Genomic DNA, 56,187 nt, shown 5'->3' on the forward strand with positions numbered 1-56,187 from the left:
CCGGCCCACCTGGTAGAGCAGGCTGCGGGCCAGTTCGTAGGCGTCGGCGGCCACCCGGAGCGCCGCGCGGTCCTCGTCGTCATGCACCAGGCGCTCGATGTCGATGATCAGGGCGGGCAGCGCGCGCAGCGTGTCGGTGAAGCGGCGCGGGGAGCCGCAGAAGGCGGCGCGGGTGGCGGTGACCCTCTTCGTGAGCTGGTCCACCGTTGGGGGCTCGACGTCTTGGAGCATGGTCCGGTAGGCGTACAGGGCCCGCTCGACGTCGGCGATCTGTGGCCGGCCGGGCTCCTGCGCCTCCCTGGGCGGCTCGCCGATGAGGAACGCGGTACGGACTCCGAGCACCTTGGCGATCTCGGAGAGCATCGGCGGGCTCGGCGTACGCCGGCCGTTTTCTACCAGCTCGATATGGGGAACCGTGTATCCGGTCAGGGCGGCCAGTGTGGTGGTGCTCATGCCCCGGCGTTCCCGCTCGCGGCGGATGGCGCCGCCCGTATTCGCGTCGTTCATTCGCCCTGGCCCATTCTCCGGCGTCTTGACGGCATCAGGTTACGGCGCTGACCCTTTGCCTGCCAGAGGATCGAGAAAATGCGGATCGCCGATAGAGGTATTGGTCGGGATTAATCTGGGCAAGAAGTAATTCGTCTGATCTATGGGGATTCAATCGCTTTCTGGGGAGAAAATCCCGGCGCGGGCCGCGGCTATGGCGGCCTTGGCGGCGCGGTCGGCGGTGGCCTCGTCGATGGGGTCGCCGCTGGCCAGCAGGCGGTAGTACAGCGGGGCGGAGACGGCGCGGATCACCTCGCGGGGGTCGGTGTCCTCGGGGACCTCGCCGCGGGCGGCGGCCTCGCGTACGCAGGGCGCCCATTCGGTGATGCGGGCGTCGTAGAAGCGGCGCAGGGCGGCGGCCGTGCGTTCGTCGTAGGTGGCGGCGGCGATCACGGCCTTGAACAGCGGGCCCTGGCGTGGGTCGGTCAGCGTCGTGTACACGAGCCGGGCGTGTGCGGTGAGGTCGTCGAGCAGCGAGCCGGTGTGGGTGCGGGGGAGCGAGCTTTCCACCATTTCGGTGAGGAGGTCCGTCATCAGCGCGGTCACGGTGCCCCAACGCCGGTAGACGGTGGTCTTGCCGACGCCCGCGCGCTGCGCGATGTCGGCGAGGTCCATGTGGGCGAAGCCGCGTTCGGCGAGTACGTCGCCCGCGGCCCTGAGTACGGCCGCACGTACGCGGGCGGTACGTCCGCCGGGGCGTACGGTACCCGGTTCGGCCTCATCGGCGGTCATAACGGGTCTCCAGTTCCATTAGCTGCCCTTCTGGTGCTATGGTCCTAACGGTACTGGAGAACCGTTAAGGGGTGGGTTGGTATGGAGTATCGGCGGCTCGGCGAGTCCGGCCTCAAGGTGCCCGCGCTGAGCTTCGGCGCGGGCACGTTCGGCGGCCGGGGGCCGATGTTCAGCGAGTGGGGGACGGTGGACGCCGCCGAGGCCCGCCGCATGGTCAACATCTGCCTGGACGCGGGCGTCACCATGTTCGACAGCGCCGACGTCTACTCCGACGGCGCTTCGGAGGAAGTACTGGGCCAGGCCATCAAGGGCCGCCGGGACCGGGTGCTCATCTCCACCAAGGCCGGCCTGCCGACGGGCGACGGCCCCCAGGACGCCGGGACTTCACGTTCCCGCCTGCTCACGTCGGTGGACGACGCGCTGCGCAGGCTCGGTACCGACCACATCGACCTCTTCCAGCTGCACGCCTACGACGCGGGCACCCCGATCGAGGAGGTGCTGTCCACCCTCGCCGACCTGGTCCAGGCGGGCAAGATCCGCTACACCGGCGTGTCCAACTTCTCCGGCTGGCACCTGATGAAGTCCCTCGCCACGGCCGACCGGTACGGCCACCCGCGCCACGTCGCCCACCAGGTCTATTACTCGCTGGTCGGCCGCGACTACGAGTGGGAGCTGATGCCGCTCGGGCACGCAGAAGGCGTCGGGGCCCTGGTCTGGAGTCCGCTCGGCTGGGGACGCCTGACCGGCAGGATCCGCCGGAACCAGCCCCTTCCGGCCCGCAGCCGCCTGCACCAGACGGCCGACTCCGGCCCGCCCGTCTCCGACGATCACCTCTACGACATCGTGGACGTACTCGACGAGATCGCCGCCGAAACCGGCAAGAGCGTCCCCCAGATCGCCCTCAACTGGCTCCTCCAGCGCCCGACCGTGGCGTCAGTGATCGTCGGAGCCCGTGACGAGGACCAGCTCAGGCAGAACCTCGGCGCGGTCGGCTGGTCCCTGACCGCCGACCAGACGGCCCGCCTGGACAAAGCCAGCGAGATCACCCCGCCCTACCCCTACTACCCGTACCACCGCCCAGGCGGCTTCGCCCAGCTCAACCCCCCGATTCCGATGAGCGGCGGAGCAGGTAGGTGTCCATGATCCAGCCGTTTTCGGCGCGGGCTTTGGCGCGGGTTTGGCGGATTTGTTCGGTTACCTCGGAAACGGGGCCGGATATCAGGATTTCTTGGGGAGTGCCGAGATAGGCGCCCCAGTAGATGTGGAAATCGGAAAGTCCGGCGAAGGAGCAGTGGGCGTCCAGCATGACCACCGTGTCGTCGGCCGTCGGGCCGGATTCGGCGAGGCGGCGGCCGGTGGTGAGGTGGAGGGGGTGGGCGACCTGGGTGAGGGGGATGCGGTGGCGGGCGGTGAGGGCGGCGATGCTGCTGATGCCGGGGATGACCTCGTAGTCGAACCCCACGCGGCCCCGTTCGAGGATTTCTTCGACGATGGCGAGGGTGCTGTCGTAGACGCCCGGGTCGCCCCATACCAGGACCGCGCCGGTCTCCCCCTCGCCCAGGTGTTCGGCGATCAACGACTCAAGGGCCTGGGAGCGGCGGGAGCGCCAGTCTTCGACGGCGGCGGTGTAGGCGGGGGTGGTGCGGTCGCGTTCGGGGTCGCGGGTTTCGGCGATCCGGTACGGCTCGCGGCCGTGTTCGGCGATCATGTCCAGGCGCAGGCGGATCAGGTCGTGTTTGACCTCGCCCTTGTCCACGATGAAGAACACGTCCGTCGCGGCGATGGCCTTGACCGCCTGGAGGGTGAGATGGTCGGGGTCGCCCGCCCCGATGCCGATCACGAGTAGCCGCTTCACCCGACAGAGTCTGCCAGAAGGGCATTTACCGCCACATATACGATGAGCGCCGTGGACCTGGTCGCGATGGGCGATGACTTCGCCGAGTTCTGGCAGGAGCGGCACCTGTGCACGCTCTCCACCGTCCGTCCGGACGGCGGGCCGCCGCATGTGGTGCCGGTGGGGGCGACCCTCGATCTGCCCACCGGGATTGCCCGGGTGATCACGTCGGGGGGTTCGCACAAGGCGCGGCTGATCGGAGCTGAAGGGGCGGCGGTGGCGTTGTGCCAGGTGGACGGGCGGCGTTGGTCCACGCTGGAGGGCCGGGCCGTGGTGCGGACCGAGCCGGACGAGATCGCCGACGCCGTACGCCGCTACGCGACGCGCTACCGGCAGCCCAGGGAGAACCCGGCGCGGGTCGTGATCGAGGTCCAGGTGACCCGCGTACTGGGCAACGTGTGATCACAGTCGTCGGCATCGGCGCGGACGGCTGGGACGGGCTGCCCGCCGCCTCCCGCCGCGCGGTGGAGGCCGCGGACGTGCTGATGGGCGGCCCCCGGCACCTGGAACTCGTGCCCACCGAGGCCGAGCGGGTGGCGTGGCCGTCGCCGCTGCTGCCCGCGTTGCCCGAGCTGTTGCACGAGCACGCGGGCCGCAAGGTGTGCGTGCTGGCCAGTGGTGATCCGATGTTCCACGGGATCGGCACGACGCTGGCCAGGCTGCTCGGCGCGGAGAACGTCCAGGTCCTGCCGCAGGTGTCGTCGCTGTCGCTGGCCTGCGCCCGGCTCGGCTGGCCGGTCGAGCGAATCCAGGTGATAAGCCTGGTCGGGCGCCCGCCCGAGGCGCTGCACGCCGCCGCCGGACCCGGCCGCCGCCTCGTCGTACTCGGCGCGGACGCCGATTCCCCCTCCGTGGTCGCCGGACTGCTGACCCAGGCGGGGTACGGGCCGAGCGAGATGACCGTACTGTCCGATCTGGGCGCGGCCACCGAGGACGTACGGCGGGCCACCGCCGACACCTGGACCGGCCCGGCCGCCTCCCCGCTCAACGTGATCGCCGTCGAGTGCGCCGCCGCGCCGGGCACCGAGCCGCTGTCCGCGATCCCGGGCCTGCCCGACACCGCCTTCGAGCACGACGGGCAGCTCACCAAGCGCGAGGTCCGCGCGGTCACCATGTCCAGACTTGCCCCGCAATATGGCGAACTCCTGTGGGACGTCGGCGCGGGTGCCGGCAGCATCGCCATCGAGTGGCTGCGGGTCCACCCGTCGTGCGCGGCCGTGGCGGTGGAGAGCCGGGCCGACCGGGCCGCCGCCGTGCGGCGCAACGCGGACCGGCTCGGCGTACCGTCGCTGCGGATCGTGACCGGCCGTGCCCCGGACGCCCTGAGCGGCCTGCCGACCCCCGACGCGGTGTTCGTCGGCGGCGGTGCGACCGCCCCCGGCCTGCTGGAACGCTGCTGGGCGGCGCTGCGCCCCGGCGGGCGGCTGGTGGCGAACGCGGTCACGCTGGAGACGGAGGCCGTCGTGGCGGAGTGGTACGGCAGGCTCGGCGGCGATCTCGTCCGCCTGGCCGTGCAGCGGGCCGCGCCGGTGGGCGGGTTCACCGGCTGGCGCGCGGCCATGCCGGTCACCATCTGGTCGGTGACCAAAGGGGACAAACAATGACGGTCTACTTCATCGGCGCGGGGCCGGGCGCGGCCGACCTGATCACGTTGCGCGGGCTGCGCCGCCTGGAAGCCTGCCCGGTGTGCCTGTACGCGGGCTCGCTGGTCCCGGTCGAACTGCTGGACGCCTGCCCGCCCGGCGCCAAGCTGGTGGACACCGCGAACCTGACGCTCGACGAGATCACGGCCGAGTTCGTCGCCGCCCACCGCGACGGCCTGGACGTGGCCCGGCTGCACTCCGGCGACCCGTCCGTCTTCAGCGCGGTGGCCGAGCAGATGCGCAGGCTGGAGGCGTACGGCGTGCCGTACGAGGTGGTGCCGGGCGTACCGGCGTTCGCGGCGGCGGCAGCGGCGCTGGGCCGCGAGCTGACCGTGCCCGGCGTCGGGCAGACCGTCATCCTGACCCGTACCGCCGCCCGCGCGACCCCGATGCCCGAAGGCGAGGACCTGCCCACGCTCGCCGCGAGCCGGTCCACGATGGTGCTGCACCTCGCGGTGCAGCGGATCGAAGCCGTGGTCGCCGACCTGCTGCCCGGCTACGGCCCGGACTGCCCGGTGGCGGTGGTGGCCCGCGCGAGCAGGGACGACGAGGAGATCGTGCGCGGCACGCTCGCCGACATCGCGGCCAAAGTACGCGACGCCGGGATCAAGCGGACCGCCGTGATCATCGTCGGGCGGGTGCTGGCCGCCGCGGAGTTCCCCGGCAGCCACCTCTACAGCGCGGCCCGGGAGCGGGCGTGCGGGTCCTGATCCTGGGCGGTACGGCGGAGGCCCGCGCGCTCGCCGCCGAACTCCACCCTCAGACCTATGTGGTGACCTCCCTGGCCGGACGGGTGACCAACCCGAGGCTGCCGGTGGGCGAGGTGCGCGAGGGCGGGTTCGGCGGGCCGGACGGCCTGGCCGCCTGGCTGGCGGCCGAGCGGATCGATTTGCTGGTGGACGCCACCCATCCGTTCGCGGCGCGGATGACCGCCTCGGCGGTCGCGGCCTCGGCCGCCACGGGCGTGCCGCTGCTGATCCTGCGCCGGCCGGGCTGGACCGAAGGGCCCGGCGATGCCTGGCTGCGGGCTCGGTCCCTGGAGGAGGCCGCCGCGCTGATCGGCTCGGAGGCGCGGGTGTTCCTCACCACCGGACGCCGCAGCCTGCCGGTGTTCGCCGCGCTGCCCGGCCGGTGGTTCCTGGCCAGGTCCGTCGATCCGCCCGAGCCGCCGGTGCCCGCCAACGTCCGCGTACTGCTGGACCGCGGCCCGTACACCGTGGCGGGCGAGACCGTGCTGATCCGCGAACACCGGCTGGACGTCCTGGTCACCAAGGACAGCGGCGGCCCGATGACCACCGCCAAACTGGTCGCCGCCCGGGAGGCCGGGCTGCCGGTGATCATGGTGAACCGGCCGCCGGTGCCGCCGGAGATTCCGTTCGTGGAAACGGTGGCGGACGCCGTGGCCTGGGTTCAGGGGTAGCGGCGCGGGGTGTAGACCACGCCGTCCCCGGTGACCCGGGTGGTAGAGGAGCCGATGATCAGCAGGCAGCGCATGTCCACGACGGCCGGATCGAGGTCGCCGAGCGTGGTCACGGTGACGCTCTCCTCCGGGCCGCCGACGTCCCGGCCGATCACCACGGGCGTCTGCGGCGCGCGGTGTTCGAGCAGCAGGTCACGGGCGGCGGCGACCTGCCAGGTACGGCTGCGCGAGGCCGGGTTGTAGATCGCCAGCACCAGATCGGCCGCGGCGGCGGCGGTGATCCGGCGGGCCACCACCTCCCACGGCTTGAGCAGGTCCGACAGGGACAGTACGCAGAAGTCGTGGCCCAGCGGCGCGCCCGCCCGGCTGGCCACGGCCTGGGCGGCGGTCAGACCGGGCACCACCCTGACCGGTACGCCGGGAAAGTCCCCCGCCGCCTCCAGCACCGCGCTGGCCATCGCGAACACGCCGGGATCGCCCGACGAGACGACCGCCACCCGCGCCCCGGAGGCGGCGAGTTCCAGGGCGTGCCGGGCACGTTCGGCCTCCACGCGGTTGTCGGTACGGTGGCGGCGCTGCCGCGGGTTCGGGGCCACCCGATCGACATAAGGCCCATATCCCACGATGTCGGTAGCCGCCGCCAGCGCCTCCTGCGCCTCCGGCGTGAGCCAGTCCCGCCCGGCCGGGCCGAGCCCGACCACGGCCACCTCGCCTGGGCCTTCCGCCTGCGGTGATTCGGGGATGAACGTCTCTTGAGCAGGACTCGGCAGCAGCGCCAGCGCGAAGTACGGCACGCCGTTCGGATCGACGTCCTTCAGCGGCGCGACCCGCTGGCCGCCCATGGTGGCCCGCTCGACGTACCAGGCGTCGTCCAGCCGGCCGGTCTCCGCCAGGGCGTCCCTGACCTTGGTGAACGTCCGGCCCAGCTTCAGCACGGCGGCCGGGTCGGGGCCGCCCAGCCGTTCGGCGAGCACGTCGGCGGGCAGCGTGCCGGGCAGCACGGTCAGCACCTCGTCGCGCTCCACCAGCGGACGCCCCAGCACGGCCGAGGCCGCGCTGACCGACGTGACGCCCGGCACGACCTCGGTCGGGTAGCGGTGCGCGAGCCGTTTGTGCAGGTGCATGTAGGAGCCGTAGAACATCGGATCGCCCTCGGCCAGCACCACCACCGTACGGCCCGCGTCCAGGTGGGCGCCCAGGCGCTGCGCGCAGTCGGCGTAGAAGTCGTCCAGCGCGCCCTGGTATCCGCCCGGATGGTCGGTGGTCTCCGTGGTCAGCGGGTAGAGCAGCAGCTCCTCGACCTGGCCCTCGCGCAGGTACGGCAGCGCGATCGAACGGGCGATGCTGCGCCCGTGCCGGGCCGCGTGGTACGCGATCACGTCGGCCTCGCCGATCAGCCTGGCCGCCCTGACGGTGATCAGCTCGGGGTCGCCGGGGCCGAGCCCGACCCCGTACAGACGTCCGGTCAACCCGCTCACTCCTTCTCGCTGGCGATGGCGTTGATCGCCGCCGCGGTCATCGCGCTGCCGCCCCGGCGGCCGTGTACGACCAGGTGGTCGAGGTCGCTCTCGGCGAGCGCGCGCTTGGACTCGGCCGCGCCGATGAAGCCGACCGGGATGCCGAGCACGGCGGCGGGCCTGCCCGCGCCCTCGGCGACGAGTTCGAGCAGCCGGAACAGCGCGGTCGGCGCGTTGCCGATGGCCACCACCGAACCGGGCAGGCGGTCCCGCCACAGTTCGAGGGCGGCGGCGCTGCGGGTGGTGCCGAGTTCCGCGGCGAGCGCGGGCACGGCGGGGTCGGCGAGCGTGCACACCACGTCGTTGGCGGCGGGGAGCCTGCTCCTGGTCACGCCGGAGGCGACCATCCGCGCGTCGCACAGCACGGGCGCGCCCCGGCGCAGCGCCTCCCGGGCCCTGATCACCGCGCCGGGGGACCAGGCCAGGTCGGTGACCAGGTCGGTCATTCCGCAGGCGTGGATCATCCGCACCGCCACCTGGGCGATCTCGGGCGGTACGCCGGTCAGGTCCGTCTCGGCGCGGATGGTCGCGAACGAACGCCGGTAGATCTCGGCTCCGTCGCGCAGGTAGTCGGTCACGGGTTCCTCTCGTGGTAGCCGGCCGGGGTGGCGGTCATCTGGACGACCCGGCCGCGGGGGAGTCCGCACCGGCGTTCGCAGCCGGACCAGTGGACGGGGGCAGGGGCGGGGGCGGTCAGCGTATCGACCCAGCGGCGGGCGTCCTCGCGTACGTCGGCCAGCGCCTTCGCGCACCCGGGCCTGCCGGTGCAGGCGCTCACGCCGTTCCACGGCGAGGCGGGGTCGGTGACCAGCCCGGCCCGGGTGAGTTCCTGTTCCACCTGGTCGGCGTCGGCGGGGTCCAGGTCGAGCAGGACGACGGTCCGCCACGGCGTGAGCCGTACCGTGCCGGTGATCATCCGCGCCTGCGCGGCCGTCAGCCGTCCCAGCGGGACGACCGCCGACAGCGCCACGCGCCCGTCGCGCTGGGTGATCCGCCCGGCCCGGAGTTCCCGGCCCTCCGGTACTTCGGGCGCGGCGCCGGCTGTGCCGCCGAGGCGGCGGGCGATGCGGGCCGGGCCGTCGGGGAGTTCGGCGATGCGCCAGGAGTCGGTGCGTTCGGCCAGGAAGGCGCGGGCGGCGGCGATCATCAGTCCGGGGGCCTCGGTCTCGCTCGCGGTGAGCCCCGCGTCGACGCCCGCCAGCAGCAGCCGTCCGTCCCAGGCGATGTCCGCGCCGAGGTTCAGTACGTCGCCGGTGCCGTCGTCCACCGCGAACAGGAAGCGGCCGGGCAGGGACGCGAGTTCCGGTACCGCGCACAGTTCGCGATCAAGGGCCGCCACCAGGAGCTGGGTGTCCAGCCCGGTCCTGCGGCCGCCGAGCGGGGAGGCGACGATGTTGCGCACGCGTTCGTGGGCCGCCGACGGCAGCAGTCCGGCGGCGGCGATTCTTCCGGCGAAAGCCGCGGGCGAGCGCAGCCCGCGTACCTGGACGTTGGCCCGGGAGGTCAGCTCGATCACTCCCGCGCCCAGCTCCGCCGAGCCGTCCGCCAGCGCGGTGAGCTGGGCGGACGTGACGGCCCCGCCGGGCAGGCGCACCCGGGCGAGCGGCCCGTCGGCCGCCTCGTGCACCTGGAGCGCCCCCGGACACGCGTCCGGCCGCTCGCGGCCGGAAAAGTCGGCTTTGGACACGATCTGGATGGTAACGCCACTTCTGTCGTAGGCTTCCGGGTAGGCGATGGCAATGGGAGGAAGCCGGTGTGAAACCGGCGCGGTCCCGCCACTGTGACCGGGGAGCGACCCCCAACCGCAAGGCCACTGCCCGGCGACGGGTGGGAAGGCCGGGGTGAGCGCTGATCCGGGAGCCAGGAGACTCCTGCCGTCGCGACACCCGCGACCGGGGCGAGGACCCCGAGGGAGGATCGCGCCGTGCCTGGCGACAGCCGTACCGTTCTGCTGCTCTCGACCTCTGACACCGACCTGCTCAGCGCCCGTGCCAGTGGCGCGGCGTACCGGCCGGGCAACCCGGCCAGGCTCACCCCTGACGACCTGCCCGCGCTGCTCGACGGCATCGATTTGGTGGTGGTCCGCCTGCTCGGCGGGCGGCGGGCCTGGGAGGAAGGGCTCGACGCCCTGCTCGCCGGGCCGCGCCCGGTCGCCGTACTCGGCGGCGAGCAGGCCCCCGACGCCGAACTCATGGAACTCTCCACCGTCAGCGGCGGCGTCTGCGCCGAGGCGCACGCCTACCTGGCCCATGGCGGCCCGGCCAACCTGGCCGAACTGCACGCCTTCCTGTCCGACACCGTGCTGCTGACCGGGCACGGATTCGCGCCGCCCGCCCCGGCCCCCACCTGGGGCCTTCTGGAACGCGCTCCGAAGTCCACCAGCGGCCCCGTGATCGGCATCCTGTACTACCGCGCCCACCACATGGCCGGGAACACCGGATTCGTCGAGGCCCTGGCCACCGCCATCGAGGACGCCGGAGGTCAGGCCATGCCGATCTTCTGCTCCTCGCTGCGCACCGCCGAGCCCGAACTGATCGACACCCTGCGCGCCGCCGACGCCCTCGTGGTCACCGTCCTGGCCGCGGGCGGTTCCCGCCCGGCCACGGCGGGCGCGGGCGGCGACGACGAGGCATGGGACGTCGGCGCGCTGGCCGCCCTGGACGTACCGATCCTGCAGGGGCTCTGCCTGACCTCCACCCGCCGGGCCTGGGAGGACAACGACGACGGCCTGTCCCCGCTGGACGCGGCCTCGCAGGTGGCGATCCCGGAGTTCGACGGGCGGATCATCACCGTGCCGTTCTCGTTCAAGGAGATCGACGAGGACGGCCTGACCGTCTACGTCGCCGACTCCGAACGGGCCGCGCGGGTGGCGGGCATCGCCGTACGGCACGGCCTGCTCCGGCACACCCCGCCCGCCGGGCGGCGGATTGTGGTCATGCTGTCGGCGTACCCCACCAAGCACTCCAGGATCGGCAACGCGGTCGGCCTGGACACCCCCAGGAGCACCGTGCGGCTGCTCGCCCGGATGGCCGAGGCGGGCTACGACCTGGGCGAAAACTTCCCGGGGGTGCTTGAGCAGGACGGCGACGCGCTGATCCACGCGCTGATCGCGGCCGGTGGCCAGGACCCCGACTGGCTCACCGAGGAGCACCTGGCGGGCAACCCGGTCCGCATTCCTTCTGCTGTCTATGAGACCTGGTACCGCACGCTCCCCGGTGAACTGCGGGAGGCCATCGAGCGGCACTGGGGGCCGCCGCCCGGCGAGCTGTTCGTGCACGAAGGGGACATCGTGCTCGCCGCGCTGCGCGCCGGGAACGTCGTGGTGATGGTCCAGCCGCCGCGTGGGTTCGGGGAGAACCCGATCGCCATCTACCACGACCCCGACCTGCCGCCCAGCCACCACTACCTGGCCGCTTACCGGTGGCTGTCGGCGGAGTTCGGCGCGCACGCCATGGTCCATGTGGGCAAACACGGCAATCTGGAGTGGCTGCCGGGCAAGGCGGCGGGCATGTCGGCGGCCTGCGGCACCGACGCGGCGATCGGCGACCTGCCGCTGGTCTACCCGTTCCTGGTGAACGACCCGGGGGAGGGCACTCAGGCCAAGCGCCGCGCGCACGCCGTACTGGTCGACCACCTGGTGCCCCCGATGGCCCGCGCGGACACCTACGGCGACATCGCCCGGCTGGAACAACTGCTGGACGAACACGCCACGATCGCCGCGATGGACCCCGCCAAGCTGCCCGCCATCCGCGCGCAGATCTGGACGCTGATCCAGGCCGCCCGGCTCGACCACGACCTCGGGCTCGACGACCGGCCGCACGACAGCGAGTTCGACGACTTCATCCTGCACGTGGACGGCTGGCTGTGCGAGGTCAAGGACGCGCAGATCCGCGACGGCCTGCACGTACTCGGCGAGGCACCGGCCGGGGAGCAGCGGATCGACCTGGTGCTGGCCATGCTGCGGGCCCGGCAGATGTGGTCCGGCCGGGAGAGCCTGCCCGGCCTGCGCGAGGCGCTGGGCCTGGCCGAGGACGGCACGGCCGGGCTTGCCGCCGTGGACGACGCCGAGGCCACCGCCCGCGCCCTGGTCGGCGGCATGGAGGAACGCGGCTGGCGGCCGGAGGCGGCGGCCGAGGTCGCGGCCGGGCATCCCGCCGAGGTGGCCCGCGTACTGGCCTTCGCCGCGGCCGAGGTCGTACCGCGCCTGGCCCGCACCACCGACGAGATCGGCAACGTGCTGCACGCGCTCGACGGCGGTTACGTCCCGGCGGGGCCGAGCGGTTCGCCGCTGCGCGGCCTGGTCAACGTGCTGCCGACCGGCCGCAACTTCTACTCCGTCGATCCCCGCGCGGTGCCCAGCCGGCTCGCCTGGGAGACCGGGCAGGCGATGGCGGACTCCCTGCTCGCCCGCTACCGGGCCGACACCGGCGAGTGGCCGCGTTCGGTGGGGCTCTCGGTCTGGGGGACCAGCGCGATGCGCACGGCGGGCGACGACGTGGCCGAGGTACTGGCGCTGCTCGGTGTGCGCCCGGAATGGGATGAGGCGTCCCGCCGGGTGACCGGGCTCGTGCCGATCTCCGTCGCCGAGCTGGGCCGCCCGCGGATCGATGTGACGGTACGGATCAGCGGGTTCTTCCGGGACGCGTTCCCGCACGTGGTGGCCATGCTGGACGACGCGGTACGGCTGGCCGCCTCCCTTGAGGAGGCGGACGAGGACAACTACGTGCGGTCCCATGTCCGGGCGAGCGGCGGGGACGAGCGCCAGGCGACCATGCGGATCTTCGGGTCGGCGCCCGGGGCGTACGGGGCCGGGCTGCTCCCGCTGATCGACAGCCGCAACTGGCGGGACGACGCCGACCTGGCCGAGGTGTACGCGGTGTGGGGCGGTTACGCGTACGGGCGTGGCCTGGAGGGCGTCGCGGCTCGGCCGCAGATGGAGGACGCCTACCGCCGGATCGCGGTGGCCGCCAAGAACGTGGACACGCGCGAACACGACATCGCCGACTCCGACGACTATTTCCAGTACCACGGGGGGATGGTCGCCACGGTACGGGCGCTGACGGGGAGGTCGCCGGTCGCGTACGTCGGGGACAGCACCCGCCCGGACGCCGTGCGCACCCGGACTCTCTCGGAGGAAACGTCCAGGATCTTCCGGGCGCGGGTGGTCAATCCGCGCTGGGTGGCCGCGATGCGCAGGCACGGCTACAAGGGCGCGTTCGAGCTGGCCGCGACCGTGGACTACCTGTTCGGCTACGACGCCACCACGGGTGTGGTGGCCGACTGGATGTACGACAAGCTGACCGAGACCTACGTGCTGGACCCGGAGAACCAGGAGTTCATGAGCAGGTCCAACCCGTGGGCGCTGCACGGCATCGCCGAACGCCTGCTGGAGGCCGCCGACCGGGGCATGTGGCAGCATCCCGATCCGGAGATCCTGCGCGGGCTGCAAGAGGTCTACCTCAAGACCGAGGGCGACCTGGAGGACGACACCAGCCGGTGAGCGAAGGCGGGCGCGCCCGCCCAGTGAACGTGCAGGTAGGAGGCGGTCACGCGGGCGTCGCCATAGCCGTCCGCGCCGCCGTCCCAGCGGTACAGGGGGGCGGCGGCGAGGCGTACGGCGGTGCGGTGGAACTCGTGGCCGCGTACCCGCTCTCCGGCTCTGGTCAGCGGGGAGTCGTGCAGGGCGACGGCGTCGCGGTAGCCGAGCGTCAGTTTGTCCGTCATGTGGGCCTGGGCGGGGATGCGGCCGCACATTCTCTGGCCGTCGAGGCTTTCGCAGAGGTAGAGCAGGCCGGCGCATTCGGCGGCGATCGGGCCGGGGAAGGCGGCCACCTGGGCGCGCAGCGGCTCGTTGGCGGCCAGCTCGGTCGCGTACATCTCGGGGAAACCGCCGCCGATGACCAGAGCGGCGGTGCCTTCGGGGAGCTTTTCATCGCGTAGCGGGTCGAAGGGAACGACGTCGGCGCCGGCGGCTTGCAGGAGTTCGGTGTGCTCGGTGTAGCCGAAGGTGAAGGCCGGTCCGCTTGCTATGGCGACTAGGGGCTTTTGAGATGTTTTGTGGTGTGGTGGCTCCCAGGGGGTGGCCGTCAGGGGTGGAGCCGAATGGGCCAGCGCGAGCAGCGCGGTCAGGTCGCAGGAGCGGCCGATGAGCGCGGCCAGTTCGTCCACCGCCGCGAGTGCGTCGGCGCGGCGTTCGGCGGCGGGCACGAGTCCGAGGTGCCTTGAGGGCGTGGCCACGTCGTCGGCGCGGCGGATCGCGCCGAGCACCGGCACCCCGGCCGCGGCCATCGCCTCCCGGCACACCTGCTCGTGCCGGTCGGAACCGATCCGGTTCAGCACCACCCCGCCCACCCGGATCCGCGGGTCGAACGTGGCGAAGCCGTGTACCAGCGCCGCGACCGATCCGCTCTGCCGGGCCGCGTCCACGACCAGCACCACCGGGGCGGACAGCAGGCGGGCGACGTGCGCGGTGGAGGCGAAATCGGTCTCGCCCCGCCCGTCGAACAGGCCCATCACGCCTTCGACCACCGCTACGTCGCAGTCCGCCGCGCCGCGCAGGAAGAGGGGGGCCACCAGGTCCTCGCCGACCAGCCACGGGTCCAGGTTGCGGCCGGGGCGACCGGCGGCCAGCGCGTGGTAGCCCGGGTCGATGTAGTCCGGGCCGACCTTGTGGGGGGAGACGGTGAGGCCGCGCCCGCGCAGCGCGGCCATCAGGCCGGTGGCCACCGTGGTCTTGCCGCTGCCCGAGGCCGGGGCGGCGATGACCAGGCGGGGGATCGTCCGGGCTACCACTCGATGCCCTTCTGGCCCTTCTGCCCGGAGTCCATGGGGTGGCGGATCTTGCCCATTTCGGTGACGAGGTCGGCGGCCTCGATCAGCTCGGCGGGGGCGTCCCGGCCGGTGATCACGACGTGCTGGTCGCCGGGGCGTCGGGTGAGGGCGTCCAGTACGTCGGTGAGGTCCAGCCAGCCCCATTTGAGGGGGTAGGTGAACTCGTCGAGTACGTAGAAGCGGTAGGTCTGTGCTTCCAGGTCGCGTTTTATCTGGGCCCAGCCCTCGCGGGCCTGGGCGGCGTGGTCGTCCTCGGTGCCGGCGCGCTGGATCCACGACCAGCCCTCGCCCATCTTGTGCCAGGTCACCGGGCCGCCCTCGGGGCTGTCGCCGAGTACGCGAAGGGCGCGTTCCTCGCCGATCCGCCACTTGGCGGACTTCACGAACTGGAACACGCCGATCGGCCAGCCCTGGTTCCAGGCGCGCAGCGCCATGCCGAAGGCGGCGGTGGACTTGCCCTTGCCCGGACCGGTGTGGACGATCAGCAGCGGGCGGGTGCGGCGCTGCCTGGTGGTGAGTCCGTCGTCGGGGATGACGGCGGGCTTGCCCTGCGGCATGCTACTCAGCTCGCCTTTCTGGGGTGGCCTAGTTGGGACAGGGCTTCGATGGGGAGGAGGCGGGCTCGCAGGCGGGTCGCCAGGCGTACGGCGAGGCCCAGCCGTACCGGGCCGCTCTCGCAGTCCACGACCACGGTCGCGGTGCCCTTCAGGAGGTCGGCGGCGCGGTCCACGTCGTTGGCCTTTGTGGTGGCTCGGCCGTCGGTGACCAGTACCAGCAGCGGACGCCTGGCCGGGTCGCGCAGCTTCTCCACGCGCAGGACCTCGGCGGCGCGGGCCAGTCCGGCGGCGAGCGGGGTGCGCCCGCCGGTGGGCAGTGAGCGAAGCCGGGCCGCTCCCGCCTCCACGGAGGAGGTGGGGGGGAGCGCGACGGTGGCCTCCGTGCCTCTGAAGGTGATCAGGCCGATCTTGTCGCGGCGCTGGTAGGCGTCGAGGAGGAGGCTGAGCACGGCGGTCTTGACGGTGGTCATCCGGCGGCGGGCGGCCATCGAGCCGCTGGCGTCCACGACGAACAGCACCAGGTTGCCCTCCCGGCCCTCGCGTACGACCTCGCGCAGGTCGTCGGGTTTCAGGACCAGGCCGGGGCCGGTGCGTCCGCGGTCGTGCTGGTGGGGGGCGGCGGCCAGGACGGTGGCCGGAATGTGCAGGTCGCGTACCGGGCCGTTGCGCGGGCGGCGGGAACCGGTGCCGCGGCCGTGTGTGGAACGTGATCGTGAACGGCGTCCGGCTGCGCCGGCGCCGACGCCGGGGGCGGCCAGCAACGGCACCCGGTACGGCGCGGCCACTCCGGCCACCTGCTCCTGCGCTGTCGTCCCTGGAGAGCCCGCCTCCGCGTCCGGCTCTCCGGCCTCGGGCTTTTCGGGATCCGGCTTGGGTGAGCCCGCCGTCGCGGAATCGCCGCGCCCGGCCTGGTCCGGTCCTGCGTCCTGCGGGCGGCCCGGGTCCCCCCGGTCACCGTTGGGACCGCCGCCCGGTGGGTCGTCCCGCGGCCCTCCGTCCGGGTCGTCGTCGCCGGAGGTGCGGTCCAGCAGCTCGTCCAGCAGGGCCTCGTCCAGGCCCGGCGCGTCGAACGGGTCGCGCCGCCGCCGGTGCGGCAGCGACAGGCGGGCCGCCGCGCGTACGTCCTCGACGGTCACCGCGTCCCGGCCCCGCCAGGCGGCGTGCGCGATGGCCGCGTTCGCCGTCACCAGGTCGGCCCGCAGGCCGTCCACCTCGAACCCGGCGCACACTTCGGCGATCTGGCGCAGGCGGGCGTCCGGCAGCCGTACGTCTGCGAGCCTGGCCCGGGCCGCGGCGATCCGCTCCGCCAGCGCCGACTCCTCCTCCGCCCAGCGGGCCGCGAAGCCGCGCGGGTCGGCGTCGAAGGCGAGCCTGCGGCGTACCACCTCGGCCCGCTCGCCCGGCTCGCGCGAGGCCCTGACCTCGACGGTCAGCCCGAACCGGTCCAGGAGCTGCGGGCGCAGCTCGCCCTCCTCCGGGTTCATGGTGCCGACCAGCAGGAACCGGGCCGCGTGCCGTACCGACACCGACTCGCGTTCGACGTAGCAGGTGCCGAGCGCCGCCGCGTCCAGGAGCAGGTCCACGAGGTGGTCGTGCAGGAGGTTCACCTCGTCCACGTATAGGACGCCCCGGTGCGCCGCCGCCAGCAGGCCCGGCTCGAACGCCTTCACCCCCTCGGTCAGCGCCCGCTCGACGTCCAGCGAACCGGCCAGGCGGTCCTCCGACGCGCCGACCGGCAGCTCCACCAGCGCGGCCGGGCGGCGTACGCCCTCGGCCGCGGGGTCGTGCGGGCCGTCCGGGCACTCGGGGTCGGGCGCGGCCGGGTCGCAGGCGAACCGGCAGCCCGGGACCACCGCGACGGCGGGGAGCTGGGCGGCGAGGGCGCGTACGATCGTGGACTTGGCGGTGCCCTTCTCGCCGCGTACGAGGACTCCGCCGACCCGGGGGGAGACCGCGTTGAGCACCAGCGCCAGCTTCAGGTCATCGAGCCCGACCACGGCGCTGAACGGATAGGCGACCATCAGGTCGGGGAAATCGTGGGCGTGGTCACTGCGCGCATGTTCGGCCTCCTTGGGATGACGCGTCCCGCTGACGAGGTCACGGCCACCAAGCGACCTGGCTCCCGGGATCTAGGTCCCGGATACAGTGGCGCGTCCGCACCGGCATCTCACCGGATTTCCCTTGGACGACCGTGAAATCTACCGGAACGTATCCTTTCCTCCCGTTCGCGTCAATACACGCCACCCCCCCAACGCCCCCACCCCCGCCCCGCTAGAGGCCGGGCCGCGCATCCAATGGCCTTCGCTCCGGCAGTGCCGCGCTCCGCGTTCAATGGCCTTCGCTTCGCTCAGCGGTGTTCTTGGGTGCCGGGCTCCGCCCGATGTACGGCAGAGCCCAGTACACGCCGCCCCACCGTGCTCAGCGGGTCCCGTGCCCGGTGTTTCCCGTGCGTCGTGCCCGTTCGCCATACCAAGCACCAGCCGAACCGGCCCTCTCCAGCGCCCGCGCGCCGTTCGATGCCGTCTCGCCGTTACCCGCCCCTTCGGGCCGATCCCCCCGCCTCCGGCGGGGCCGCGCTCCCGCGCACCCAATGGCCTTCGCTCCGCTCAGCCATGTTCTCCCGTGTCGGGCTTCGCCCGACGCTTGCGCCACCGGCAGGTTCGTATCTCGCCTTTTCCTGAGAATCTTCGACCCCACTGGTCCCGCGCCTGTTCGCCTCACCTCGCACGAGTCGATGAACTCCGGTGTTGCGCCCCGCCGTGTACGGCGGTCGGCCAGCGTCCACCGCGAAGGATGGGACAACAGCGGGCATGCGGCTGGGACATGCACATCCTGTGGACAACGTTGCGGTCGTGCCGGTGGGAGCGTGCTGAAGTTCAGTGGCCCGTAAGCTTCTGGTGGTGAAACTGATTTTTGCGTTCTCTCGGAGAGACCATCGTCGGGAATAATCGATATTGGGCGCCGACCGCCCCTACTTCTTCTGCAAGCACCGGGTGCACGGATAAACGTGCAGGTGACCGCCTCACCAGATGGCACTGAGTGCCGCGCGGATCTGAGGCATCCTGCGCGCGCTGGGACGGGCGTGCATCCTCTTCTTGGCGGACAAGGACTACCCGGGAACCGGCAGCATGGTGGTCACGCCGTACCGGGGCAAAGGCAAGCTGGAGCGGCAGAAGCAGGCCAACCGGGCACATGCCCGTCTACGAGGTGCAGGAGAGCGGGCCAACGCCCAGCTCAAGAGCTGGGCCATCCTCTGCAGGCTCCGGTGCAGCCCCTGCAAGGCCGGTCACCTGTGCAGGGCCATCGCGGTACTCCAGAACTACGAGACCGCCCGAGGATGAACAGATTCACTGAGCACTTTTATCCTGAGTAGCGGTCTCCTTCGATGAGTGGCAGGACGAGGGTGGCCTGCACGATCGTAGTGGCGCAGTGCGGGCAACGGCGAAGCTGAGTCAGGATCTTCCAAATCTTCAAGGTGGCAACGGCGCGTTCCCCAGGCGCGGATGCGAGCGTGCGCGTGGTTGACCGAGCGCTGATGGCGTGACAGTGGCGGACGCAGCCAATGGTCTCTGAACGGCGTGCGGATGCTGCCGCCCGCGCCTTGATGTCCCTTGTCGGCGAAGGTCTTCACCCCTGCGACGGCCAGCGCGTCGACCAGACCGGTGGCGTGTGCCGCGGTCAGGTCATGCGTGGCACCGGGCAGCGTATGTGGGGCCCATAACGAGTCGCTGGCCGGATCGGCCAGGACCTGCATGTTCACGCCGTGGTATCAGTGTTCCCGGACGAGTAGTACGGCCGTACGTCGGCTGGCCTGTCGATCGGGATCAAATTGCCGTCCAGGACGGTATAGGCCAGTCGGCCAGCGCGTAATAGGGCAGCACGGACATCGTCGTAGAGCGTGGCGAGCAGGTCGACCGCCTTGCGGATGTAGCGCCAGGCGGTGCGGTTTTCCGTTGGCGAAGCCTGCGGCCAAACGCGTGTAGGTATCGCCATTGCACAGATGGGCCAGGACCAGCAAGGCTTGCCGACCAGGGTACGCTTGGGCAGCGGAATCGCGGCAGGGTAAGACAGCAACGCTACTTTTCAGTAGCGTTATCGGCTCTTGGTTGACTGCTGTCTTACCGGGAGCCTCTGCTCATGCCAGCCAGTCCCACCGCCGCACCTACTGACCTGCACTATCAGGTTGGAAAAGCCTCAAGGCATCTCGCGGCGCGCCACCGCTTGATGTCTATATGGCAAATTTAGCAACGCGCGCGGACGTCCGGTGGGCGTCCTGCGCGGGCACCTGCTGATAGCAGGAGCACACTCCCGTATGTGAAGAATGTATAGTGAACAAATCGCCTTGTCATGCTTGTTGATCCGCAATCATCTGGAAGCAAGCCCGAGGATCTTACGAGCGTTGGCATATCTAGTGTACATAAGCTTCTGTAGCCGCGACACTTTATCTTTGTTAGCAGCGATAACTCTATTCTGAGCATCGGTGTAGACGGCTAGGCGCGCCCCAAAGTAGTCGGTTTCATTCCGACACTGCTCGTCAGCCACCGCCGTTTGGATTTCCAGTGAAGTGACAGGGCGTCGACGAGTCTCAAGATTTACGTTCTCCTTCCATCTCTGATCGTTTTCTGCAGCATAAGGGGCACTGTAAGAGTAGCCTTGCTCGCGCATGCATGCGCTCCATCGTTTGTCGGCCTCGGTTAGTCGGGTATCCTTGAACGCGACTTCCGAGGCGCTGTCCATCAGGCCCAGCATCTGCTTGTGCTCTCTGGGCTTTGCCGAGCTTGATCCGGCAGGGCTCGGGGCGCCGGTGTTCAGAGCGCGTTCCGCTTCATCGGCACACCCGCCGTCCGGAACCTTGATTCCATTAACAACTTTCTTTCCTAATCCAGTGTATGCCGCATCGATATTTGAGGGAATTATGAAAGCGCGTCTTCCATCTTGGGCCGCCCATGCCTCGTCGCGCATTCCCGGAGGTCCCTGGTACCCGTACTTTTTCACATCTCGCGGCGCCAACCATCCGGCATAATCCGCATTCTTTGGGTACTTTACTGGCTTGGTATTTTTGGACGAAGGCATTCTGAGGCCGAATTTTCCGAGGCATAGGTCTGCTATTTTGAAGTCGGCTTGATCGACGACGCTTCGCTGTAGAGGGTCTAAGTCGTAAGCATCAAGGGGGAGCGTCAAATCTTTTTCCGAAAACACTTTCAGAAAGACTTCTTCTGTTTTATTCGATGAGCAGCCAGCAACAAATAGCAAGACGAAGGCCGTGATCGCTAGAGGGCGTTCTCTACTTAGAGAGATGATTTTAGAATCCACTTATTCCTCGTTCGTGAGTATTTTGGAAACCATGACGCATGGTAGCACTGGCAGATTCATCCGGTGTAGCGCCAAACTGCGGTGGGCGGATGGCCGAACTGATATCGGCCGAACCGCCCACCGTTCAAACCTTGTGTCCGTTAGCTCGGACTACCATGCCACTCTTGAGCCGTACTCCCAGCCGAATTCGGAATCTCGCCATCCATGTCCACGGACATAGGTGGCCTCCGCCTTCCTGATGCCAGCAGTGTAGGAGCCGTCGACCCACCACCTGAAGTCCCGAGATCGGCTGCTGCTCCAGCCGCAGAAGTGCGGGCTTAAGGAAGTGTCCCACCAGCCGGTTGTGATCTTCTTCGGGGTGCCGTCTGTATAGCTGGCGTCATGGGTCGGGTACATCTTGGACCAGCCGTACCAGACGCTGTTCGCCGCCGCCTTCCCCTCATTCACACGCCACCAGACTTCTGAAGGGGTTCCCAGCCCATAGTCGCTGGTGTAGTTCGTATCCGAGACCGGGCCGGGGCCTGAGGAGTAGGACACGCTACCTGGGTTGGACAGCCAGTTCCCGCACCAGACATCGGCAGCAGCCGCGGCAGTGGTGTCGGCGGCGAAACCCACCTCTGCGCCCAGACCGTTTTCAACGGCCTTTTTGTCCTTTGCGTTGAGAGGAAGCTCGTCCACCGTGATCGGTTGTGGGGCGGGAGCCGGCTGATTCAGGATTGCGAGGTCGCGCTGCATCTCCTGCGCAGACAGGGTCTCGCCGGGGGCGATCCTCCGAAACTCCGGATCCTGGTCCGAGGCCCCTGAGGGGCTGGGGCCGTCCGCGAGGGCTGGGGCGACGTTGAGCATGGTGGCGACCGCGACAGCGGCAACCGCGATTGTCACGTACTTCGGCGACACAGAGGGTATGCTCCTTTTGCAGTACCGCCCCACGGGTGGGCCAAAAGCTGTCCAGGCAGGACCACCTGTGGGGCTCAGCGATTAGTCTTAGCGGCGTGTTCGACAGCTGCGTGCCAGATGCGCCAAAGATGATGCTGTAGCCCTAATTTAGCCGTGGTGATTCCTCTTCGTTGGAACCTGATTGATCAGGACTCCTTTGCTTCTGTAACCGGAGCCTTCTTTCTGCGGCTTCCGAAGGCTTGAAGTATCGCGTTGATCAACAAACATAACAGTGCATCAAGCAGGCTGTTTGAGCAATCCACATGAGGTGTGATCTATATCACATCACAATGAGTATGCATATACTTTCATTTGAGTAGAAAGTGTTGCTCAAGCGATGTCTACATGTGTCTCAGCGTCTCGCTGACATACGACGATCTGTGTGGCAAGGGAGCGCGGCGGGTGCCTAAAGGAGCCGCCGACCAGTGCAGGTGAGCTGGATAAGTGTGCGACCGATCAAGCATTTTTTGGTCGACCGGGTCGGCGAGGCGAGTCCGTGGTTAATCGAGGGGATTGAGACTGTGGGCCGAAAGAGGGCAACGTACCGACACATATCGGTCGTGGAGCTCATCGGCGAGGGTTTCGTGGCGGCGGGTTGCAGGCTCCGGTGCAGTCTGTGCAAGGCCGGTCGCGCGTGCGTAGTCATTGCGGTGCTTCAGAGCCGCGAGCCCGCCCGAGGATGAAAAGGCTCACTGCGTTTGGCTCGCCCAGGGATTGACGTGGCGAGTGAGTATCGCGCGAAGGAGGCCGCCGGTCGGGGAGAGGTCCTTGGCGAGGGGGACCTGTATCCGGACGTACGTCCCGTACTCGCCGCCCTTCGCCGAGCCGGTCACCGGGTGCTGATCGCAGGTAACCAGAGCGTCCGCGCGGGCGAACTGCTACGTGACCTGAACCTCCCGGCCGATGCGATCGCCACATCCGGCGAGTGGGGTATCGCAAAACCCGACGCGGGCTTCTTCGCACGCGTCGTGGACATGGCGGAGGTTCCGCCGGAGAACATCGTGTACGTCGGAGATCACCCCGCGAACGACATCCTCCCGGCGAAGGCCGCGGGAATGTGGACGGTTCACATCCGACGCGGCCCGTTGGGCCTGCTCTGGGGTGACTCGCCCTCGGGCAGAGAAGCCGATTGGCAGATAAGCTCGCTCGCCGAACTGGCCGAAATCGAGCACCTACCGAAGAAGTGACCCCTTCTTTCTGGAGGGCCAACGATTTTGACGGCGCCTGCGAGCTCAGCCCCGACCGTCCGTCGCAACTCGGGTGTGCACCGTGGCGATCCAGTCGGCGTCTGGGGGATCACCGCAGTTCAAGCAGCATGACGTCTTGGCGATCCGCGCCTGCCCATGGCCGCGTCGCGCCGACCCGGCGGTACCCCCATGCTCGGTAAGCCGCTGTCGCTGGGAGTGCCGCTGGGTGAACGTTGAGGATCACGCGTTCCGCGCTCGTGCCATCGAGCAGCGCGTCATGAAGCAGGCGTGCGACGCCGCGCCTGCGCCACTGCGGGCGTACGGCGAGTTCCATCAGCCCGAAGGTACGGTGCCCGTCTTCGTGTCGCATTCCCTCCGGTGCCGCAGGCGTGACGTCGTCCCACCACCGGGTGTCGGCACCGAGCAGGTATCCGTAGGCGATCCCGACCGGTTCGCCCTCATCGGTGCGGGCCAGTACCCCGCTGAAAGTGGATTTGCGGATCTGTGAGCGGAAACGGTGGAAGGCGGCCTTGATATCGCTCGCAGTCTCGTTGTACGGCGGCTCGGCGAATGCCTCCGCGTATACCGAGCGGAAGTCATCTTCGGCTTGTCCGGCTGCCACGCCGTTCAAGCGCTCGACCGAGAGACCTTCACCCCGCCTCACGGGAATCCCTCCGTATGGTTCGGCGAATACGTGCCCGGCACTCGGCCGCCATCAGGCTGCCGAATTCAAGTTCCCGCATACTCCTTACATGCTTCTCCATTGGGCGGCGACCTCTGGTGCTGACGGACTCAGCCAAGGTACGGTCCCGCGTCCTCTAGCCCTATGTCGATCCTGTACCGGATCGCCGGGCCGATCCGGTACCCGTCGAGGCTGGCGGGGGCGACCCAACGTACGTCGCGTGCCTCGTCCGGATTCGGGTGCAGCCGGCCGCCGATCACACGGGCGCGCAGGCAGATGTTGATCGGCTGGCGTACTTCGTCGACTTCGTCACCGTGCATGTAGGCGATCACGTGATCAGGGGTCGAGAAGATCCCCACCAGGCCCGTCACCTCGACGTCGAGGCCGGTCTCCTCCCGGCACTCCCGTACGCCCGCCTGCGCGACCGTCTCGCCCTTCTTCACGCCGCCGGTGGGAATCGTCCACACATCGCTGTCGGCCCGATGGAGCAGTAGCAGATGTCCTTCGTCGTCGCGGACGAACACACTCGCGGATGCCTTCCGGCTGGTCGGCTTGGGAGCATCGGGGTCACGCCAGTAGTCGATCCGCCGCGTACGCCTGCTCACCTGTGCTCCCTCTCCAACGGTCGCGCCGATGCCCACACCCGCTCGTAGGACTCCAGGTACGTGTCGAAGTACGCCCCGTCGATGCGGCGCAGATGCGTGGTCGGCGTGTAGGCGGCCAGGATGCCGTACACATGGCTGTTGATCAGCATCTCGTCGTCGAACCGGTAGATGCTGTTGTACAGCGGAGTGTCGTGTAGCCTGATCTCGACCTGGGGCGGCATCCGCTCGGTGTAGTAGGCCATGACCGCTGTCACCCGACCGGCCACGCCGCCTCCGATCTGGTGTTCGGCGTCGCGTAGCCCGAGTTGTCGGCCGCCGGGATCGCCGATCAGCAGGCGAATCCGTGCCCCGGCCTCTGCTTTGCGGCACAGGGTGGGGATCCAGTCGCCGTGTTCCTCGGTGAGGAACAGCCCGGCGAAGGCCAGCAGGTCGACGTTGCGTTCGGCGGCGCGCAGCAACTCGGTCCACAGGTGCCGGGGCACATCGGTCCGGCGTGGATAGGTGGCGATGAGTTCGGCGCCGTTGAGGCTTGCCTTGTTCACCGATTCCGGCCACAGGTACGACTCGTCTTCCTGGACGATGGCGCCGACGCGATACCGGGTCCGTGGATAGGGCACGGTTTCACCGGAGATCCAGCGCTCGACACTCTTGACGGACACGCCCGCGGCGTCGGCCAGGCCGGTGAGGTCAAGCCCGGCGCGGTGGATGGCGCGGCGAAGGCGCTCGTTCACCATGCCGGTATGTTGCCATCTCCTGGCACCTGTAGCCGTGGCCTTGCCGGTTAGATGTCGCTAGATGTCTTGCGGTGTAGAAGCGCTGGGTGATCGGATGGGCGCACAGTGTAGGCATGTTGATCGAGCGGCTGCCCAACGACGACGACCTTCTGGTGGTGTGGGAGGTCGATGCTGGTGGGTCCGGTGCCGGTGGGGTGACCAAAGATGAAGTCGCCGCTGAGAAGACCATGCTGGAGGTTCTCGGTTCGTTCGCTGAGGGGCGGGGGCGGGTTCGGTACGCGCGGTTGGTGCCCGCGCCTCGTGGGGGCGTTTACGACTATCGGTACGGCAGCACGTTGGTCACCGCGTACCGCAGGGACGGTGAGACCGTCGCCGTGGTGGGGGACGAGTGGGAGGACACCCAATGAGCGGGTGCGGCGGCGTGGCGAGGGACTGCGGTGCGCCGCCGTGCCGTACGGCGGGCCGGCGCGGGCCCGCCCGGCGCGGGCGGGTGCGAGGTGTTCTCCCCGCCCGCGCCACCATCCAGGTCGGGCGGCGGCCTCAACCTGATCGCCCGAGGCCGTGCCGTGCCGTGCGGGTGGGCGGCGTGCCCCACAACGCCGCCTGCCCGTGCCTCTCATGGCGGGGTGTCCAATGGACCCGTTGAGCCCCGGGGAACGTGCTCACCTCGCCGCGCTGGAGAGCACCTTTCCGGGGTGGCGGGTCCGAGTGGAAAAGGGCTGGTGGTGGGCGACGAAGTACGCCCCGCCCACTACAGAGCAGCGGGCGGCGGGGGTGCTGCATGAGTTCGCCCGGCAGGGGCCGTACGAAATGGCGGCGGCGCTGACGGTGCAGCTCGGCATCCTGGCGCGGTTGGGCGATGCCTGACCTTTGTGACCTTTGTGAGAAACGGATCAGTGCGGCTGGGGGAGGAGGCGGTGCCTCCAATCCGAGACAGGTGGACGTGTGGTGCGAGCGTGTTCATGCGACGACGGTCGAATTCTGCATCTGGTGGCGGTCGCGTTTTGATCTTGGATGTGGCTGTCATGCATTCGGCGGCGGGAGTACTGCGTGGCAGGCAGCCGTGATCAGCTCATCGACCAGTTGTGGCGGCGGGCGTCGTTCCAGTAGATAGCGGCGGACTGCGCCGTAGGGGACATCGACCGTGGCGAAGGTCAGCCGTTCGCGGTCGATGCCGGGATGGTGGGCGGTGAAGGAGTTCAGTGCGTCCGAGACCTGGGCGTTCAGTGTGTCGAGGTCCGCGCCGAGTTCGTCGGGCCATGTGGTGGCCAGTTCCTGTCGGCGATGGAGCAGCAACAGCGCGGCCTCGGTGGGATGCCGGCGGCACCACCTCGGCGTGTGCAGGGCGGCCGCCTGAGCGTCGCCGGCGGTCAGGGCCTCGACGAAGCCGCGTTGAAAGCTCCGTACGCTGCGAATCCACAAGGTGGCCAGCAAGAGGTCGCGGGAACTGAATCGGTGGTACAGCGAGCCGGTCGGAGCGCCGAGCCGGGCGGCGATGGCGGCCATCGTGGCGGCGCCAGGTCCGTCCTCGGCCGTGATGGCCAGGGCCGCATCGAGGATCTGGTCCTCGCTGAACTTGGCCGCTCTTCCCACTGTGCGTCCCCTCGTGATAGTAGTGGCTTTATTCTAGAATGCTTCGTCTAATAAGGAGTGACATGGCCACGGGGTCCGAAGTCGTCCAAGGCTTCTACAGTGCCGCCCAAGCGGGTGACGGCGCCGCGATCCTCGCCCTCCTCCATCCGGAGTTCCAGGCCCACACCGCACCGGGCATGCCATGCCGCGCCGGAGGCACCTTCCAGGGGCCACTGGAAACGCTCGCCCGGGTTTGGGGGGCGGTCTTCGCCGAGTACGACACCGCTCCCTTCGAGGAGACCTGGCATGAGACCACCGACGGCATCGTCGTGGTCACCGGGCATTACCGAGGCACCGCGCGAGCCACTGGACGCGCCCACCAGGCCGAGTTCGTCCACCTGTGGCGCGTCGCCGATGGACGGATCTCGTGGCTGCACCAGTACACCGACACCGCGCGCTGGCACGAAGCCCTTGTTCCGGTGGCCGATTGAAACGCCACCATATCTGCCCTGGTGTCCCCCCGTAGGCCCACGCTGGGGAGCCGTCGACGGCGACGCGATCATGTCCCATTCAGATCAACCCTCGGTCCAAGAAACATTCCCTAGCAGCCGATGCAGCCCCGCGACAACGGTGGCGCTGTCGTCCTGGAAAACCGCGAAGCCCGCCCCTCGCTGAGGGGCGGGCCTCGTCGTCTTGTGCGAGTTCACCCGTACGTTCCGATGGCCGGTGGCCGGTGGCTCGTCCGGCCCGGAGTACTGCTGCGGCGGCGGATCATTCACGGGCAGATGGGGCTGAAGAACCTTCGGGCTGTCCTTAGGGGTCCTTCACTTGTTTCGTCGTGGTCTCCTGAATCAAGACCTGCGGGCCGAGCAACTGGGCCAAGCGCCCGGCCAGGGTGGGATCGTGCAGGTTCGTGACACTCACGGTCTTGACCACGCCGGGATGGCCATAGCTCATTGAAAGCGTGGTGAGTCCGTGTTCGGCGGTCTCGACCCAGTGGGAGATTTCGATGTCGATCACCGTGTTGATATCCACGGTGGTGGAAGAGGTCGAGCTCGTCAGGCTGACTTGAGTTCGGGTGAACTCCATGCGGTCGATTACCAGCTTGCTGACAGCCCGCCCGCACATTGAGCCGAGGACGAGACATGTGGCCCACGCCGCGGCGGCCCACCACCACTCCAGCCCCAGGCCCCACCAGACGATCACCGCTGCGAGGATGCCAACAGCCATCCCGAGAGTACGGAAACAACCTCCTGCCTGTGATGAAACCGAGGGGAGGCTCGGTAATCGTGTCCAGGCCAGCGTTTCCACGCCGGCCTCACCAGAGGTGCGGACGGTCGACGATGCGCCAAGAGATCCTGATTCGCACAAGACAACTGTAGGCCGCGCGCCTGGGAAGCGCATCGGAGATCCCTCGCCGGTTAGCCCCGATGCAATTGAGAGGTAAGAACTTCCGGACCGCGGAACGCGATACGACAACCCTCAAGCCTTTCTCGGTGCCGTCACCTTGGCCGCCTCGGCCATCTGGCTCCAGCACCTGATCCAAGAAATAGCTCCTTGGGGGCTGGTTTAGTCGGTGCTCGGTACGGCGGGTGAGTGCGACGCACGGGAAATGCCGGGATGGGGCCGCTGCTGGGCACGGTGGGGCGGTGAGAGGTGGCCTGCGGTAGGTCGGGCGGAGCCCGGCAAAGGGAATGCGGCTGAGCGAAGCGAAGGCGATTGGTGTTCGGTCAGGGGAGGAGGCCGTGGTTCAGGGCGGAGATGGCGAGGGCTGTGCGGGAGGTGACGTTGAGTTTGCGCATGGAGGTGGCGAGGTGGCGGTTGACCGTCTGCGGGCTGATGAACAGGGCCTCGGCGATCTGTTTGTTGGTCATGCCGGTGGCGACCAGTTCCAGTACCTCCACCTCGCGCGGCGAGAGCTGCGTCCCGTACCCCCGCCGCCCCGCCCGCCCCGGCCGGGGAATGGGAACGCCGTGGGTGCGCAGGAGTTTGGCGAGGCGGTCGGCGTCCCAGGTCGCGCCCAGGGAGGACAGGCGGCGCTGGGTTTCGACCAGTACGGCGAGGCCGTCGTCGCGGGCGCCGGAGGCGACCAGGCAGACGGCCCGGCGTTCGCGGGCGAGCAGTTCGTCGTGGACGCGGCCGATCGCCGCCCAGGCGTCCGCCGCGTCGCCGAGCATCGCCGCCGCCTCCCCGGGGTCGCCTTCGGCGGCGCGCAGCACGGCGGTGCAGGTGACGGACGCCGCCGTGGCGGCCGGTACGGCGTGTCCGCGTACCCACTCGGCCAGGGTGTCCGATGTGGCCTTGGCCTCGGCGGTCCGGCCGGCGGCGGCCAGCGCGTCGACGTGCGTGGTGACGATGTTGGTGGCCCAGCGCCACGGCACCGCCTCGCGCAGCGCCGCCGCGACGGCGGGAGTGGTGATCGTGATGGCCTCCTCGGCGTCCCGGGTGGACAGCGCCAGCCGGCCGAGCCCGACCGCGGCCAGGCCCTCCTGCGGGTCCTCGGCCAGTACGGCGAGCAGCGTACGCCGGGCCGTGCCCCGGTGACCCCCGGCCAGCTTGAGCAGGCCGTCCACCGAGCGGGCCATCATCCGGATGACCGGCGAGACGTCCTCCCCGGTCAGTAGTTCGCGGGCCGCGGTCGCGGCGTCGGTCCACCGGCCGGTGTACCAGTCGATGATCAGCGATCCGAAGCCGGCCAGTTCCATGCCCCGGGTGAAGTCGGTGGCGCGGAGCAGTTCCACGGCGTCGGCGAGCCGCCCGCGCGCCTCCTCGTACAGGCCCCAGTCGATCGCGCGCCAGGCCGCGTTCAGTGAGCCGCGCGCGATCTGCTTGCGTTCGGCGAGCGCGGTGGCGGACCGGGGCAGCGCGCGCAGGGCCGTCCAGCCCGCCGACTCGCCGAGCCCGAGCAGGATGGTGGCGTGCTCGAACGCGACCAGCAGCCGTTCGGCGGGCGACTCGACGTACGGGAACAGCCCGGTCGCCCGCTCCAGCCACGACAGGCGTTCCTCGGCGGGCAGCGGGTGCGGCATCGGCCCGGCCAGGCACAACATGACCTTGGCCGCCGTCTCGGGCCGGTCGGCGAGGTCGGGCAGCGCCGCCTTGAGCGCGCGGTGCGCGTCGTCGAACTCGTCGGCCTGGAGCAGCAGGCGTCCGATCAGGTAGCGCAGTTCGCCGCGTTCGGTGGCGGGCAGTTCGGGCCAGGAGATCGCGGCCTGGAGGGCGGCGCGTACCGCGTCCTCGATCGGGCCGAGCGGCGCGGAACGGCGGACGAACGCCCGGCCCAGCTTCTGTACGAGCCGCAGTCGGCGCGCGGGCGGATGCTCGACCGACGTCAGTAGCTCCAGCAGCAGCGTGACCGTGGCCAGGTCATCACCGGACTCCCAGGCCAGGTCGGCGGCGGCCTCGCCGTACCGGCACCACTGCTCGGGCTGGTTCGCGGCGCGGTGGTGCCGGGCCAGCCGCAGCACGGGGGGCGGCGTGCGGCGTTCCAGTACGTCGGCCGCGAGCCGGTGCCTGCGCCAGCGGTCGGTGGCGGGGACGGACTCCGCCACGGCCCTGGCGTCGAGCAGGTGCCGGAAGGCCAGTTGGCCGCCGTCGGCCTCGCGCAGCAGCCCGGCGGCCAGTGCCCGGCCGATGCCCGCCCGGCCCGCGTCGCCGCCCAGGCCGGCCACGGCCAGCAGGGTCGCCTCGTCGGCGGGTTCGGCGAGTACGGCGGCGGCGACCAGTACGTCCCGGGTGGCGTCGTCCAGGCGGCCGACCCGTTCGAGTACCGAGTCGCGGACCGTGGGCGGGACCTGCAACTCGTCGAGCACCCGGCGGCGCCAGCGGCCCTGACGCCGGACGATGTCCTGCCGGTCGCGCAGCAGCCGTACGCTCTCCTCGACGGCCAGCGGCACGCCATCGGTACGTTCATGCAGGAACCGGGCGAACTCCGCGGACACCTGATCGGCCCGCAGCATCGACGCCACCAGCTGGGCGGTCTGCGCCACGTCCAGCGCGCCCAGCTCGATCCGGGGGCGCTGCCGGGCGGTGAGCCGCAGCAGCGGGGAGCCCGGGGGCACGTCGGAGGCGCGGTAGGTCACCACGATCGCCGGCTTCCGCTCGCCGGTCGCCGCGCCGAGCATCAGCAGCCACTCCAGCGTGGCGGTGTCCGCCCAGTGGGCGTCCTCGATGACGAGGACGTCGAGCGCGAGGCGTTCGACCAGCTCGGTGAGCGCCCGCGACAGGCGGTGCCGGGTGCCGGCCGGTTCGTCCAGGGGGTCCAGCGGCGGCGGCAGCCGGTCCTCCCACTCGGGGAGCAGCGGTCGCAGCGCGCCCGCCAGCCTGCTCAGGCCCAGCCCGCCCAGCTCGATCGAGGGGTCGGACCGGACCAGTCTGACCAGCCCGTCCACCGGCCCGGCCAGCGAGAACGGCGTGGTCAGCGGCGGGCACGCGGCCACCAGCCGCCGCCCGGGGCCGAGCCGGGCCAGCGCCTCCCGCACCAGCCGGGTCTTGCCGATCCCGGCCTCGCCCTCGATGAGGACGAGCGCGGGCGCGTGCCGGAGTACGTCCAGCAGCCGCGTCAGGGCCTCGTCACGACCGACGAACGCGGGCGGCCCGGCCGGCGGCGGTCGTTCTTCGCCCACCGCCACATCGCCGTGTTCCGTCACGATCCTCACCGCCTTTGACCACCGCACCCGATGGTGTGTGCGGTGCTTTGTCAGCGATCTCCAGCATCGACGCGCATTCCAATCCCGGCAAGGTCGATATCGCGGCCCGCCGCAAAAAGATGGCGTATTTCAGCCATTGGTAGTGCGGCCGGGCGACCTCATGCTGAGTGGGCCATCAGCGCTCGGAGAAGAGGTGTCGGATATATGTCCTGGAGAAGATGGCTCATCGGCTGCGCGGTGCCGGCGCTCCTGCTCACCGGTTCCCCGGCGGCCCCGGCCACGGCGGCGCCCGTCACCGTCACCCTGATCACCGGCGACAAGGTGACCACGTATCCGGGCGGCGCGACCACCACGCGCCCCGGGCCGGGCCGCTCGCACATCACGTTCGAGCGGCGGGCCGAGGGCGGCGCCGTGCGCGTCGTACCGTCCGACGCCGCGCCGCTGGTGGCCGCGGGCCGGGTGGACGAGCGGCTGTTCGACATCACGTACCTGGCCCGCGAGGGCTACGACGACGCGAGCCGCGCCGACCTGCCGCTGATCCTGCGCGGCACCCAGGATTCTCTGTGGACACTCGGCGCGAAGGCCACCGGAACGACCGGTATGTCCGCCGTCGTCCAGCCCAAGCAAGGCGGCCGGTTATGGCCCCGGCTCGTCGCCGGGCAGCGCGCGCTCGCGCCCGGCCTGACGCAGGTGTGGCTGGACGGCAAGGTACGCGCGTCCCTGGACAAGAGCACCGCGCAGATCGGCGCGCCCGCCGTCTGGAAGTCCGGCTACACGGGCGCGGGCGTACGGGTGGCCGTGCTCGACACCGGCGTGGACGCCGCGCACCCCGACCTGGTGGGCCAGGTGGAGGCCGCGCAGAGCCTCGTGGCGGGCTCCGACGCCGCCGACCGGTTCGGCCACGGCACCCACGTCGCCGCCATCATCGCGGGCACCGGGGCCGCCTCCGGCGGTGCGCGCAAGGGCGTGGCCCCGGGCGCGCGGCTGCTCAGCGGCAAGGTCCTGGGCGACGACGGGGCCGGCCACGAGTCGTGGGCCATCGCGGGCATGGAGTGGGCCGTCCGGCGCGGCGCGGACGTGGTCAACCTGTCCTTCGGCGGCTGCTGCGGCGACGGCACGGACCCGATGTCGGTGGCGGTCGATACGCTGACCGAGACCGAGGACGTGCTGTTCGTCGCCGCCGCGGGCAACCGGGGGCAGTACGGCATGCAGTACATCGACAGCCCGGCCGCCGCGACGAAGGCCCTCGCGGTCGGCGCGGTGGACCGGCGGGATCGGCTGACGCCCTTCTCCTCGCGCGGCCCGCGCCACGCCGACCACGCAGTCAAGCCCGACCTCACCGCCCCGGGCGCCGCGATCGTGTCCGCCCGCGCGGCGGGCACCGGCCTGGGCACCCCGGTGGACGACCACTACACCGCCGCCGACGGCACCTCGATGGCCGCGCCGCATGTCGCGGGCGCGGCGGCGCTGCTCGCCCAGGCCCGGCCCGACCTCGGCGCGACCGGGCTCAAGGACACGCTGACCTCCACCGCGAGCGACGGCGGCGCCCGCTGGTTCGAGCAGGGCGCGGGCCGGGTGGACGTCGCCCGCGCCATCGCGCAGCGGGTCCACGCCGACACCACGGTCGGCTTCGGCGGCGTGCACGCCGAGGCCGCGCCGGTGACCAGGGAGATCACGTACCGCAACGACACGGCCAGGCCCGTCTCCCTGCGGCTCGCGACGGCCGTCACCGACGAGGTCAGGCGGCCCGCCGGGCTCGCCCTGTCGGCCAAGCGGGTCACCGTACGGCCGGGCGGCACCGCGACCGTCGGCCTGACCCTCGATCCGGCCGCCCTCAAGATCGTCGGGAACTTCTTCGGCGGCGTGGTCACCGCGACCGCGCCCGGCGTGCGGCTGCGCACCACGGTCGGCTTCCACATCGATCACCCGCCCGCCCCGGCGCTGCCCGACGACTGGGCGGAGCGGGCGACCGCCGCGTACAGGTCGCCGGAGGGCCGCCGCCGCACCCTCGCGGGCAGCGCGCTCAGCCCGGACGGCACGCAGCTCTTCCTGTTCGGCAACGAACTCCTGCTCACCCCCGACCTGCAGCGCGAGCAGGCGCGCCTGTTCACGACCGTGATCGACACCGCCACCAGGAAGCCGATCTGGACGGTCGAGGAGCCGCTGTTCGAGACGCACGAGGACCAGGGCGGCGGCCTGGTGGTCGCCCCGGACGGCGGTACCGTCTACGTCTCCGGCGACGCGCCCAGCCAGGACGACACCCGCACCGAGACCCTGACCATCGCCTACAACAACCGGCCCCCGGCCCGCCCCGGAGATCCCGCGCTGGGCCGGGAACTGTGGCGGGCGAGCTTCACCACTGGCCACATCGAGGGTGTCACCAGGTCGCTGGAGCCGGGCAACGGCATGCGCCTCGGCATCTCCCCGGACGGCAGGACGGTGGTCCTGGCCGGAGCCAAGTGGAACAAGGTCGCCGACTGGGAGTCCCTGGGCCGGTCGGAGGCGTTCACCGTCGCCTACGACGCCAGGACGGGCGAGCAGAAGTGGTACGCCGCGCACAAACCCCCAGGCCAGGGCATGGTCTACGCCGCGATGGACCTGGCGGTCAGCCCGGACGGCGGCACGGCGTACGTGACCGGCTTCGAGCAGATCGACCCCGGCCGCATACACATCCGGCCGATCACCTTCGCCTACGCGCTGACCGGCCCGAACGCCGGACGCCCCAGGTGGGTGCGCCGGCACGATTCGGCCACCGGCATCTACCAGGCATGGCACAGCGGCATCAGCGCGGACGGCAGGCGCGTGTTCGTCGCCGGGACGCTCTCCCCGGACGAGGACTTCCTGGACACGCACACCAACACCCACGCGCTCGACGCCAAGACCGGCCGGGTGCTGTGGACGACGTCCTTCGCCGGTTCCGCCCACGGGTACGCCGCCGGGCACACCGAGGTGGTCAGGGACGGCAACAGCGCGCTCGCCGTCAGCCCGCGCGATGACCTGCTGTTCGTCACCGGGCAGCACTGCGAGGGCGGCACCTGCACCGGCCGCCACGCGCTGGTCACCATCGCCTATGACCAGCGGACCGGCGCGGAGCGCTGGCACAGGATCCACGAGTCGCCGGGCCGGCCGCGGTCGCTGTCCAAGATCAGCCCGCGGGGCGTCTCGGCGGCGGTCAGCGGGGACGGGACGCGCCTGTACGTGGCGGGCACCTGCTGCTGGTCGAACGCGAGCGGCGACGAGTCCACCGAGCACGTCACGATCGCCTACGACACCGCAGGTGGGAAGGTCGCGGGGTTCGCCCGGCACAAGTTCGAGCCGGGCACCCGTGACGACTCGGCGCGGGTCCTGGTCGGGCCGGACCAGCGGGTGATCCACACCCTCACCGAGGTCTGGCCCCCGTTCGCCCGGGGCTTCGACCCGAGCTACATCGGGCTGTCGCAGTACGCGCCGCCCGCCCCCTGATGATCACGACCTGGCCGGGTCACGGGGTACGTGGCCCGGTCAGGTCGCGGGCGGCGGTGAGGAGTTCGGGCCAGTCCAGCGGGTCGGACTCGTCGTCGATGCGGTCGAGGAGTTCGTTGAGCGCGCCGGAGCCGAGTACGCCCTCAAGGACGACCAGCGCCGCGACGATCCTGCGCCCGCGCGGTGTGTCGCCCGCGCGCACGGTGTCCACGGCACGGATGTACGCGAGGTCGTCCGGCGCCTCGCGCCGGGTGTAGGAGACCCCTGCGATATCGATACGTCGGATATGTCCGGCGGGCACGCCGACCCCCTCTCCCGGGGGTCACCTCCCAGCATCGCACGTCCACCGCACGGAACGGCGGAGCCCGGACGGGCGCGCGTATTTCCCGAATTCGACTAGCATCGGGACATGACGGAACCTGCGCCTGTCACATTTCCCAACGGCCGGAAACTGATCTGCGACACGTGCGACAACGACGTCTTCGAAAGCCACCGCTGGAAACTCCAGACCACCGGCATGACTTTGTTCAATCTCGACTGGGCCAACCGGGACGCGACCTGTTTCGTGTGCACATCCTGCCGCCGCATTCATTGGTTCCACACTTGACCGGCGTTCCGCATTTGACCGGCGTTCCACGTTCAACCGGCGAGCAGCCGCCGGGTGAGGTCCGTGAGGTCGTCCAGGCGGACGACCTCGTGGTCGCGGGAGCCGGGCAGCGGCACGTGCAGCGGGGCGGTCCAGCGCTCCGGGATCGCCGCCAGGCCGTACACCGCGCCCGCCAGCCCCCCGGTCACCGCCGCCACCGTGTCGGTGTCGCCGCCGAGGTCGATGGCGGCGCGCAGCGCCTCCTCATAGCCGGACGTCGTCCGTAGCGCCCACACCGCCGACCCCAGGCACGGCCACACCGCGCCGTTGGGCTCCGTGGCCCGGCTCGGATGCCAGTCCTCGGCCAGCACCTTCACATAGCGGTCGCGCTGGTCGGGATCGACGGCGTCGAGCGCGTCAGGGATAGCGGCGAGCGGGTCGCCGCCGTCCAGCGCAATGCGCACCAGCTCATGGAAGATCGCGGTGCCCTCCCAGGTGGCCGGGTCGCCGTGGGTGAGGGCGGCGATCCGGCGGGCGGCGTCCATGGTGGCCGCCCTGCCCTGGGCGGCGAAGTGGACGGCGGAGGGCGTCGCGCGCATCAGCGAGCCGTTCCCCGCCGCGCGCGGGCTTATCTTGAAGTGGTGCGCGGCGGCCTTGTCCCAGGACCGGAAGCTGCTCAGGACCGACCGGGTCTGCAGGCCGATGTCCTTCGGACCGGCCTTGGCCCACCGCTTGAAGCGTTTGTAGATGTCGGGCAGGTCCAGCCCGCCGCGTTCCACCAGGGAGTACGCGACGTGCAGGGCCATCTGGGTGTCGTCGGTGGCCTCGCCGGGATCCCAGCCGCCGCCCCCGCACATCTCATCGCCCGCGCCCGGCTTCCGGAACCGCGCCGAGAAGACGCCCTCCGGACCGAACTCGAACGGCGCGCCCAGCGCGTCGCCCACCGCAGATCCGACGACCGCGCCCGCGGCCCGCGCGCTGTGATCCATGTGATCCATTGCGTCAAGGTACTCTTCCGTCGTACTTCGGGGGGCTATCGGTGTTCGGACGCCCATGTGTTCCCCAATGATTTCCGTACCCCCCGAGTCGTGATTTCCACCGATCGCCGTGGCGGCGAGAGTGTGCGCAGGACCATTGGCTCTCCTCGCGACCTCTTGGGAATCACATGCTCAACCGGCTTGGGAATCACCCGCTCAACCGGCGAGACGTGCTCGCGCTCGGCGGACTCACCGGCGCGGCGGCGCTGCTGCCCCCCGACAAGCCCGACAAGCCCGACAAGCCCGGCCGGCACGGCCCACGTCCCCGTCGCCTGGCGCACGTCCCCGCCTTCTCGGTGGAGATGCCGGTGCCGCCGGTGGCGAGGCCCGTCCAGGTACGCCCGGACGCCGACGTCTACCACGTGCGGATCAAGCCCGCCCGGGTCGAGATCGTCCCGGGCCTGCTGACCCCGGTGCTGTCCTTCGGCGGCGGCTTCGTCGGCCCCACCTTCCGAGCCAGGACCGGCCGCCGGTTGATCGTCAAGTACCACAACGACCTGGACCGTGCGGCCAACGTCCACCTGCACGGCGGGCACGTCCCCGCGGTGAGCGACGGCCACCCGATGGACGTGATCGACCCCGGCCGCTTCCGCGTCTACGACTACCCGAACACCCAGCAGGGCACCACGCTCTGGTACCACGACCACAGCCACCACACCGAGGCCCGCAACGTCTACGCGGGCCTGCACGGGTTCTACGTGATCGAGGACCCGGCGGAGGCGAGGTACGGCCTGCCCGGCGGCCGGTACGACGTGCCGATCATGATCAGGGACGCGCTGATCGGCCAGGACGGCGAACTGATCTACGACGTGCCCGACACCCGGACCACCCTCCTGGCCAACGGACGCCCGCAGCCCTACTTCAGGGTGGCCGCGAGGAAGTACCGGTTCCGGCTGCTCAACGGCACCACGCACCGGCTGTTCCGGCTGCGCCTGTCGGGCGACCTGCCGCTGATCCAGATCGGCTCGGACGGCGGCCTGCTGCCCGCCCCGCAGCGGCTGTCCGAACTGCTGATCAGCTCCGGCGAGCGGGCCGACGTGGTGGTGGACTTCTCCCGCCTCAAACCCGGCGATCAGGTGACGATGCACGACACGTCGGGCACGGTGCTGCGCTTCGACGTCGTACGCCGGGCCAGGGACCACAGCCGCGTGCCCGACGTACTGCGCCCGCTGCCGGACCTGCCCGAGGCGACCGTGACCCGCGACGTGGTCTTCAACCTCGACCTGACCACGCCCAAGTGGCGCTACCTGATGAACGAGCAGGAGTACGACCCCGACCGGGTGGACTTCCAGGTCAAGCGGGGCGCCACCGAGATCTGGCGGATCCACAACGCCGACACCGAGCGGGGCGGCATCAACCACACCTTCCACCTGCACCTGGAGCAGTTCCGGGTGCTGGACCGGGACGGCGAGCCGCCGTGGCCGACCGACCAGGGGCGCAAGGACACGATCTACGTCCCGCCGGGCGCGTCGGCCCGCATCAAGGTGCGCTTCACCGAACACCTCGGCCGGTACGTCTACCACTGCCACTTCCTGGACCATTCCTCGCTCGGCATGATGGCCCAGTTGCAGATCGTCCCGTGAGCACGCCGAAACTCGGGGCCGTGTCAATACCTCTCGGGTCAGATCTCGTCTGGACCTGACGCGGACGCGGCCCGCGGGCCGCCGCCGGGATCGTTGGCGGCATGCGACTTCAACGAACGCAGATCTGGGCGCTGGCCGTTCTCGGGCTCGTCGTGGCGCTCGCGCTGCTGCCGCTGCCGACGCTCCCCTACACGACGGGCTTCGCGCCGCACTGGGTGACCGTCCTGGCCGCCGCGCTGGGCGCGATCTTCGTGGTACGACCGCACCCGGCGGGGCTGCTGCCCGCCGTACTGCTGCTGTGGTCGGCGGGCGGCGTCGTGCTCGACGGCTTCCGTGCGTTCTTCGCCGTCACGGGGATCCCGGCGGGGGACTTCGCGCGGGTGGACTGGCCCGGGATGGCGCTGCGCGGGCTCAGCCTGGTGGGGTGCGCGCTGCTGGGCGCGCTGCTGCTGCCTCGCCTGAGGGTTCCGGGCGGGGCGTGGCTCGGCTACAGCGCGTTCGCGATCGGGTTCGTCTATCCGATGGTCAAGCTGTACTGGTTCCTGGGCGGTACGCTGCTGCGCCCGGCGGGCCATGCCGAGGGCTTCCCGTACGGCGAGCTGGTCATGCTGCTCATCGGGGCGGTGGGGTCGCTGGCCCTGGTGCAGAGGTGGGGGCGGCGGCTGCCGCGGCGGCTGGTGCTGGCGGGCGGCTGGGCGGGCGCTGCTATGTTGACCACCATGGGGGCCATGTCCGTTTTCGGTACGTTGTCGCAGGTGCTCGGCCTCACCCACGGGCCTGTTCCCCTGTCCGACCTCGCGGCGGTGGTGACGGTCGGGCTCGTGTACGGGAGCTGGCTGCTGTTCGGGCTGGCGGTCGGCGGGGCCACGCTCTCCTACCAGCGGGCGACGCCGTAGTGCCGCGGCGCGCGGACCTGGCCCTGGCCTTCGTCGCCGGGGTGCCGCTGCTGTCGCTGTCGGCGGTGGTGGCGGTCCTGTCGGTGCCGGGCGTCCGCGCGGCCCTGCTGGTGGGCGCCTGCGCGGTGGCCCACGCGGCCCTCGCCTACCGGCGCAAGGTCTGGGCGTTCCTCGTGGTCACCGCCGCCTTCGCCGTCCAGGTCGCGGTGACCGGGCTGTTCCTCGTCCTGCCGTCCGTGGCCGTCTTCCCGATCGCCGTCTACTCCTGCACCGCGTACGGCAGGCGCCTGCTGCCCCTGGCCGCCGGACTCGCCGGGGCCGGGGCGGCGGCCTACCGGTTCGCCCATGACCCGTCGGTCACCGGCGCGCACCTGGGGCCCGATCCGTGGCTCCTGCTCGGCCTGCTGGCCTCCCTGATGACGGCGGCCTGGGGGCTCGGGCTGTACCGGCGGACCCAGCTCGCCTACGTCGCGCTGCTGGAGGAGCAGGCCGAGACGACGGCCGAGCGGGCGACGCTGGCCGAGCGGGCGAGGATCGCGCGCGAGATGCACGACGTGGTCGCGCACGCCCTGGCCGTGATCGTCGCCCAGGCGAGAGGCGGCCGGTACGCGCCCGAGCAGGCCGCGCAGGTACTGGCCACCGTGGAGGAGACCGGCCGCCGGGCCCTGACGGAGATGCGCGGCCTGGTCGGCGTGCTCCGCGCCGACACCGCCCCGCTGGACCCGTCACCCGGGCTGGCCGACCTGCCCGCCCTGCTGTCCGCGTCGAGCGCGACCGGCCCCGTCGAGACGGGTACGGCCGGCCCCATCGGCCCGGCCGCCGAACTCGCCGCCTACCGGGTGGTCCAGGAGGCGCTGACCAACACGCTCAAGCACGCGGGCCCGGCGGCGACGGCCGACGTACGCCTGGACTGGACGCCTGACGCCCTGGTCCTCACCGTCACCGACGACGGCACGGGCCGCGGGACGACGGACGGCCGGGGGAACGGCCTGGCGGGAATGCGCGAGAGACTGTCGGCCGTGGGCGGCACGCTGGAGGTGGGGCCGCGCGAAGTAGGCGCCGGGTTCGCGGTGGTCGCCCGCCTGCCCTATCTGAAGGAGGGCATGTGATCCGGGTGTTCGTCGTCGACGACCAGGACCTCGTGCGGACGGGCACGGTCATGGTGCTCCAGGCGCAACCGGACATGCAGGTCGTGGGCCAGGCCCGCGACGGCGCGGACGCGCTGGCCCGGCTGCGCACGGTGCGGGCCGACGTCGTGCTCATGGACGTCCGCATGCCCCGCATGGACGGCGTGGCCGCCACCCGCGAACTGCTCGCGGGCGCTTCGGCGGCGCCGAAGGTGATCGTGCTGACCACCTTCGACCTGGACGAGTACGCTTTCGCCGCGCTGCGCGCCGGGGCCTCCGGATTCCTGCTCAAGGACGCGCCCGCCGAGGAGATGCTGGCGGCCGTGCGCACCGTGCACGAGGGCGACGCGGTCATCGCGCCCTCCACCACCCGCCGCCTGCTCGACCACGTGGCCCCCACCCTCCCCACGCCGGGGCCCGACCCGCTGACCGGCCGCGAACGCGAGGTCCTGCGCCACATCGCCATGGGACATACCAACGCGGAGATCGCGGGGCTGCTGTTCCTGTCAGAGGGCACGGTGAAGACGCACGTGGGCCGCATTCTGGCCAAACTGGGGCTGCGCGACCGCGTCCAGGCCGTCATCTGGGCCTACGAACACGGCCTGGCCCGTGGGCGCTGACGGCTGATGAACGGTCAGCCGGCGGGCCAGGTGATGGCGAGGGTCGTGTGCCGCTTCTCCAGCAGCGGGGTGGTGGGGGCGGTCGAGACGGACATGCAGGCGGGGTAGGCGTCGATGTGCAGGGTGTCGGTCATCGGACGTCCGGCGGCCAGCCAGGTACGCGCGTGCGCGGCGAGTTCGCCGGCCAGACGCGCGCCGTCCGGGCCGTACCCGCGCGCCACGACCTCCTCCACCTGCGACGGATAACCGACGCCCCAGCCCGCGTCCCGGCCGGTCTTCTCGGCGGTGAGCAGGGCGATGCCGCCGCCGTCCCGGATGCCCGCGGTCACCGACACGCCCTGCACGGTCAGCGGGCTGGGCGGCAGCCGGGTGCCCGCCGCCTCCGACAGGGTGCACCAGCGCGGTTCGTGCACGGCGAGCCACAGGCTGAACCCGTCGAACAGCACGGCGGGATCGACCGGCAGCCCGGTCGTCACGGCCTGCGCGGTGACCCGGCCCTCCAGCGCGCCGAGCACGCCGTCCGCGTCGCGCCCGTCGGGCAGGAAGATCGTCAGGCCGCTGTCGGGGTCCAGCACCTCGTACCGCTCCGGACCGGCCAGCGGGCCGCGCATCCGCATGAAACCGCAGGACAGCACGGAGACGCTGCGCCAGCGTCCGGACGTCTGGCGGTGCGCGCGCTCCAGCGCCACCGACCGCTGCACGCCGTACAGGTCGAGGGGGACCACGATCCGCCCGCCGGGCGCGAGCTGGTCCAGCCAGGCGGGCGCGAGGTCCCACGCGCCCACGGTCGCGATGATCCGGTCGTACGGCGCTCCCTCGGCGAAGCCCTCCGCGCCGTCGCTGGCCACGACGGTGACGCCGGAGTACCCCGCGTCCTCCAGGTTGGAACGGGCGGTCGCCACCAGGTCGGGATCGATGTCCACGCTGACCACCTCGCCGTCCGGGCCGGTCAGCGCGGCCAGCAGCGCCGCGTTGAAGCCGGTGCCCGCGCCGATCTCCAGCACCCGGTCACCGGGGCGTACGGCGAGCTGGCCGAGCATCGCCGCCATGATCGTCGGCTGTGAGGACGAACTGGTCGGCATGCCGTCCGCGCCGCGTTTGGTGACGATCGCCTCGTCGCGGTAGACCTGCTCGACCGGCGTCTCCGGCAGGAAGACGTGCCTGGGCACGGTGAGGAACGCCTCCGCTATCGCGTCGCCCACGCCGGTGTGCCTGCGCATCTCCGCGATGAGCGCCTGACGCATCGCCCTCGTCACGGCCATGACCATCCCTCTTCGTGCGTCTCAGCGGTTCTCTGTCCTGGACCACCGGCCGTTCACCGGCCGCTTCCGGTCTTCGTGCTGTGTGCCGGCCTCGTGCCGCCTCCGGTCCTCGTGCTGGTTTCGCGCGGGGCTTACCTCGTCCGTCATGACGTCTCGGCCAGCCGCTGGGATGACCGGACTTGTACTGGTATTTGCCGTTATAACGGATAGTGTTACGGATAGATACGGGCTTCGTCTTCGGCCTTGCTGAGAATCTGGGCGACGGTCTCCTCGGGCGTCAGGTCCGAGGTGTCCAGCCAGAGCCCCAGCCGGGGGGTTTCGGTGCGCAATGTCCGGTCCAGCGCCTCGATCGTCCAGATCCCGTACGCGTCCTTGGACCGCGCCGCCTCCCGCGCCGCCACCGCCGCCACGCTCGGCGCGAGCACGACCACGTACAGCGGCCTGGACTCGATCGCCGCCACCATCTCCGCCAGGTGCGGGCCGATGATCACGTCCTGGACCACGACCCCGAACCCCGCCCCGAAGTAACCGTCCGCCACCGTCGCGGTCAGCCGGTGCCGCAGCCGCAACTGCGCGACCGCCTCCGCCGACGGCTGCGCGGTCATCTCCTCCCGCCCGTTGACCACCATCCTGCGAAACACGTCGCCGCGCACGTGCACGGACCTCGGCAGCGCCGCGGACTCCGCCAGCAGGCCCGCCACCGTGGACTTGCCCGACGCCTGGATACCCGTGATCAGGAAGATCGATCGCATGGCGTGAAACCCTAGCCGCTGCCCTCCGCCGCCGACCTGCGGTTTTTCTCCGCGTGCGGCGACGGCCCAGGATTCTCGTCACGGTGTGCAGCGGATCAGGGTGCTCGCGCGTCCCTGGTTAGTGGACTTTGAGCAGTTCGTGCGTGCGCGCGGCGGAGCGCTGTACCGGTACGGCTTCGTGCTCACCGGCAACGCCCACGACGCCGCCGACCTCGTGCAGGAGGCGCTGCTGCGCCTCGACGGCGCGTGGCCGCGGGTGCGCAAGAAGGACGACCCGGAGGGCTACGTGCGCACGACGATGGCACGGCTCCACATCAGCTGGTGGCGCAGGCGCAGGCGCGAGGACCTGATGGCGACGGTCCCCGAGGCCGCGTACCACGACGGCGACCTCGACCGGGTGAGCGGCGACTCCGTGCTGTGGAACGAACTGCGGGCCCTGCCGCGAAAGCAGCGGACCGTCCTGGTGCTGCGCTACTACCAGGACATGTCGGACGCGGAGATCGCCGCCATGCTGGGCGTCTCCGCGGGCACGGTCCGCAGCCAGGCGTCACGGGCTCTGTCCAAGCTCCGGGTGCAGCGGCCCAGCAGGGCCGCGTTCCTCGGTGAGCTCGGTGAGCTCGGTGAGGTCGTCACCGCACGCGATTCGGGATGTGGTGCGTCATGAGGTGGAGATCGGAAGAGGAGATCGGCGGTGTGCTCAGGGGGATGGCCGAGCGCGCGCCCGAACCGGAGGGCGATCTCGTCCAACTGGTGGCCGGGCGCAGACGCCGCCGTACCTGCCGCCGGTTGCGAGCCGTCCTGGCCGCCGCCGCGGTCGTCGGCGTCATCGGCGCCGGTACGGCGCTGACCGCGCCCTTCGCCCACAGGGGCGGTGAAGGGCGCGACACCGCGGTCGCCCGGGACACCGGCATGCCCGACGACGCCGCCACCCGCAGCGGCCTGCGGCCGGGCGCGGGGCCCGCACCCGGGATGGCGTCCGAGGTGTGGCCGGCGGCTGTCACGACGATGCCGGCCGAGTCGGTGGACGGCTGGAGGTACCGCCCGGTCACCGCGCTCGGCCCGGCCGAGATGCTGCTCACCGCCGAGTCCTCGCTCGAGCGGGCGGCCCGCCTGGAGATCTACGACACCAGGGCGCGGCAGAGCCGGGTACTCGGCGAGATGCCCGCGCCGCCCGGCGTCTCCGGCTACTTCCCGCAGGACGTCGAGGTCGGCCCGGACCACATCGCCTGGTACGGCACCCGCCCCAACGACGACGCCGAATGGGCCGACCTGTGGGTGATGCCCAGGGGCGGCGGCATGGCGCGGCAGATCGCGCAGATCAGAGGCCCCATCGCCAAGATCACGCAGATCGCGGTGACCACGGATCACATCATCTGGTCCGTCACCGATGGGCAGACCCTCTACCGCGTCCCGCTCTCGGGCGGCGGCCCGGAAACCATGGCGGGGACCGACGGACTCACCCTCTACGCCGGGTCATGGGCGCATCGCGGCGCCGACCAACTGGTCAACCTGGAGACCTGGGAGAGCGTACGTCCCACCGACCCCTCCGGCGTGACCAGCGTCCGCTGCGGCGTGGAGTGGTGCATCGGCCGGTCCGGGGCCGGGCTGGTCACCTTCGCCGTCGACGGTACCGGCCGCAGGGGCATCGCGGGCGCAGCCGAGCACGGCGTCGCCGGGGGCGTCGCCGCCGACATCCACGGGCGCTTCGTCGAGATCGACGATGGCGGTCCCACCGTCTTCGACATGTCCACCGGCAAACGGGCCCGCCTCGGCACCAGGAACACCGAGGACGGCTACGGCGGAGGGAGCGGCACCTCCTCCAGCCCCACCTCGGTCCTCTACTGGCCGGCGACCAGGGAGACGAGTGGGTCGTGTCTCGATGAGGAGCGAGGTGGCACGGTGCCCTGCCCCGGGGCGGAGATCGAGGTCCTCAACCTCCTCGCCGTCCCCGGCGACTAGAGGGCTTCATCCCTCGCGCTCGCCGTAGTAGATCGCGGCCTGCACCCTGCTGCGCAGCCCCAGCTTGTTGAGCACCCGGCTGACGTGCGTCTTCGTGGTGGCCTCTGCCATGTCCAGCTCGCGGGCGATCTCCGCGTTGGACAGGCCGCGGCCGACGCACGCCAGTACCTCCCGCTCCCGCGGGGTCAGCGACGCGAGCGCCAGGGCACTGGGCGGGCTCGCGGGCCTGGGGCCGCGGTCGCGTTCGGCCGCATCCTCCCGCTCGGCGAACGTCGAGATCAGCCTGCGCGTCACCGACGGCGAGATGATCCCGTCGCCCCGGGCGACCAGCCGTACCGCCGACAGCAGCGAGTCGGCGTCGGTGTTCTTCAACAGGAACCCGGCCGCTCCTGCGCGCAGCGCCCCGTAGACGTACTCGTCCAGATCGAACGTCGTCAGGATCAGCACGTCCGCGACCCCGCCCAGCTCCCTGGCCGCGGAGATCCCGTCCAGGCGCGGCATCCTGACGTCCATCAGCACCACGTCGGGCCGCAACGCCCTGGCCATCGTGACGGCCTGCTCGCCGTCGGCCGCCTCACCGACCACCTCGACGTCGTCCGCGCCGCCCAGGATCAGCACCAGCCCGGCCCGTACCGCCGCGTGGTCGTCGGCGACCAGCACCCGGATCACCGCCACCGGTCAGCCCTCCGCGCCCGGCAGGGCCCCGGCCGTCGCCGGGAGTTCGGCCCAGACCCGCCAGCCGCCCTCGAACGGCCCCGCCTCGAACAATCCGCCCACCAGCGCCGTACGCTCCTTCATCCCGATCAGCCCGGTACCCGCCCCGGGCAGCCGCGCACGCCCGTTCGCGACCGGGTTCTCCACGGTCACCGTGACCCGGTCGGCCACGTAGTCGATCGCCACCTCGGCCCGCCGGCCGCCGTGCTTGAGCACGTTGGTCAGCGCCTCCTGCACGATCCGGTATCCGGCGAGATCGACGGAGGCCGGCAACTCCGCGGGCTCGCCCGACACCCGCAGGCACGCGTCCACCCCGGACTGCCGCGCCCGTTCCACCAGGTCCTCCGAGTCCGCCAGCCGCCGCCGGGTCGTCTCGCTCTGCTCGCCGCCGCCCTCCTGACGAAGCAGTTCGATCATGGCGCGCATCTCCGCCAGCCCCTGGACGCTGTTCTCCCTGATGCTTCCCAGCACCTTGTGCACGGCCTCGCCGTCCAGGTCACGGCGGGACAGCACGGCCGTGGACTGGATCGCGATGGCGCTGAAGTGGTTGGCGATCATGTCGTGCAACTCCCGCGCCATCCGGGCCCGCTCGGCGTTCACCGCGGCCCGCCGGTCGAGCTCGGCCAGCCGGGCCACCTGCTCGGCCCGCGCCCGCTCCGCCTGCGCCTGGTCCCGGTGCTGCCGCAGGATCACCGCACTGAACACCGGCGTGGTCAGCACCAGCCCGGCCTGCACGCCGGCGACCGCCACCCACCGCCAGTCCCACAGCACGACCCCGGTGACGCTGCCGATGAGGACGGCGAGCGTACAGGTGATCCACACCATCCACTGGGCCAGCCTGCGCGGGCCGTAGAGCGTGGCGGAGTACAGGTTGTCGGTGAATATCAGGATCGTGCCCAACGTCGGCCCGAACCACAGGTCGCCCGCCACCCCGGCCAACCCGAGCCCGAGCGCCACCAACGGCGCCCGCCGCCGTACCGCCACCCCGGCACAGACCAACGCCAGCGGCCCGGCCAGCACCCACGTCGGCGTATCGGACCACCACCACCCGACCGATGCCCCGGTCGCCAGCAAGACCAGCCCGCCCGCGAACGCCAAGCCGGCGGCCAGCAGATCCCGCCTCATACCCCCATCACATCATCTGTTTCCCCCGCCCCCCTCCCCACCAGGGATGGCCCCCCTACATCCAACGATGTACCCCCTTGCCGGAGGCCGCCCGCCGACCACGCCCGGCACCACCACCAGCGAGCAGATGGTAGAGTCTTCACGTCGCCACGAGGCGGCGAGCGGCTGTAGCTCAATGGATAGAGCATCTGACTACGGATCAGAAGGTTAGGGGTTCGAGTCCTCTCAGCCGCGCATCACAAAGACCCTGGTCATCTCCGCGATGACCAGGGTTTTTGCTTGCCGTCATCAACCGGTACTGTCCGGCCGTGTCCGGCTCTGATCGGCCGTATCCGGGTGATCCTTCCCAATGCCTTCCCGCGGGATGGGCCGCAGGACCTCGGCGATTCGGCGCATCGCGATCTCGTCATGGCCCGCTAGGCACTTCTCGTAGGTGCGGTGCAGGACTTCCACGCTGTTGCCTGCCCACTCGGCTACCTGCTTCGGCGATACGCCGGCGTTGAGCCACGTGGAGAGGCAGGCGTGCCGCAGATCGTACGGGCGTCTGGCCAGCGGTGAGGCGTACTCCCCGGGGCTCAGAGCCGCCCTGCGGGCGTTACGCCATATCCGCAGCACGGTGCTCTTGGCAAGCACACCGCCATGCGCACCGTGGAACACGCGCCCACCGGGGCCGGTGCCGCTCTCTTTGAGATGCCTGCGCAGGATGGCGACCAGCTCAGGGGGACAAGGAACGGGGCGGGTCTCTCCCTCGGCGCGGTGCTTGAGGCCGCGCGTGTCCCGCTGGTCTCCAGTGTCCGTCCATTCCCTGCCGACTTCGGGTGTTGCGCCGGTCAGGTAAAGCTCTCCCCACGTCTCTTCGGCATCGGGCAGTGTCAAGTCCTTCTGGCGTAGGTTGACGGCTTCTTCCGGTCGCAACCCAGCGAAGTACAGCGCGGCGAAGAACGGCATGAGCAGTGGGCCGCTCGGCTTCTGTTGTTCGACGGCGGCGAGCAGTGCGCGTGCCTGGTCAGGATTGACCACGGAGCGGCGGTCAACCTGAAAGGTCGTCTTGGTGATCTTCCATTTGAGGTCCGGGATAGGGTTCTTTTCGAGTAACCCGAGTTCCACGGCATAGCTGAGAGCGTTGGACAGGATGACGCGGTGCCGCCTGTTCGAGCTGGCGGCTACGCGCGTGCCGTTGAGTCGCGTTATCGCGGCATTGAGCAATGCTCGAACGGTGGTGAGGGTCGCCAGCGCCGAGACACGTAGGGAATGCCGTTCGACCCATTCGAGGATGGCGCGCGTTCCATCTGGACAGTTCTGGCGTTCCTTGGTGTTGAACCCCCAACGCCGGAGTGCGGTCCGGATGTCCTTGGCGTCATACGGGCTCGGGGCCGTGTCGAGCATGCCGAACGTGGCCATGGTGAGTGTGTAGGCGATGCCGGCGCGGTGCTTGGCGGATGCGTCGGCCCACTTCATGTCCACAAACTTGCAGGCAAAGGCGTACCAACCCATGTCGGGCCGGTCAGCGCGCGCCCAGGACAGGGGTTCTCCAGTTGCTAGGTCGAAGGCTTCGCCGTTCCGGGCTGCACTGACCAGCCTGCTTCGATACGCGTCGGCTTGGGCTTCCTTGGGGAACGGCCTCTTCCACATGCGGCCAGCGGTCTGCCAGAGGACGCGATAGGAGGTGACGACCCCCTTGGCATTCTTGCGCTTTTCCAGCTTGAAAACTCGGACGCTGAACGTCGTTTCGCCCATCAGGCCGCGTCCTCTCGGGCTTCCAGCCAGCGGTCAAGGTCGGTACGGCGGACGCGCAGGTCACCGTTGGGAAGTTTGATGCAGCGCGGGGCGCGGCGCTTCATGCGCCAGTCGTAGAAGGTGGATCGGGAGATCTGGAGTTCGGTGCAGACCTCGGGAATGGTGAGCATCGCGGGCAGGCGGGTGATGGTGGCCATGGCGGCTCGTTCCTTCCGGGTGTGGCGTGATCGGAAAGGGAGGTTTGGCGCCCTCGGCGGTCGTGCTTGGCGGCTTGTCGCCGAGGGGCCGATGACATGGTGGGAGGGAGTAGCCGTTTCAACCCGTTACAGCCGTAACATCGCAGCTCAGGGCCGAAACGGCTTGTTGCGGTGTTACGGGTTAAGCCGTAACAGGGTCGGAAGCCGTATCGCCTTGACCTGCGGTGTTACGGCTGTTACGGCTGTAGCGGCTTCCCCGCTCCAGATGCAGAACGTCGGCCTCTGGAGCGGGTTCGAGGGTCGGGCAGTAGCGCGCCCACGCGTCGGCGAAGTCGCCTCGGCGGTAGCCCCTCAGCGGACCATCGGGGAAGCGAATCGCGGCCGGGCGGATGTCGTATTCGCGCAGCATCGTGCCGAGTCGGATAGGTGTCAGGCCGGCCGGTCCGTGCTCGTTCCATTCGCCCTCGGGGTCGGCCTTGAGGCGTTCCAGGAGGACGGCGGTGGGCAGCGCCGTGTCGGCGCCGAATGCGGCGCGGCAGGCGGCCAGCAGCCGCACGCGTGTCGATGCCTGGTCGTTGTCGTCGGCCTCGGCGGTGAGCGCCAGGGCGGCGGCTCGGGCGCGCTCGGGCCAGGTGCTGGCGGCGTAGTCGGCGACGATGACCAGGGGTTCCCAGGTGTCGGCGGCGCGGTCTTCCACGGGCATGGCGGGTTCAGCCTCCTCCAGGGTGGCCAGGTCGGCGCGTAGCCACCGGTTGAGGTCGGAGGCCAGGTCGCGCAGCGGTGTGCGGTCGCGGCGGTGTCGGTAGGGTGCGGCGGTTTCGCCGGGGGCGCGGCGGCGCATGCGGACGACAACGGCGCGGTCTTCGATGGTGTCGGGCATGGCGCCGATGCCGGCGAGTGCGGCCATGGCGAAGGTCGGAATGCTTTCCACGCGGTTGGTGGCCGCGTCGTAGCGTTTGGCCGGCCGGTTGCGCTGGTGTCCGGCATTCAGCAGGCCGCGCAGGTCTTCGTTGCCGTCTGCCTTGGGGCCGAAGATGGTGTCGGCTTCGTCCACGAGCATGGTGGGCGGGTCGTCGGTGATGGAGCGGTAGACGGCGGCGCTGGATGAGTTGACGGTGATGAACGGGTTGTGGCAGGTGGCTTCCACGATGTCGAGGAGCCGGGACTTGCCGCACCGCTTCTCCGGGCCGCGGATGACCAGGCGGGGCGCGTGCGCCCACGCGGGTTGGGCGTGGGTGGCGGCGATCCAGAGCGTGACGGCGTCGGCGGCGTGGTCGGTGGGCAGGATCACATACCGGGCGAGGGAGGCGCGGAGTCGGTCGAGTAGGTCCGCGCCGGTGGGTGTGCGGTTGGGCATGGGTTCTCCCTTGGTGGTGCTTATGCGGCCATGCGGCGGGGTTGCGCCTTCTTCCCGGCGGTCAGCCCGGCGGCGATAACGGCGGCCAGCTCACGCGCTGTGCTGGGGGTGCGGTCGGTCACGCGCCGGTTGGCGACCTCGGCGGCGGCCTGCAACGCGCTGGTGACGACGTGTTCGGGGAGCACACCGCGGGTGACGAGTTGGCCGAGGTTGAATGCCGCGCGGTTGAGGGTGGTGTTGCGGCTTCCGCCGGGCGCGTCGGCGACGGCGGTGGCCTCGGCGCGTAGCGCGGCCTCGCCGTACCGGCTCAGCCGATGGCCCGGCAGGGCGGCGAGTAGGTCCGGGGCGTCGGCCGGTGGCGGTGGCGGTGGGGTCAGGGCTTCGGTGAGCCAGGCCGGTAGCGGCGCGGGTGGCACATCGCGCAGGATTTCGTATGGTCCTTTGCCGTCCGGCAAGCGGACGTAACTGCCGGGGCCGACGACTTGACCGCCCCACGCGCGGGTGTCGATCAGCCAGCCCAGGCCGCCCTTGCTGCCCGCGGTGTTGCGCAGCCGCACCCCCGGTGGGGCGGTGAAGTACAGGTGCAGCCCGCCGCGGCGGGTTCGCACGGTGAAGGTGTCGTCAGGGTAGGGCCGGTTTCGGCTTTGGCAGAGGAGGTGGAAGACCTCTTGCCCGCAGGTCGCACCGTGGCGGGCGGCCTCGGCGGGCGGGTCCTCGCCGGGTTTGGGCATGTCCAGGTCGATCACGACCAGCCCGGACGGGCCGCAGGCCACGCCGATGTTGTAGGGCGCACGCTGCCAGAACGCGGCGATGCGGTCGGGGTCGGTGGTCCCGTGGTGTTCCCAGTCGGTGAACCCGCGTAGCGGCATCTTGCCGCCGGGGGTGAGGGGGAACACCCGCCAGCCGCGGGCGGCGGCGGCCTGAGCCGCGGCGGGCAAGTCGAGGCGGGTGCTGTTCATGCTGCCTTCCAAGTCGGTGGCTCACCATCGATGCCGGGCAGTTCCGGTTGTCGGGGGGTGGTGTGCAGGCGGGTCAGGATGCGCTCGCGCCAGCTGGCGGCGTAGGTCAGGCAGTTGGCGCAGTTCTTATGGGTGTGGCCGGGTAGTGGGGGCTCGCGGCGGGCGGCGAAGCTCCAGGCCAGCGAGTCAGCCGAGGCGAGATGTTGCCCGTAGCGGTGCAGGCCGCCGGTCTTGACGCCAAAGCCGTGAAGCCGCAAACCTATGTGGGCAAGCGTGGCCACGATGCGGGCGATTTCAGTCGTGGATTGGCGGCGGCAGACCGACCCGAGCCCTACCCTTGGCAGGCTGGCGAGGTTCACGCCCGCCGAGGCGTACAGGTCGGCGCAGTGCAGGTAATCAGCCAGCTGCCAGCCTTGTAGGACGGGGATGAACGGCAGGTCGGGGGCGATGGCGCGTAAGTGCAGGTAGTTGGCCACCGTCCGGTGCTGGTGTTCGGTGATGCTCAACCCGGTGCGTTCCAGCATGACCGGCTCGCACATCCAATCTTGGGGAGCGGCGAAGTCCAGTTGGCCGATGGTGTCGGCGTAGCCGGCGACGGCTTCGGCGTAGGCATCGGGCGGGATGGTCCACCGGCCGTGCAGGGCAAGTTCGGTGAACCCGCCCGAGTCCAGCGCCCACCGGCAGCGCGCGATCAGGGGGCGGCGGCGCGGGCGGCGGGACAGTTGGCGGTGGCTGACGAACAGCGGGAAGGCGACCCGTTCCAGCCAGTGCGGCATGTGGGTGCCGAGGTAGAACACCACTGGCGGTCCGGGAAGTGGCGCAAGCGCGGCAGTGCCGGTGAGAGGGACCGGCCCTTGGCTCTGTCGGTGAGAACCGACAGCGGTTGTAGGTCTGAACCGACAGCGCCTGCCCGTAGCCGCCTGTCCTTGTCGCTGAGTTTTGACAGCACCCACGTACGGCCCGGTAGCTGGGAACACGTCGGCCGGCCGCTCTGGGCGCTATCGGTTCTCGCCAACATCGCACCGGGCCGAAGATCGCGGAGCGCTGTCGAAACTGGGCAACATCCGCTGCCAGCTCTTACCGACATAACCAGGCCCTGCCGTGGTGGTGTCAACGCCCCCCATTGGACGCCTTGCCCTTCCCTTCGGGTAGCCACAGGCCGGAACCACCGCAGCGGGGGCAGTGCCACAGCCGGAACGTGGCGGGTCGGTCGGGGGTGTAAGCGTCCAATGGGGTGGCCGGGTGGATGATCAGGGCGAGCCGTTCCCAGCCGAGGCGGATCACTACCTGACCATCGGCCAGCGGGGCGGGTGGGGCGGCTACCGGGATGGTGCCGATTCCGGCGATGCGTACGGCGTGGCCGGGCCGCAGCTCGGCGGCGCGGGTCGGTACGGGGTCGGGTCGGTGGGTGCGTATGCGGGGGTGGTTCGGTGTGGTGGTGGCTGTCATGCTGGAAGTGGCCTTCCTTTTGAAGGGTTCGTGGTAGGGCGGCCTCGGCGGGTTGCTTGCAGGCTGGTCGCCGAGGCCGTATCAGAGTCCTCGTGCGCGGGTCAGGTCAGCGGTGGGCGGCGGTGGCTGTGAGGGCGGCCAGCCGGGGCGCGCGGCGTTCCAGGTGGGTGCGCATGGCGGCCTCGGCGGTGGCGGCGGTGCCGGTGATGCTGGCCAGGGCGACAAGGGCGGTGATGACGACGTCGCACAGTTCGCCGGCGAGGTCGTCGGTGGTGTGGGTGATGCCTTTGCGGGGGTTTTGGCCGGTGATGCCGATGTAGGCGGCGACGGCCTCGCCGGTCTCTTCGCCGATCTTCATCAGGCGCATGGACAGTTCGTGGTCGGTGCGGGGGTTGGCCGCGTCCAGCCATGTGAGCACGGTCGCGATGTGCGCCCACAGGTCGGGCGTGACCTGCGGGGGCGCGCTGGTGGTGGGGGTGGTCAGGGTCGGCATGCGGATTCCTTTCACTGGTCGATGTGGTGGGTCGATCGGGGGTGTGGGGCGGCCTCGGCGGGTTGCTTGCAGGCTGGTCGCCGAGGCCGCGCGGGAGGGCTTAGAAGGGCGGGTCGTCGCCCTGCCGAGCGCCGCCGGTGCCGGCGTTGGCGGGGGTGGCGGTGGCCCATGGGTCGTCGGTGCCGCTCGCGTGGCCGTTGCCGCCGGTGCGGGTTGCCTTTTGCGGTTTGGCGGTGGCGAACCGCAGGGACGGACCGATCTCGTCCACGGTCATCTCCACGACGGTGCGGTGGTCGCCGTCGCTGGTCTCGTAGGTGCGCTGGCGCAGTCGGCCAGAGGCGATGACGCGGGTGCCGCGGGTGAGGGATTCGGCGACGTGCTCGGCGAGGTCGCGCCACACGCTACAGCGCATGAACAGGGCCTCGCCGTCTTCCCACTGTTCGATGCTCTTGTTGTAGGTGCGGGCGGATGAGGCGATGGTGAAGCCGGCAACAGCGGTGCCGGTGGCGGTGAACCGCAATTCGGGGTCGCCGGTCAGGTTGCCGACGATGGTGATCGTGGTCTCTCCGGACATGGCGGGTCTTCCTTTCGAAGGTTGAGGAGCGAAGGTCAGGCGCCGGTGCGGCGGGTGGATCGGTGGGCGTCGCTGACGGCGTGGCGGTCCAGGAAGGCACATACCTCGGCCCAGGTGTCCAGAGGTATGCAGTGGTTCTGCTGAGAGGCGGGCCGGGCGAAGGCCCAGTCGAACGCCCATGAGCCAGAACCGGAGTCGGGAGCCCAGGTGGCGTTCAGCTCGTAGAACTCGTCGGGCGCGGTGATGAGGAAATCGATGTGGATCGTGTCGCCGCCGGGGACTCCGCGCAGGTCATCGACGCACACGCGTACAGCGTGGAGGTTGTGGCCGTAGTCGATGGCCCGCTGAACGGGTGTCGGGAAGGTGGTGACCCGGGCGGACAGGTGTGCTCCCGCTGAGGTGACGTACTCGAAGCCGTTGGCGGTCGGGCGGAACCGGTCCAGGCGGATACGCGAGATGGTGCCGCGCATGTCCCTGGTGGTGTGGCAGGGGTCGGCCTGGTTGAGAAGGCGGTGTACCTCATCGGAGTTGGTCAGGGTCGTGCAGACGGCGTGATCGGACTCGACCGTCTCGACCAGGACCGTGCGCCCGTGGGCGCGCAGATCGGCCCACACGCTGCCCGGGGTGACGGCGAATATCCCGTAAATCTTCCTTGCCATAGGTAGGGGCGTCCTTCCTGGGAGTGGGCGAGTTCAGGCCGGGGGCAGCGCGGGCGGGGTACCGCCTCGGCGCACACGGCGGCGGGGTGGGGGCCGCTCATCGCTGCGTTCGACGTGGCCGCGGATCGGCTCGCCGCGCCGGGCGCGCCAGTTCGGGACGCTGATGTCCACGACGATCCGGGCACCGCCGGAGCGGTGAGACAGTCGGGTCGGGTCGCTGATGTTCAGTCGCGGGTCGGCGTCGATCAGGTCCAGCAGGAGCGCCAGCACTTGTTCGACGTGGTCGGGGTCGTCGCCCATCAGGCGAAGCTGAGGCATAGGGGCACCTTTCGTGATCGGGTCAGTGGGTGCCGCCGCGGTGCAGGCGACGGAGATAGAGGTAGACCTGCCAGCCGAGGCGGGGCCGCATTCCGGTGCCCTCACAGGCGCGGCAGACGCGGTTCCTGCCGCCGGGGCGGCAGCGCCGGCAGGTGCCCCATGGGGACGCGAGGCACCACGCGATGTAACAGACTGTGATGGCAGGCAGGCAGAGGACTAGCAGGGTGATGGCGGTGGCCATAGGGGCTCCAGGGCCGTTTTCGGGGGTTGTTGCAGGTCGAGCGCTAGACGCTAGCGCCCTGGTAGATCGCGAAATTCAGTGCTAGGAGGGGTGCTAGGTCTAGCAGGTGGGGCCGCTAGACCTAGCAGGAGATCGCCGGGTTACGAAGCGGCTCCGCGGCTACGCTCCGCAATGTCTTCGCGGATGATGCCGCGACGGTTCGCGCCCTTGCCGGGCGCGGTGGTGCCCCATACTTGGACGGTCTTGATGCCGTGCGGCTTGAGCATCGCGGTGAGCTGTTCGACCTCCCACCCGCCGTAGACCTCGGGGCGCAGGTCGGCCAGTCGGGCGATGACGGTCTCGTTCCACACCTTGGCCTCGCCAGCGCCGACCACGGCCAAGATGTCGGCTAGCAGGTCATGGCCCGGGGCGGGCGGTTCGGGCGTCTCGCCCAGAGCGTGACCGCTCAGCACGCCGGCGGCCTTGCGTAGGGCGTGGGCGCGGTCGGCGATGCGCTGGGTGGCCGGGGTGTCGAGGTAGCCGGACTTGACCACCTTGGGCATCGGGGTGGCCCCGACCAGGTAGCCGGTACCGGCGTCGCCGCCCTTGTCCGGCGGGCCGGGGACGAACAGCGTGGCGCGGATGCCGTTCTGATACGACGACGTGCCGAGGATCATGTCGTTTTCGAGCTGTCCGGCCACCCGCAGACAGAACCGGATGGTGACGTTCGCGCTGATGCCGGTGGGCAGGCTGCGCTTGTCCGGGCGCTGGGTGGCCAGGATGAGGACCACGCCGAGGGCGCGTCCGAGTTTGATGATGAACTCGGCATCCTCACCGGCCTTGGCTCCGTACTCCTCGTGAGCGAAGAGGTTCTGACACTCATCGAAGATGGCCACCAGCGGATGCAGGCCCAACGAGCGCTTGTCGGCGATCTGCCGGGTGACCTTCTTGTCCGGGCACAGGTCCGGCGGTAGCGCCTTGAGCGCGGCGGCGCGGCGCATGACCTCCTTTCGCAGCAGCGTCAGGGAGTCGGCGGCATACGCGATGGCCTCGTCTTCGATGCCGGAGACGTAGCGGTGACAGTTCTGTTCGTGCGGGTCGAGGTCGCCGGTGCCCTTGAGTTCGTGAATCCACAGCTCGGTGGACGGGTCGAGGGCCGCGCCGGAGGCGAGCACGCGCACCGATGCGGTCTTGCCCTGGCCGGGCTGGGAGCCGATCAGAATATTCTGTTCGATGATCGGGACGGTGATGGCGCGGCCTCGCGGGTCGGCCCCGAACGGGATGCCCTTGAACACGTCGTGGCTACTGGCCTTGACCAACGGAGATTTCACGACGGTGCGCGACAGGTCCTTATCTCCCACCCACAGGATCAACCGCCCCTCATGGATGGAAGAGTCGCCCTCGGGCCAGATGCAGCCCAGCGGGCGGCGCAACGCCGAGGCCATCCGGTCGCGTTTGTCGAGCACGTCGGCCACGGTCACGCCGTAGGGGAGATCGATGTCGGCGCGCCAGCCGGGGCCATCGCGGGTGATCGGGGCGACGAACCGAATCGCGTCCTTGGGGTTCTTGGCCATGGCCTGCGTGATGCCGGCGATGCTCAGCGAGGTCAGCGCACGAATGGCGATGTCGCTGGTCAGCTTCTCCACCGCGGACCCGACCACGGCACGGTCGATCAGCGGCCGGTCGGCGGGCCGGCCGCAGATGCCCAGCAGCGCGAGCGCGGCGGCCAGCGCCGCCCACTGGGCGGCGGTCGGCGCGCCGGCCACGATGATGCCCGCGATCAGCAGCGTGACCAGAGCCGCGCCGGTGACCCAGATGCGCAGCCGCACCCGTGCGTCACGCTGGCGGGACAGCTTCAAGTACGACTCGGGGTCGCCCTTGCGGACGGTGGCCAGCCGTACCGGCTCGCCTTCCAGGTCGAACGTCCACCGCACCAGCCCGGCGACCAGCCGGACCAACCCGCGCGGGGCGCGGGCGACCAGCCGCCCGCCGTACAGCGGCGCGCGGGCGAGCTGGTAGCCGCTCACGTACGCGTAGTGCAGACCGGCCCACCGCAGGGTTTCGACGGCCTCGGCGCGGGAGCGCAGCCACAGCGGAACGATCGGGCGGCGGGTGCGGGCTTTGGCCTCCAGGTCGGCGCGCCAATCGCGGGGTTCCTTGTCGGGCTGGTCTACCCGCACGACCTGCCCTTCCAGGGTCGGCGGGTCGGCGGCGGGTCCGGAGGGCGGGGCCGGGTCGGGGTCGTCGTCGGGGCGGGGGTAGGGGTGACGGCCGGCGCGGGCG

At 70.5% G+C, this 56,187-nt stretch carries 54 protein-coding genes, 1 tRNA gene, 1 pseudogene and 1 riboswitch (2 of these 57 only partly in view); of the genes and pseudogenes, 21 read left to right on the plus strand and 35 right to left on the minus strand.

Annotation, left to right across the window (positions count from 1 at the left end):
• Together DP939_RS23045 and DP939_RS23050 are read right to left on the minus strand one after the other, a co-directional pair.
• Positions 1–507, minus strand: partial view of a helix-turn-helix domain-containing protein gene (locus DP939_RS23045; RefSeq protein WP_113982843.1) — the 5' portion only. 684 nt of this gene lie to the left of the window's left edge; the window shows 507 of its 1,191 coding nt (coding positions 1–507); the start codon lies at positions 505–507; the stop codon falls past the left edge of the window.
• Between the two features lie 150 nt (positions 508–657).
• Complete coding sequence (locus DP939_RS23050) at positions 658–1,278, minus strand: TetR/AcrR family transcriptional regulator (protein ID WP_113982844.1); 621 nt, start codon at positions 1,276–1,278, stop codon at positions 658–660.
• A gap of 81 nt (positions 1,279–1,359) precedes the next feature.
• On the opposite strand from DP939_RS23050, the gene DP939_RS23055 reads away from it, so the two are divergent.
• Positions 1,360–2,421, plus strand: coding sequence for an aldo/keto reductase (locus DP939_RS23055; protein WP_113982845.1), 1,062 nt, complete (start codon positions 1,360–1,362; stop codon positions 2,419–2,421).
• Here DP939_RS23055 and cobF read toward each other — a convergent pair.
• Complete coding sequence (gene cobF, locus DP939_RS23060; RefSeq protein WP_113982846.1) at positions 2,375–3,133, minus strand: precorrin-6A synthase (deacetylating); 759 nt, start codon at positions 3,131–3,133, stop codon at positions 2,375–2,377. The genes DP939_RS23055 and cobF overlap by 47 nt on opposite strands.
• 42 nt (positions 3,134–3,175) lie before the next feature.
• On the opposite strand from cobF, the gene DP939_RS23065 reads away from it, so the two are divergent.
• Genes DP939_RS23065 through DP939_RS23080 form a run of 4 tightly spaced genes read left to right on the plus strand, consistent with a single transcriptional unit; the run spans position 3,176 to position 6,235 of the window.
• The gene (locus DP939_RS23065) at positions 3,176–3,574 is read left to right on the plus strand and encodes a pyridoxamine 5'-phosphate oxidase family protein (protein WP_113982847.1); all 399 of its coding nucleotides are present in this window, start codon (positions 3,176–3,178) and stop codon (positions 3,572–3,574) included.
• Positions 3,571–4,776 carry a precorrin-6y C5,15-methyltransferase (decarboxylating) subunit CbiE gene (gene cbiE, locus DP939_RS23070; protein ID WP_113982848.1) on the plus strand — a complete coding sequence of 402 codons (1,206 nt, stop codon included), beginning with the start codon at positions 3,571–3,573 and terminating at the stop codon, positions 4,774–4,776. The genes DP939_RS23065 and cbiE overlap by 4 nt, the downstream gene beginning before the upstream one ends.
• Positions 4,773–5,525, plus strand: a complete 753-nt coding sequence (cobM, locus tag DP939_RS23075) for a precorrin-4 C(11)-methyltransferase (protein ID WP_113982849.1) — start codon at positions 4,773–4,775, stop codon at positions 5,523–5,525. The genes cbiE and cobM overlap by 4 nt, the downstream gene beginning before the upstream one ends.
• A complete protein-coding gene (locus DP939_RS23080) occupies positions 5,513–6,235 on the plus strand; it encodes a cobalt-precorrin-6A reductase (RefSeq protein ID WP_113982850.1) in 723 nt (240 codons plus the stop codon). The genes cobM and DP939_RS23080 overlap by 13 nt, the downstream gene beginning before the upstream one ends.
• Here the strand turns inward: DP939_RS23080 and cobJ are convergent.
• Genes cobJ through DP939_RS23095 form a run of 3 tightly spaced genes read right to left on the minus strand, consistent with a single transcriptional unit; the run spans position 6,226 to position 9,439 of the window.
• Positions 6,226–7,704: a precorrin-3B C(17)-methyltransferase gene (gene cobJ, locus DP939_RS23085; protein WP_113982851.1), complete on the minus strand. Its 1,479-nt coding sequence runs from the start codon at positions 7,702–7,704 to the stop codon at positions 6,226–6,228. The genes DP939_RS23080 and cobJ overlap by 10 nt on opposite strands.
• Positions 7,705–7,709: 5 nt before the next feature.
• Complete coding sequence (locus DP939_RS23090; protein ID WP_113982852.1) at positions 7,710–8,330, minus strand: precorrin-8X methylmutase; 621 nt, start codon at positions 8,328–8,330, stop codon at positions 7,710–7,712.
• Entirely contained in the window at positions 8,327–9,439 is a 1,113-nt protein-coding gene (locus DP939_RS23095; protein WP_113982980.1) for a precorrin-3B synthase, read from the minus strand. Before DP939_RS23095 ends, DP939_RS23090 begins: the two co-directional genes overlap by 4 nt.
• An 11-nt stretch (positions 9,440–9,450) precedes the next feature.
• Positions 9,451–9,642: riboswitch (cobalamin riboswitch) on the plus strand.
• A gap of 34 nt (positions 9,643–9,676) precedes the next feature.
• On the opposite strand from DP939_RS23095, the gene cobN reads away from it, so the two are divergent.
• A complete protein-coding gene (gene cobN, locus DP939_RS23100) occupies positions 9,677–13,252 on the plus strand; it encodes a cobaltochelatase subunit CobN (protein ID WP_113982853.1) in 3,576 nt (1,191 codons plus the stop codon).
• Here cobN and DP939_RS23105 read toward each other — a convergent pair.
• Genes DP939_RS23105 through DP939_RS23110 form a run of 3 tightly spaced genes read right to left on the minus strand, consistent with a single transcriptional unit; the run spans position 13,207 to position 17,161 of the window.
• Entirely contained in the window at positions 13,207–14,520 is a 1,314-nt protein-coding gene (locus DP939_RS23105) for a cobyrinate a,c-diamide synthase (RefSeq protein ID WP_199565370.1), read from the minus strand. The two genes, cobN and DP939_RS23105, sit on opposite strands and share 46 nt — an antisense overlap.
• Positions 14,521–14,537: 17 nt before the next feature.
• On the minus strand, positions 14,538–15,140 hold the full coding sequence (cobO, locus tag DP939_RS47075; protein ID WP_199565361.1) for a cob(I)yrinic acid a,c-diamide adenosyltransferase: 603 nt from the start codon (positions 15,138–15,140) through the stop codon (positions 14,538–14,540).
• A gap of 5 nt (positions 15,141–15,145) precedes the next feature.
• The gene (locus DP939_RS23110) at positions 15,146–17,161 is read right to left on the minus strand and encodes a putative cobaltochelatase (protein ID WP_113982855.1); all 2,016 of its coding nucleotides are present in this window, start codon (positions 17,159–17,161) and stop codon (positions 15,146–15,148) included.
• Between the two features lie 1,074 nt (positions 17,162–18,235).
• On the opposite strand from DP939_RS23110, the gene DP939_RS49340 reads away from it, so the two are divergent.
• A complete protein-coding gene (locus DP939_RS49340; protein ID WP_113982856.1) occupies positions 18,236–18,481 on the plus strand; it encodes a transposase family protein in 246 nt (81 codons plus the stop codon).
• Between the two features lie 19 nt (positions 18,482–18,500).
• On the opposite strand, the pseudogene DP939_RS23120 reads toward DP939_RS49340, so the two are convergent.
• The 3 genes and pseudogenes from DP939_RS23120 to DP939_RS23125 all read right to left on the minus strand — a co-directional run.
• Positions 18,501–19,173: pseudogene (locus DP939_RS23120) on the minus strand (transposase family protein); the annotation flags it as partial.
• A gap of 332 nt (positions 19,174–19,505) precedes the next feature.
• On the minus strand, positions 19,506–20,453 hold the full coding sequence (locus DP939_RS45505) for a hypothetical protein (RefSeq protein ID WP_147268092.1): 948 nt from the start codon (positions 20,451–20,453) through the stop codon (positions 19,506–19,508).
• Positions 20,454–20,603: 150 nt separating this feature from the next.
• Positions 20,604–21,350, minus strand: coding sequence for a hypothetical protein (locus DP939_RS23125; RefSeq protein ID WP_113982857.1), 747 nt, complete (start codon positions 21,348–21,350; stop codon positions 20,604–20,606).
• Between the two features lie 758 nt (positions 21,351–22,108).
• Here DP939_RS23125 and DP939_RS23130 point away from each other — a divergent pair.
• Complete coding sequence (locus tag DP939_RS23130) at positions 22,109–22,576, plus strand: HAD family hydrolase (RefSeq protein ID WP_225878438.1); 468 nt, start codon at positions 22,109–22,111, stop codon at positions 22,574–22,576.
• Between the two features lie 109 nt (positions 22,577–22,685).
• Here the strand turns inward: DP939_RS23130 and DP939_RS23135 are convergent, their stop codons facing one another.
• The 3 genes from DP939_RS23135 to DP939_RS23145 all read right to left on the minus strand — a co-directional run bounded on the left by DP939_RS23135 (position 22,686) and on the right by DP939_RS23145 (position 24,597).
• Positions 22,686–23,198 carry a GNAT family N-acetyltransferase gene (locus tag DP939_RS23135; RefSeq protein WP_225878457.1) on the minus strand — a complete coding sequence of 171 codons (513 nt, stop codon included), beginning with the start codon at positions 23,196–23,198 and terminating at the stop codon, positions 22,686–22,688.
• A gap of 170 nt (positions 23,199–23,368) precedes the next feature.
• Positions 23,369–23,863 carry an NUDIX domain-containing protein gene (locus tag DP939_RS23140; protein WP_113982860.1) on the minus strand — a complete coding sequence of 165 codons (495 nt, stop codon included), beginning with the start codon at positions 23,861–23,863 and terminating at the stop codon, positions 23,369–23,371.
• Positions 23,860–24,597 (minus strand): helix-turn-helix domain-containing protein, encoded by a 738-nt coding sequence (locus DP939_RS23145; RefSeq protein ID WP_113982861.1) that lies wholly within the window; start codon positions 24,595–24,597, stop codon positions 23,860–23,862. Before DP939_RS23145 ends, DP939_RS23140 begins: the two co-directional genes overlap by 4 nt.
• Before the next feature lie 113 nt (positions 24,598–24,710).
• Between DP939_RS23145 and DP939_RS23150 the strand changes: the two genes are divergently transcribed.
• Together DP939_RS23150 and DP939_RS23155 are read left to right on the plus strand one after the other, a co-directional pair.
• A complete protein-coding gene (locus DP939_RS23150; protein WP_113982862.1) occupies positions 24,711–25,004 on the plus strand; it encodes a hypothetical protein in 294 nt (97 codons plus the stop codon).
• A gap of 235 nt (positions 25,005–25,239) precedes the next feature.
• A complete protein-coding gene (locus DP939_RS23155) occupies positions 25,240–25,464 on the plus strand; it encodes a hypothetical protein (protein ID WP_147268093.1) in 225 nt (74 codons plus the stop codon).
• A gap of 156 nt (positions 25,465–25,620) precedes the next feature.
• On the opposite strand, the gene DP939_RS23160 is transcribed toward DP939_RS23155, so the two are convergent.
• A complete protein-coding gene (locus tag DP939_RS23160; RefSeq protein ID WP_158578665.1) occupies positions 25,621–26,190 on the minus strand; it encodes a TetR/AcrR family transcriptional regulator in 570 nt (189 codons plus the stop codon).
• A 62-nt stretch (positions 26,191–26,252) separates the two neighbouring features.
• On the opposite strand from DP939_RS23160, the gene DP939_RS23165 reads away from it, so the two are divergent.
• Positions 26,253–26,660 carry a nuclear transport factor 2 family protein gene (locus DP939_RS23165; RefSeq protein WP_113982865.1) on the plus strand — a complete coding sequence of 136 codons (408 nt, stop codon included), beginning with the start codon at positions 26,253–26,255 and terminating at the stop codon, positions 26,658–26,660.
• A gap of 322 nt (positions 26,661–26,982) precedes the next feature.
• On the opposite strand, the gene DP939_RS23170 is transcribed toward DP939_RS23165, so the two are convergent.
• The gene (locus tag DP939_RS23170; protein WP_113982866.1) at positions 26,983–27,399 is read right to left on the minus strand and encodes a hypothetical protein; all 417 of its coding nucleotides are present in this window, start codon (positions 27,397–27,399) and stop codon (positions 26,983–26,985) included.
• A gap of 500 nt (positions 27,400–27,899) precedes the next feature.
• Positions 27,900–30,827 carry a helix-turn-helix transcriptional regulator gene (locus tag DP939_RS23175; protein ID WP_147268094.1) on the minus strand — a complete coding sequence of 976 codons (2,928 nt, stop codon included), beginning with the start codon at positions 30,825–30,827 and terminating at the stop codon, positions 27,900–27,902.
• 5 nt (positions 30,828–30,832) lie between these two features.
• Here DP939_RS23175 and DP939_RS48795 point away from each other — a divergent pair, with 5 nt between their 5' ends.
• Both DP939_RS48795 and DP939_RS23180 read left to right on the plus strand, forming a co-directional pair.
• A complete protein-coding gene (locus tag DP939_RS48795; RefSeq protein ID WP_263972343.1) occupies positions 30,833–30,961 on the plus strand; it encodes a hypothetical protein in 129 nt (42 codons plus the stop codon).
• A gap of 61 nt (positions 30,962–31,022) precedes the next feature.
• Positions 31,023–34,280 (plus strand): S8 family serine peptidase, encoded by a 3,258-nt coding sequence (locus DP939_RS23180; RefSeq protein WP_158578666.1) that lies wholly within the window; start codon positions 31,023–31,025, stop codon positions 34,278–34,280.
• 19 nt (positions 34,281–34,299) lie between these two features.
• Here the strand turns inward: DP939_RS23180 and DP939_RS23185 are convergent, their stop codons facing one another.
• On the minus strand, positions 34,300–34,581 hold the full coding sequence (locus DP939_RS23185; protein ID WP_147268095.1) for a hypothetical protein: 282 nt from the start codon (positions 34,579–34,581) through the stop codon (positions 34,300–34,302).
• Positions 34,582–34,689: 108 nt separating this feature from the next.
• Here DP939_RS23185 and DP939_RS23190 point away from each other — a divergent pair, with 108 nt between their 5' ends.
• Positions 34,690–34,887: a hypothetical protein gene (locus DP939_RS23190; protein WP_113982870.1), complete on the plus strand. Its 198-nt coding sequence runs from the start codon at positions 34,690–34,692 to the stop codon at positions 34,885–34,887.
• A gap of 32 nt (positions 34,888–34,919) precedes the next feature.
• Here DP939_RS23190 and DP939_RS23195 read toward each other — a convergent pair whose 3' ends face one another.
• Positions 34,920–35,864: an ADP-ribosylglycohydrolase family protein gene (locus DP939_RS23195; RefSeq protein ID WP_225878439.1), complete on the minus strand. Its 945-nt coding sequence runs from the start codon at positions 35,862–35,864 to the stop codon at positions 34,920–34,922.
• A gap of 167 nt (positions 35,865–36,031) precedes the next feature.
• Here DP939_RS23195 and DP939_RS23200 point away from each other — a divergent pair, with 167 nt between their 5' ends.
• The 4 genes from DP939_RS23200 (at position 36,032) to DP939_RS23215 (ending at position 40,129) form a co-directional block, all read left to right on the plus strand.
• Positions 36,032–37,486 (plus strand): multicopper oxidase family protein, encoded by a 1,455-nt coding sequence (locus tag DP939_RS23200; RefSeq protein ID WP_113982871.1) that lies wholly within the window; start codon positions 36,032–36,034, stop codon positions 37,484–37,486.
• Positions 37,487–37,587: 101 nt separating this feature from the next.
• Positions 37,588–38,382, plus strand: coding sequence for a hypothetical protein (locus tag DP939_RS23205; protein WP_113982872.1), 795 nt, complete (start codon positions 37,588–37,590; stop codon positions 38,380–38,382).
• Positions 38,382–39,491 carry a sensor histidine kinase gene (locus DP939_RS23210; protein WP_113982873.1) on the plus strand — a complete coding sequence of 370 codons (1,110 nt, stop codon included), beginning with the start codon at positions 38,382–38,384 and terminating at the stop codon, positions 39,489–39,491. Before DP939_RS23205 ends, DP939_RS23210 begins: the two co-directional genes overlap by 1 nt.
• Positions 39,488–40,129, plus strand: a complete 642-nt coding sequence (locus DP939_RS23215) for a response regulator transcription factor (RefSeq protein ID WP_113982874.1) — start codon at positions 39,488–39,490, stop codon at positions 40,127–40,129. Before DP939_RS23210 ends, DP939_RS23215 begins: the two co-directional genes overlap by 4 nt.
• Positions 40,130–40,143: 14 nt before the next feature.
• Here the strand turns inward: DP939_RS23215 and fxlM are convergent, their stop codons facing one another.
• Together fxlM and DP939_RS23225 are read right to left on the minus strand one after the other, a co-directional pair.
• Complete coding sequence (fxlM, locus tag DP939_RS23220; RefSeq protein WP_158578667.1) at positions 40,144–41,391, minus strand: methyltransferase, FxLD system; 1,248 nt, start codon at positions 41,389–41,391, stop codon at positions 40,144–40,146.
• 212 nt (positions 41,392–41,603) lie between these two features.
• Positions 41,604–42,143 (minus strand): AAA family ATPase, encoded by a 540-nt coding sequence (locus tag DP939_RS23225; RefSeq protein WP_113982876.1) that lies wholly within the window; start codon positions 42,141–42,143, stop codon positions 41,604–41,606.
• A gap of 85 nt (positions 42,144–42,228) precedes the next feature.
• Between DP939_RS23225 and DP939_RS23230 the strand changes: the two genes are divergently transcribed.
• Both DP939_RS23230 and DP939_RS23235 read left to right on the plus strand, forming a co-directional pair.
• Entirely contained in the window at positions 42,229–42,807 is a 579-nt protein-coding gene (locus tag DP939_RS23230) for a SigE family RNA polymerase sigma factor (RefSeq protein WP_225878440.1), read from the plus strand.
• Positions 42,804–44,102 carry a hypothetical protein gene (locus DP939_RS23235; RefSeq protein ID WP_147268096.1) on the plus strand — a complete coding sequence of 433 codons (1,299 nt, stop codon included), beginning with the start codon at positions 42,804–42,806 and terminating at the stop codon, positions 44,100–44,102. Before DP939_RS23230 ends, DP939_RS23235 begins: the two co-directional genes overlap by 4 nt.
• A 6-nt stretch (positions 44,103–44,108) precedes the next feature.
• On the opposite strand, the gene DP939_RS23240 is transcribed toward DP939_RS23235, so the two are convergent.
• Positions 44,109–44,771 (minus strand): response regulator, encoded by a 663-nt coding sequence (locus tag DP939_RS23240; protein WP_113982983.1) that lies wholly within the window; start codon positions 44,769–44,771, stop codon positions 44,109–44,111.
• A 9-nt stretch (positions 44,772–44,780) separates the two neighbouring features.
• A complete protein-coding gene (locus tag DP939_RS23245) occupies positions 44,781–45,941 on the minus strand; it encodes a sensor histidine kinase (protein ID WP_113982878.1) in 1,161 nt (386 codons plus the stop codon).
• A gap of 161 nt (positions 45,942–46,102) precedes the next feature.
• Between DP939_RS23245 and DP939_RS23250 the strand changes: the two genes are divergently transcribed.
• Positions 46,103–46,175, plus strand: a tRNA-Arg gene (locus DP939_RS23250).
• Positions 46,176–46,229: 54 nt separating this feature from the next.
• Here DP939_RS23250 and DP939_RS23255 read toward each other — a convergent pair.
• The 11 genes from DP939_RS23255 to DP939_RS23310 form a co-directional block, all read right to left on the minus strand.
• On the minus strand, positions 46,230–47,678 hold the full coding sequence (locus tag DP939_RS23255; protein WP_113982879.1) for a tyrosine-type recombinase/integrase: 1,449 nt from the start codon (positions 47,676–47,678) through the stop codon (positions 46,230–46,232).
• A complete protein-coding gene (locus DP939_RS23260; protein ID WP_113982880.1) occupies positions 47,678–47,875 on the minus strand; it encodes a helix-turn-helix transcriptional regulator in 198 nt (65 codons plus the stop codon). Before DP939_RS23260 ends, DP939_RS23255 begins: the two co-directional genes overlap by 1 nt.
• Before the next feature lie 181 nt (positions 47,876–48,056).
• Positions 48,057–49,232: a DUF3631 domain-containing protein gene (locus tag DP939_RS23265; protein WP_199565362.1), complete on the minus strand. Its 1,176-nt coding sequence runs from the start codon at positions 49,230–49,232 to the stop codon at positions 48,057–48,059.
• A gap of 20 nt (positions 49,233–49,252) precedes the next feature.
• On the minus strand, positions 49,253–50,191 hold the full coding sequence (locus DP939_RS23270; RefSeq protein WP_113982881.1) for a bifunctional DNA primase/polymerase: 939 nt from the start codon (positions 50,189–50,191) through the stop codon (positions 49,253–49,255).
• A complete protein-coding gene (locus tag DP939_RS23275; protein WP_113982882.1) occupies positions 50,188–50,991 on the minus strand; it encodes a deazapurine DNA modification protein DpdA family protein in 804 nt (267 codons plus the stop codon). The genes DP939_RS23270 and DP939_RS23275 overlap by 4 nt, the downstream gene beginning before the upstream one ends.
• Before the next feature lie 310 nt (positions 50,992–51,301).
• Positions 51,302–51,640 (minus strand): hypothetical protein, encoded by a 339-nt coding sequence (locus DP939_RS23280; protein WP_113982883.1) that lies wholly within the window; start codon positions 51,638–51,640, stop codon positions 51,302–51,304.
• Positions 51,641–51,746: 106 nt separating this feature from the next.
• Positions 51,747–52,133, minus strand: a complete 387-nt coding sequence (locus tag DP939_RS23285; RefSeq protein ID WP_113982884.1) for a MazG-like family protein — start codon at positions 52,131–52,133, stop codon at positions 51,747–51,749.
• Between the two features lie 100 nt (positions 52,134–52,233).
• Positions 52,234–52,707, minus strand: coding sequence for a single-stranded DNA-binding protein (locus DP939_RS23290; protein WP_113982885.1), 474 nt, complete (start codon positions 52,705–52,707; stop codon positions 52,234–52,236).
• A 35-nt stretch (positions 52,708–52,742) separates the two neighbouring features.
• A complete protein-coding gene (locus tag DP939_RS23295; protein ID WP_147268097.1) occupies positions 52,743–53,366 on the minus strand; it encodes a hypothetical protein in 624 nt (207 codons plus the stop codon).
• 33 nt (positions 53,367–53,399) lie between these two features.
• Positions 53,400–53,684 (minus strand): hypothetical protein, encoded by a 285-nt coding sequence (locus DP939_RS23300; protein ID WP_147268098.1) that lies wholly within the window; start codon positions 53,682–53,684, stop codon positions 53,400–53,402.
• Between the two features lie 381 nt (positions 53,685–54,065).
• A protein-coding gene (locus DP939_RS23310; RefSeq protein ID WP_199565363.1) for a cell division protein FtsK crosses the window boundary here: on the minus strand, positions 54,066–56,187 show its 3' portion. It continues 176 nt past the right edge of the window; 2,122 of the gene's 2,298 nt are visible here — the last part of the coding sequence; its start codon lies off the right edge, out of view; it ends in the stop codon at positions 54,066–54,068.

The organism is Spongiactinospora rosea (assembly GCF_003315795.1).
GTDB classification, from domain to species: Bacteria; Actinomycetota; Actinomycetes; order Streptosporangiales; family Streptosporangiaceae; genus Spongiactinospora; species Spongiactinospora rosea.

Excerpts from the sequence above, each read along its gene's own strand:
- DP939_RS23050 (WP_113982844.1), bottom strand. The coding sequence starts at position 1,278 with ATGACCGCCGATGAGGCCGAACCGGGTACCGTACGCCCCGGCGGACGT.
- DP939_RS23055 (WP_113982845.1), top strand. The coding sequence starts at position 1,360 with ATGGAGTATCGGCGGCTCGGCGAGTCCGGCCTCAAGGTGCCCGCGCTG.
- DP939_RS23065 (WP_113982847.1), top strand. The coding sequence starts at position 3,176 with ATGAGCGCCGTGGACCTGGTCGCGATGGGCGATGACTTCGCCGAGTTC.
- cobM (WP_113982849.1), top strand. The coding sequence starts at position 4,773 with ATGACGGTCTACTTCATCGGCGCGGGGCCGGGCGCGGCCGACCTGATC.
- cobO (WP_199565361.1), bottom strand. The coding sequence starts at position 15,140 with ATGCCGCAGGGCAAGCCCGCCGTCATCCCCGACGACGGACTCACCACC.
- DP939_RS23110 (WP_113982855.1), bottom strand. The coding sequence starts at position 17,161 with ATGGTCGCCTATCCGTTCAGCGCCGTGGTCGGGCTCGATGACCTGAAG.
- DP939_RS23145 (WP_113982861.1), bottom strand. The coding sequence starts at position 24,597 with ATGGTGAACGAGCGCCTTCGCCGCGCCATCCACCGCGCCGGGCTTGAC.
- DP939_RS23150 (WP_113982862.1), top strand. The coding sequence starts at position 24,711 with ATGTTGATCGAGCGGCTGCCCAACGACGACGACCTTCTGGTGGTGTGG.
- DP939_RS23165 (WP_113982865.1), top strand. The coding sequence starts at position 26,253 with ATGGCCACGGGGTCCGAAGTCGTCCAAGGCTTCTACAGTGCCGCCCAA.
- DP939_RS23170 (WP_113982866.1), bottom strand. The coding sequence starts at position 27,399 with ATGGCTGTTGGCATCCTCGCAGCGGTGATCGTCTGGTGGGGCCTGGGG.
- DP939_RS23180 (WP_158578666.1), top strand. The coding sequence starts at position 31,023 with ATGTCCTGGAGAAGATGGCTCATCGGCTGCGCGGTGCCGGCGCTCCTG.
- DP939_RS23190 (WP_113982870.1), top strand. The coding sequence starts at position 34,690 with ATGACGGAACCTGCGCCTGTCACATTTCCCAACGGCCGGAAACTGATC.
- DP939_RS23195 (WP_225878439.1), bottom strand. The coding sequence starts at position 35,864 with ATGGATCACATGGATCACAGCGCGCGGGCCGCGGGCGCGGTCGTCGGA.
- DP939_RS23200 (WP_113982871.1), top strand. The coding sequence starts at position 36,032 with ATGCTCAACCGGCTTGGGAATCACCCGCTCAACCGGCGAGACGTGCTC.
- DP939_RS23205 (WP_113982872.1), top strand. The coding sequence starts at position 37,588 with ATGCGACTTCAACGAACGCAGATCTGGGCGCTGGCCGTTCTCGGGCTC.
- fxlM (WP_158578667.1), bottom strand. The coding sequence starts at position 41,391 with ATGGCCGTGACGAGGGCGATGCGTCAGGCGCTCATCGCGGAGATGCGC.
- DP939_RS23225 (WP_113982876.1), bottom strand. The coding sequence starts at position 42,143 with ATGCGATCGATCTTCCTGATCACGGGTATCCAGGCGTCGGGCAAGTCC.
- DP939_RS23235 (WP_147268096.1), top strand. The coding sequence starts at position 42,804 with ATGAGGTGGAGATCGGAAGAGGAGATCGGCGGTGTGCTCAGGGGGATG.
- DP939_RS23245 (WP_113982878.1), bottom strand. The coding sequence starts at position 45,941 with ATGAGGCGGGATCTGCTGGCCGCCGGCTTGGCGTTCGCGGGCGGGCTG.
- DP939_RS23255 (WP_113982879.1), bottom strand. The coding sequence starts at position 47,678 with ATGGGCGAAACGACGTTCAGCGTCCGAGTTTTCAAGCTGGAAAAGCGC.
- DP939_RS23260 (WP_113982880.1), bottom strand. The coding sequence starts at position 47,875 with ATGGCCACCATCACCCGCCTGCCCGCGATGCTCACCATTCCCGAGGTC.
- DP939_RS23265 (WP_199565362.1), bottom strand. The coding sequence starts at position 49,232 with ATGCCCAACCGCACACCCACCGGCGCGGACCTACTCGACCGACTCCGC.
- DP939_RS23270 (WP_113982881.1), bottom strand. The coding sequence starts at position 50,191 with ATGAACAGCACCCGCCTCGACTTGCCCGCCGCGGCTCAGGCCGCCGCC.
- DP939_RS23280 (WP_113982883.1), bottom strand. The coding sequence starts at position 51,640 with ATGACAGCCACCACCACACCGAACCACCCCCGCATACGCACCCACCGA.
- DP939_RS23285 (WP_113982884.1), bottom strand. The coding sequence starts at position 52,133 with ATGCCGACCCTGACCACCCCCACCACCAGCGCGCCCCCGCAGGTCACG.
- DP939_RS23290 (WP_113982885.1), bottom strand. The coding sequence starts at position 52,707 with ATGTCCGGAGAGACCACGATCACCATCGTCGGCAACCTGACCGGCGAC.
- DP939_RS23295 (WP_147268097.1), bottom strand. The coding sequence starts at position 53,366 with ATGGCAAGGAAGATTTACGGGATATTCGCCGTCACCCCGGGCAGCGTG.
- DP939_RS23300 (WP_147268098.1), bottom strand. The coding sequence starts at position 53,684 with ATGCCTCAGCTTCGCCTGATGGGCGACGACCCCGACCACGTCGAACAA.